This is a genomic window from Geodermatophilus sp. SYSU D00779, from assembly GCF_054050595.1.
This window is the reverse complement of record NZ_JBJGZQ010000034.1, coordinates 1-43,520: the sequence shown is the minus strand read 5'-3', so window position 1 is coordinate 43,520 and position 43,520 is coordinate 1. Positions and strand designations below refer to the sequence as shown.

Annotated in this window: 43 protein-coding genes, 1 tRNA gene and 2 pseudogenes; 22 read left to right on the top strand and 24 right to left on the bottom strand. The window is 72.8% G+C overall.

Going from position 1 to position 43,520, the window contains the following annotated elements; genetic code table 11:
- Positions 1 to 363 (top strand): annotated as a pseudogene (locus ACI79G_RS22010) (FxSxx-COOH system tetratricopeptide repeat protein); the annotation flags it as partial.
- Here ACI79G_RS22010 and ACI79G_RS22005 read toward each other — a convergent pair.
- Entirely contained in the window at positions 339 to 644 is a 306-nt protein-coding gene (locus ACI79G_RS22005; protein WP_456883170.1) for a hypothetical protein, read from the bottom strand. The pseudogene ACI79G_RS22010 and the gene ACI79G_RS22005 sit on opposite strands and share 25 nt — an antisense overlap.
- A 725-nt stretch (positions 645 to 1,369) precedes the next feature.
- Here ACI79G_RS22005 and ACI79G_RS22000 point away from each other — a divergent pair.
- The 3 genes and pseudogenes from ACI79G_RS22000 to ACI79G_RS21990 form a co-directional block, all read left to right on the top strand.
- Positions 1,370 to 1,659: pseudogene (locus ACI79G_RS22000) on the top strand (transposase); the annotation flags it as partial.
- A 2,203-nt stretch (positions 1,660 to 3,862) separates the two neighbouring features.
- Entirely contained in the window at positions 3,863 to 4,072 is a 210-nt protein-coding gene (locus ACI79G_RS21995; RefSeq protein WP_456883169.1) for a hypothetical protein, read from the top strand.
- 117 nt (positions 4,073 to 4,189) lie between these two features.
- The gene (locus ACI79G_RS21990) at positions 4,190 to 4,642 is read left to right on the top strand and encodes a tetratricopeptide repeat protein (protein WP_456883168.1); all 453 of its coding nucleotides are present in this window, start codon (positions 4,190 to 4,192) and stop codon (positions 4,640 to 4,642) included.
- A gap of 334 nt (positions 4,643 to 4,976) precedes the next feature.
- Here the strand turns inward: ACI79G_RS21990 and ACI79G_RS21985 are convergent.
- Positions 4,977 to 5,049, bottom strand: a tRNA-Asn gene (locus ACI79G_RS21985).
- Positions 5,050 to 5,189: 140 nt separating this feature from the next.
- Between ACI79G_RS21985 and ACI79G_RS21980 the strand changes: the two genes are divergently transcribed.
- Positions 5,190 to 5,510, top strand: a complete 321-nt coding sequence (locus tag ACI79G_RS21980) for a hypothetical protein (protein WP_456883167.1) — start codon at positions 5,190 to 5,192, stop codon at positions 5,508 to 5,510.
- Positions 5,511 to 5,563: 53 nt separating this feature from the next.
- Here the strand turns inward: ACI79G_RS21980 and ACI79G_RS21975 are convergent, their stop codons facing one another.
- The 7 genes from ACI79G_RS21975 to dusB form a co-directional block, all read right to left on the bottom strand.
- Positions 5,564 to 6,145 (bottom strand): hypothetical protein, encoded by a 582-nt coding sequence (locus ACI79G_RS21975; RefSeq protein ID WP_456883166.1) that lies wholly within the window; start codon positions 6,143 to 6,145, stop codon positions 5,564 to 5,566.
- Complete coding sequence (gene dnaG / locus ACI79G_RS21970; protein WP_456883165.1) at positions 6,142 to 8,028, bottom strand: DNA primase; 1,887 nt, start codon at positions 8,026 to 8,028, stop codon at positions 6,142 to 6,144. The genes ACI79G_RS21975 and dnaG overlap by 4 nt, the downstream gene beginning before the upstream one ends.
- The gene (locus ACI79G_RS21965; RefSeq protein WP_456883164.1) at positions 8,028 to 8,549 is read right to left on the bottom strand and encodes a hypothetical protein; all 522 of its coding nucleotides are present in this window, start codon (positions 8,547 to 8,549) and stop codon (positions 8,028 to 8,030) included. The genes dnaG and ACI79G_RS21965 overlap by 1 nt, the downstream gene beginning before the upstream one ends.
- Positions 8,546 to 9,175, bottom strand: coding sequence for a YdcF family protein (locus ACI79G_RS21960; protein ID WP_456883163.1), 630 nt, complete (start codon positions 9,173 to 9,175; stop codon positions 8,546 to 8,548). Before ACI79G_RS21960 ends, ACI79G_RS21965 begins: the two co-directional genes overlap by 4 nt.
- Positions 9,176 to 9,310: 135 nt before the next feature.
- The gene (ppdK, locus tag ACI79G_RS21955; RefSeq protein ID WP_456883162.1) at positions 9,311 to 12,022 is read right to left on the bottom strand and encodes a pyruvate, phosphate dikinase; all 2,712 of its coding nucleotides are present in this window, start codon (positions 12,020 to 12,022) and stop codon (positions 9,311 to 9,313) included.
- Positions 12,023 to 12,300: 278 nt separating this feature from the next.
- The gene (locus ACI79G_RS21950; protein ID WP_456883161.1) at positions 12,301 to 12,747 is read right to left on the bottom strand and encodes a hypothetical protein; all 447 of its coding nucleotides are present in this window, start codon (positions 12,745 to 12,747) and stop codon (positions 12,301 to 12,303) included.
- Between the two features lie 41 nt (positions 12,748 to 12,788).
- Complete coding sequence (gene dusB / locus ACI79G_RS21945) at positions 12,789 to 13,961, bottom strand: tRNA dihydrouridine synthase DusB (RefSeq protein ID WP_456883160.1); 1,173 nt, start codon at positions 13,959 to 13,961, stop codon at positions 12,789 to 12,791.
- 58 nt (positions 13,962 to 14,019) lie between these two features.
- Between dusB and ACI79G_RS21940 the strand changes: the two genes are divergently transcribed.
- Complete coding sequence (locus ACI79G_RS21940; protein ID WP_456883159.1) at positions 14,020 to 14,658, top strand: class I SAM-dependent methyltransferase; 639 nt, start codon at positions 14,020 to 14,022, stop codon at positions 14,656 to 14,658.
- A gap of 127 nt (positions 14,659 to 14,785) precedes the next feature.
- Here ACI79G_RS21940 and ACI79G_RS21935 read toward each other — a convergent pair whose 3' ends face one another.
- The 6 genes from ACI79G_RS21935 to era all read right to left on the bottom strand — a co-directional run bounded on the left by ACI79G_RS21935 (position 14,786) and on the right by era (position 19,758).
- Positions 14,786 to 16,189: a glycine--tRNA ligase gene (locus ACI79G_RS21935; protein ID WP_456883158.1), complete on the bottom strand. Its 1,404-nt coding sequence runs from the start codon at positions 16,187 to 16,189 to the stop codon at positions 14,786 to 14,788.
- A 162-nt stretch (positions 16,190 to 16,351) separates the two neighbouring features.
- A complete protein-coding gene (locus tag ACI79G_RS21930) occupies positions 16,352 to 16,699 on the bottom strand; it encodes a hypothetical protein (RefSeq protein WP_456883157.1) in 348 nt (115 codons plus the stop codon).
- Between the two features lie 147 nt (positions 16,700 to 16,846).
- Positions 16,847 to 17,125, bottom strand: coding sequence for an antibiotic biosynthesis monooxygenase family protein (locus ACI79G_RS21925; protein WP_456883156.1), 279 nt, complete (start codon positions 17,123 to 17,125; stop codon positions 16,847 to 16,849).
- 65 nt (positions 17,126 to 17,190) lie between these two features.
- A complete protein-coding gene (locus ACI79G_RS21920) occupies positions 17,191 to 17,943 on the bottom strand; it encodes an isoprenyl transferase (protein WP_456883155.1) in 753 nt (250 codons plus the stop codon).
- A gap of 16 nt (positions 17,944 to 17,959) precedes the next feature.
- On the bottom strand, positions 17,960 to 18,751 hold the full coding sequence (recO, locus tag ACI79G_RS21915) for a DNA repair protein RecO (RefSeq protein ID WP_456883154.1): 792 nt from the start codon (positions 18,749 to 18,751) through the stop codon (positions 17,960 to 17,962).
- Positions 18,752 to 18,831: 80 nt separating this feature from the next.
- Complete coding sequence (era, locus tag ACI79G_RS21910) at positions 18,832 to 19,758, bottom strand: GTPase Era (protein ID WP_456883153.1); 927 nt, start codon at positions 19,756 to 19,758, stop codon at positions 18,832 to 18,834.
- A gap of 67 nt (positions 19,759 to 19,825) precedes the next feature.
- Between era and ACI79G_RS21905 the strand changes: the two genes are divergently transcribed.
- On the top strand, positions 19,826 to 20,422 hold the full coding sequence (locus ACI79G_RS21905) for a hypothetical protein (RefSeq protein WP_456883152.1): 597 nt from the start codon (positions 19,826 to 19,828) through the stop codon (positions 20,420 to 20,422).
- Between the two features lie 141 nt (positions 20,423 to 20,563).
- Here ACI79G_RS21905 and ACI79G_RS21900 read toward each other — a convergent pair whose 3' ends face one another.
- The 5 genes from ACI79G_RS21900 to ACI79G_RS21880 form a co-directional block, all read right to left on the bottom strand.
- Positions 20,564 to 20,896, bottom strand: a complete 333-nt coding sequence (locus tag ACI79G_RS21900) for a cytidine deaminase (protein ID WP_456883151.1) — start codon at positions 20,894 to 20,896, stop codon at positions 20,564 to 20,566.
- 6 nt (positions 20,897 to 20,902) lie between these two features.
- On the bottom strand, positions 20,903 to 22,288 hold the full coding sequence (locus tag ACI79G_RS21895; protein ID WP_456883150.1) for a hemolysin family protein: 1,386 nt from the start codon (positions 22,286 to 22,288) through the stop codon (positions 20,903 to 20,905).
- A complete protein-coding gene (ybeY, locus tag ACI79G_RS21890; protein WP_456883149.1) occupies positions 22,285 to 22,788 on the bottom strand; it encodes an rRNA maturation RNase YbeY in 504 nt (167 codons plus the stop codon). Before ybeY ends, ACI79G_RS21895 begins: the two co-directional genes overlap by 4 nt.
- Positions 22,789 to 22,793: 5 nt before the next feature.
- Positions 22,794 to 23,939 (bottom strand): PhoH family protein, encoded by a 1,146-nt coding sequence (locus ACI79G_RS21885; protein WP_456883148.1) that lies wholly within the window; start codon positions 23,937 to 23,939, stop codon positions 22,794 to 22,796.
- Positions 23,940 to 24,097: 158 nt separating this feature from the next.
- Positions 24,098 to 24,976 carry an enoyl-CoA hydratase/isomerase family protein gene (locus tag ACI79G_RS21880; protein ID WP_456883147.1) on the bottom strand — a complete coding sequence of 293 codons (879 nt, stop codon included), beginning with the start codon at positions 24,974 to 24,976 and terminating at the stop codon, positions 24,098 to 24,100.
- Between the two features lie 108 nt (positions 24,977 to 25,084).
- Between ACI79G_RS21880 and ACI79G_RS21875 the strand changes: the two genes are divergently transcribed.
- A complete protein-coding gene (locus tag ACI79G_RS21875) occupies positions 25,085 to 25,456 on the top strand; it encodes a TspO/MBR family protein (protein ID WP_456883173.1) in 372 nt (123 codons plus the stop codon).
- 100 nt (positions 25,457 to 25,556) lie between these two features.
- Here ACI79G_RS21875 and ACI79G_RS21870 read toward each other — a convergent pair whose 3' ends face one another.
- The gene (locus tag ACI79G_RS21870; RefSeq protein ID WP_456883146.1) at positions 25,557 to 27,590 is read right to left on the bottom strand and encodes a primary-amine oxidase; all 2,034 of its coding nucleotides are present in this window, start codon (positions 27,588 to 27,590) and stop codon (positions 25,557 to 25,559) included.
- 163 nt (positions 27,591 to 27,753) lie between these two features.
- Complete coding sequence (locus ACI79G_RS21865; protein WP_456883145.1) at positions 27,754 to 29,364, bottom strand: APC family permease; 1,611 nt, start codon at positions 29,362 to 29,364, stop codon at positions 27,754 to 27,756.
- 230 nt (positions 29,365 to 29,594) lie between these two features.
- Between ACI79G_RS21865 and ACI79G_RS21860 the strand changes: the two genes are divergently transcribed.
- The 10 genes from ACI79G_RS21860 to ACI79G_RS21815 all read left to right on the top strand — a co-directional run bounded on the left by ACI79G_RS21860 (position 29,595) and on the right by ACI79G_RS21815 (position 37,664).
- Positions 29,595 to 30,881: a class-III pyridoxal-phosphate-dependent aminotransferase gene (locus tag ACI79G_RS21860; protein ID WP_456883144.1), complete on the top strand. Its 1,287-nt coding sequence runs from the start codon at positions 29,595 to 29,597 to the stop codon at positions 30,879 to 30,881.
- A complete protein-coding gene (locus ACI79G_RS21855) occupies positions 30,881 to 32,473 on the top strand; it encodes an aldehyde dehydrogenase family protein (protein WP_456883143.1) in 1,593 nt (530 codons plus the stop codon). The genes ACI79G_RS21860 and ACI79G_RS21855 overlap by 1 nt, the downstream gene beginning before the upstream one ends.
- Positions 32,474 to 32,476: 3 nt before the next feature.
- A complete protein-coding gene (locus ACI79G_RS21850; RefSeq protein ID WP_456883142.1) occupies positions 32,477 to 33,079 on the top strand; it encodes a BMC domain-containing protein in 603 nt (200 codons plus the stop codon).
- Positions 33,076 to 33,630, top strand: a complete 555-nt coding sequence (locus tag ACI79G_RS21845; protein ID WP_456883141.1) for a hypothetical protein — start codon at positions 33,076 to 33,078, stop codon at positions 33,628 to 33,630. Before ACI79G_RS21850 ends, ACI79G_RS21845 begins: the two co-directional genes overlap by 4 nt.
- Positions 33,630 to 33,926, top strand: coding sequence for a EutN/CcmL family microcompartment protein (locus ACI79G_RS21840; RefSeq protein WP_456883140.1), 297 nt, complete (start codon positions 33,630 to 33,632; stop codon positions 33,924 to 33,926). Before ACI79G_RS21845 ends, ACI79G_RS21840 begins: the two co-directional genes overlap by 1 nt.
- A gap of 60 nt (positions 33,927 to 33,986) precedes the next feature.
- Positions 33,987 to 34,268, top strand: a complete 282-nt coding sequence (locus tag ACI79G_RS21835; RefSeq protein WP_091220138.1) for a BMC domain-containing protein — start codon at positions 33,987 to 33,989, stop codon at positions 34,266 to 34,268.
- A gap of 41 nt (positions 34,269 to 34,309) precedes the next feature.
- Positions 34,310 to 34,957, top strand: coding sequence for a hypothetical protein (locus tag ACI79G_RS21830; protein ID WP_456883139.1), 648 nt, complete (start codon positions 34,310 to 34,312; stop codon positions 34,955 to 34,957).
- Entirely contained in the window at positions 34,957 to 35,976 is a 1,020-nt protein-coding gene (locus ACI79G_RS21825) for a phosphotransferase enzyme family protein (RefSeq protein ID WP_456883138.1), read from the top strand. Before ACI79G_RS21830 ends, ACI79G_RS21825 begins: the two co-directional genes overlap by 1 nt.
- Before the next feature lie 29 nt (positions 35,977 to 36,005).
- Complete coding sequence (gene fabG / locus ACI79G_RS21820; protein ID WP_456883137.1) at positions 36,006 to 36,785, top strand: 3-oxoacyl-ACP reductase FabG; 780 nt, start codon at positions 36,006 to 36,008, stop codon at positions 36,783 to 36,785.
- Positions 36,786 to 36,878: 93 nt separating this feature from the next.
- Positions 36,879 to 37,664 carry a GntR family transcriptional regulator gene (locus ACI79G_RS21815; RefSeq protein WP_456883172.1) on the top strand — a complete coding sequence of 262 codons (786 nt, stop codon included), beginning with the start codon at positions 36,879 to 36,881 and terminating at the stop codon, positions 37,662 to 37,664.
- A gap of 61 nt (positions 37,665 to 37,725) precedes the next feature.
- Here ACI79G_RS21815 and ACI79G_RS21810 read toward each other — a convergent pair whose 3' ends face one another.
- Positions 37,726 to 38,085, bottom strand: a complete 360-nt coding sequence (locus ACI79G_RS21810; protein WP_175479584.1) for a histidine triad nucleotide-binding protein — start codon at positions 38,083 to 38,085, stop codon at positions 37,726 to 37,728.
- 111 nt (positions 38,086 to 38,196) lie between these two features.
- Between ACI79G_RS21810 and ACI79G_RS21805 the strand changes: the two genes are divergently transcribed.
- The 3 genes from ACI79G_RS21805 to ACI79G_RS21795 are packed head-to-tail and all read left to right on the top strand — an operon-like array spanning position 38,197 to position 41,485.
- Positions 38,197 to 39,132 carry a putative selenate ABC transporter substrate-binding protein gene (locus ACI79G_RS21805; RefSeq protein ID WP_456883136.1) on the top strand — a complete coding sequence of 312 codons (936 nt, stop codon included), beginning with the start codon at positions 38,197 to 38,199 and terminating at the stop codon, positions 39,130 to 39,132.
- Positions 39,129 to 39,875 (top strand): phosphonate ABC transporter ATP-binding protein, encoded by a 747-nt coding sequence (locus tag ACI79G_RS21800; RefSeq protein ID WP_456883171.1) that lies wholly within the window; start codon positions 39,129 to 39,131, stop codon positions 39,873 to 39,875. Before ACI79G_RS21805 ends, ACI79G_RS21800 begins: the two co-directional genes overlap by 4 nt.
- Entirely contained in the window at positions 39,872 to 41,485 is a 1,614-nt protein-coding gene (locus ACI79G_RS21795; protein WP_456883135.1) for a PhnE/PtxC family ABC transporter permease, read from the top strand. The genes ACI79G_RS21800 and ACI79G_RS21795 overlap by 4 nt, the downstream gene beginning before the upstream one ends.
- A gap of 6 nt (positions 41,486 to 41,491) precedes the next feature.
- Here ACI79G_RS21795 and ACI79G_RS21790 read toward each other — a convergent pair whose 3' ends face one another.
- Positions 41,492 to 42,076 carry a TetR/AcrR family transcriptional regulator gene (locus tag ACI79G_RS21790; protein WP_456883134.1) on the bottom strand — a complete coding sequence of 195 codons (585 nt, stop codon included), beginning with the start codon at positions 42,074 to 42,076 and terminating at the stop codon, positions 41,492 to 41,494.
- 57 nt (positions 42,077 to 42,133) lie between these two features.
- Here ACI79G_RS21790 and ACI79G_RS21785 point away from each other — a divergent pair, with 57 nt between their 5' ends.
- Positions 42,134 to 43,318, top strand: coding sequence for a DUF418 domain-containing protein (locus ACI79G_RS21785; protein WP_456883133.1), 1,185 nt, complete (start codon positions 42,134 to 42,136; stop codon positions 43,316 to 43,318).
- Positions 43,319 to 43,520 lie beyond the last annotated feature (202 nt).

Below are 43,520 nucleotides of genomic sequence, written 5' to 3'. Positions count from 1 at the left end.
GAGCTGGCCGCCTTCCTCGCCCCCGAACCCATCCCAGTCCGCCTGTTCACCGAGTACGTCACGTTGCTGGAGGAGCCGCTGCGGGCGGCCGCCGCCGACCCCGACGCGCTGGCCGACACCATCGGCGCGCCGGTCAGCTGTTCCCTGGCCCCGCGCTCCCCCGACGGCTTCCAGCTCCACCGGCTGGTGCAGGCGGTGATCCGCCACCGGCTCGAAACCCGAAGGATTGTTCCTTCAATCAGTGACGAGGACATGGCCGGGTGGGCCGCAGCAATTGGGATGAAGGCTGCGGCCCACTCACCTCAGAGAGATCCGGGGCTAGGAGGTGTGGTCGCGGATCAGTCGTCGATCCACCAGACGTAGTACTTCTTCTCCTGCCCGAAGAATGTCACGGCGGCCAGATCTGATTTGTTGAGCTCCTTGGTGACAGCCTTCGTGTCGTCATCGCTGTTCAAGTCAAATGGAATCTCCTTGAAGTGCCAGTCCTTGTGGTCATGCGAAGGGACATACCAGACATTGAATCGTTTGTGTTGATTTTCCTGTCCGACAGCCGCCACTCTCGCCTTGCGGGCCCTCTTGTCTTTGAGGAGGTGGGTGACGTCCCCCGGTGAGGCGACAGCCGCGAAGGTGTAGTTGTCAGGCACTTCAGGCTTCCTTCCTTCCAGTGTGGGTGAAGCTTCGGGCAGTCCCAATCCTCCGCACCCTGCGTCACGCCAACGTCACCATGCCGTCACCGCCAGTGACCTGCGGAGCCGGGACGGAACGAGATCGTGTGCGACGTCCACCCCGACACGATGTTGGACAACGCCCCAATGCCCCTCATCCGAGAGTCCGTGGACCGGGAGGTGGGCAACATGGCCCGAAACGTCGGTCGGGTCACGGCGGTCCACCCCTTGGCGGTGATGTGGCCGGACCTTCTACTTATGCAAGCCGAGCCGGGGTCCGTTCGTCGTCACGGTGCACCCAACGATGGTCTACCGCATCGGCTGTCCAGTGATTCCCATCCGGCGAGGAGTGTTCGTCGCATTCCTCACCCGCTAGGGCCGCTAGTCCGCTGAGTGGCGCTAGAACCTCCTCAGCATTACCGAGCGTCTCGGGCGCCGCTTGGCCTTGAACGGCCATTCTAGGGCGACTCGCCGGCTTGGAGTGGGCATCGAGGTGGACCCCGTGACAGTGCATCTAACGACCGACAGGCCAGGAACGGCCAAGCAGACAACAAGGGAACCGGTCTACTTCAAAACTGTGGCAAGTTCTCGGCTGCTAACACCAGCGAACCCCAGGAATGGCTGCGAGGGATCATCCCCAGGGGGTACAGGGGTCCCCTCCCCAGGGACCGGCTCAGCGGGGTCGGCGGGCCGCGCCACAGCACGAGCAACTCAACCGCGGGATCCGCCGGCGCACCGACGTCGTCGACATCTTCCCCGACCGCGACGCGCTGGTCCGCCTGGTCGGGGCGGTGCTGGCCCACAACACGGCGAATGGACCGGAGGCCGCCGCTACCTCGGCCTCGACGTCCTCGCCCGCTGCCGGCTGCCGGCTGCCGGCTGCAACCAGTCGACAACACGAACGGATCACCGAGGAGGTGACCATTCCGGCGCTCAGCGCCTGACCAGACCAAGATCACGCGGTAACCGCCAAACACCACGCCCGGGGACTTGACCGTCGCGCGCCATCGTCCCTCTTGCGCCGCTGGCTCCATCGGCACTAGCCCTGTGGGTTGGTGGCGGGCCTGCTGTCGCTCGCCAGCACCAGCGATCCGCGACTCCAAGTCCCGACCTGACATAGCTCTGCCTTGCTGCAACGCCATGCTCCGGGCGAGTGTCCCCGAGTGGGCCGCTCAGGGATAGATCGCCGCCCGACAAGCAACTGGCCGTGCCTCACGGCTCCCTGACGCCTCATGGCATGCCATCGACGACTTTGGCAGGCCGACCCCGGCCGACCTCTGGCGAGTCCTCCTCTGGTAGCTAAGCGGCGATATCACTCCACATAACCCGGTAAGAATTCTGTCGACCATGGCCGGTCAATGCATCGAGTCGGCTGGCCATCTACGCACACTTCCCCATAAGGGTCGACTCCTCGCTCAGAAGGGTCGACACGTGTATAACTTGGAGCCGTCTCCGCTGATTCAAGTTGCAGGGCTTCAGGTAACAGGTAGGAAAGAACGTAGAAATCCCGGTACTGGGTCGGGTGCACCTCCCCAGTGACCGCTAGGGGGCCCGTAGCCTCGGTCAGCGTAAGCGTCTCTTTCCTTCCACTGACGAGCAAATCCGCCTCGAGGTGCCACTTGCATGAGCGCTCGCCGGCGAAAGCCGTAACAGAGAACGCCATCTGTTCGCCTTGGGCAAGGCTGATTGTGTGGGCCGCGAAATACGGCTCGGGAGCACTGCGGGGGGACAATCCATCCCATTCGTGGAAGATTGGGGTTCTGCGATCAAGGTTGACGGTCAACCGCTTCACATCGTTCTGACCTTCGGGAGGAGCGAAGAACACGGCCCCGGAGACCGGCGGTCCACAAGACACGAGCCTTGGGCGAAACTGTGTAATGACTACCGGCTGCGCTCGTTCCCCTCTGAGTGTGAACTGGATGTCCTCTTGCATGAGTCCGTAGGCATCATGTCGCCGTAGCCAATCCGTGTGGCGCGTTTCGTCAGGCGGGTCGACCGGCGTGTCGCGGATGTCGTCAGTAGGCACCGAGGCTGGCGTCGACCACCCGTACAGTGCATCACGCTGAAAGCCCGCCACACTGATGGGCTGTGATGTTGCAACTCGATCTGCCAACTCGTCAGGGTTCAGCCACGAGCGCAGGACGGCTGCGAAGGTTTCGGTTGCGAGACCCGTGACAGCTACAAGTACCGCTCTTAGAAACCAAGCGACCGGCCTTTTCCATAAAGGAGGACGCTCGGCGAGGCGTCCATTGCTCCGGCGACGCCTCGCGGCCGTCTGGCGCGGTCGAGCAACCCTCCTGGCCCCCATCTAACAAGATCACCACCCTGAGTCACTTCCGGATCGACGGCCTCATGCCATCAGAGCCGGATGCAGCATCTACCGACGTATCGCTGTCTCTGGCCGGCGACGCCCCGCCTCGCGGGTCGCCCAACGCGGTCACGCTGAGCCTGCTCAGTCAGCGTCACGGAGACGTCACCGACGTATCACGCCCTTTGGCGGGAGGATTGATATCTCGTCAGCGGAGCATCCGAGCCAATGGTGCAGGCTGACCATGCGACAGCGCGACCGAAACCCACTTCGGAGCCCCGTAAGCACCATTCGGGGCCATGGAGCGACGTGAATCTGCTAGGGAAGAGCAGGGACGACGCTTTGTGATGAGTCAGACCGCAGAGAATGACCAACGAATCAGGAGTCGTTCGGCTTGGTCGCTGTGCCGACCTGCGGCTTGCACCTCACCGGGGAGCGTGGATCCGCCGTGCTGCGGCCGGACGGGCCTGCGTGGGTCGTAATGGCGTTCCCTGAGGAGGTGGACGACGACCAGCACTTGAAGGATCTACCCCCACCTGTCAGCCGATGTCGCACATGGGTTCGCGTGATCCTCACGTATCACCTATGCCTCTGAGGTCAGCATGAGCCTCGATGGAGCGGACAAGCCGACTGTGACGAAGCCCGACGCGAGCCCTACACGTTGGGCCTCGACCGGAGGAGCCTCGGCTGAGCCTGGCTCACGGCTGACCGGCACGGATTGTCAGACCCAATGGTGTACAGCGGAGACGGTCGACACCAACGGCACGCGTGAGCGCCGAGGTGGATGGGCGATTCGCGGCATTGGACAGGGACGGCTCGGTGGATCGCGGCGTTCGTCCCGGCAACTCGGTCTCGTTGGCCCCATGGACGCCTCGCCTTGGAGCCCGAGGTGCGCGCAGTGGTCGACCACCTCGGCCAGCTCCACGGTGACCGCCCACTGATCCGAGCGGCCCATGCTCACCCGGTCGCGGCCGATCAGGTCGACGGCGTCGGCGAGATCGGTGAGCGGCCCGCCGGTCCGCGGCCACAGTCGGCCGACAGTGGCGCAGGCATCGGCGAGTTCGGTGGCGGTCTGCTGCCGGGCGCTGATCGTCGGTGAGCCCGTCTCGACCAGTCCGGTCAGCGCCCGGCCCAGAAGGGTCAGCGCTCCGGTGACGTCCTCGATCGCCGCCGTCGAAATGGGTGCACCGGTCCGCTGCGCAACAACCTCGGCAACGTGCTGGGCGACCTGGGGAATCTGCCCGGTGCCCGAGCCGAGTACGAGCGGACCCTGCAGCTCGGCGAGGTCGCGCTCGGCCCCGACCACCCCGACGTCGCCACCCGGCGCAGCAACCTCGGCAGCGTGCTGGGCGACCTGGGAGATCCGCCTGGTGCCCAAGCCCAGTACGAGATGGCCCTGCAGATCACCGAGGCGGCGCTGGGCCCCAAGCCGCAGATCGCTGTGCGCCTGTACAGCCTCGGAAGAGTCTGCGCCGACCTGGGCGACCTTGCGGGAGCCGCGGATGCCTTCCGCCGGGCCGTACAGATCCACACGGCCGCCTACGGGCCCGATCACCCGAAGGTTGCCACCGACTTGGAGGCCCTCGCCGACGTGCAGAAACGGCAAGGGAACCTGGAGGGGGCGGCCAGCAGCCGGAGCGAGGCACGACGCATCCGACAGCTCCGGTAGCCCGTCACCGCTCAGCACCGCGCGGGGACCTGAGACGTGTTCGGGAGGCGGCGTGTCATGCCACCAGACGCATGGCCAGCAGCCGGCCCTGTGCCGGACGCCACCTGACGGTCACCTCTGCGGGGGAGGCCGCCGGTCCATCCGTGCGGCTGCCGTGCGCCGGTGCCCTATCCGCCCCGCCCGCAGCTGCGGCCGATGCCGGAGTTCACCGGGACCGCGAGCCCGCGGCCGGCCCCGGTGATGCAGGCGCAGGTCCCTCAGAGGGAAAAGTCTGGGTTGATTATGGGCCTCAGACTCGGCAGTGGTGTCCACACCGCACTGACCAGGAGCTTTGCTCCCCCGATTGGACTCGAACCAATAACCCTGCGATTAACAGTCGCATGCTCTGCCAATTGAGCTACGGGGGATCGGCGGGCGTGCCCGCGCGCAGGGACGAGGTTACCCCACGCCGTCCACGCAGCCGCACAGGGCCCTCTGCGTCGCGCGCCACACCGGAACGCGACTACCGTGATCGTCCGGTCCCCCTCGTCTCACCTGGAGGTTCTCCATGGCGAAGCTGTCCTTCCTCGTCGGCTTCGGTGCCGGCTACGTGCTCGGCGCCAAGGCAGGCACGGAGCGCTACGAGCAGATCCGCCGGGCGTGGGAGCAGGCCAAGGACAACCCGCAGCTGCAGGGGCTGGCCGGCATGGCTCAGGCCCGAGCCGACGGCGTGCTCAACTCGGCCCGTGCCCGGGTCGGCCTCGGCGGCTCCAGCGACCGCTCGACGGCGTCCCGCCCGGGCTCGGTGCCGCGGGCCCGCACCGCCCCCGGCACCACCCCGGCGTCGGACACGCCGCTGCCGCCGCCGGACACCTCCGGCGGGCTCTGAGGCCCCGGCGGTCGCGGTAGGCCCCCTGCCGGGGCCGGTCGCGGCCGGCCGGCTCAGCCCGGCTGGTCGGCCGCGACCGCCTCGGCCAGCTGCTGCCGGGCGACCTCGCGCGCGGTGGGGTCGTCGCGGTCGGCGTCGTCGTCGAAGACGACGGTCCACTCCCGCTCCGCCTGACCGGGCAGCCGCCGGGCGACGAGCACGACCCCTCCTCCGCCGGGCAACGGAGCGCGCCGGCTGGCGACCACCGTCTGGTCCACCCGCCGGCGGACGACGGGCGGCAGGCTCCCCGCGTCGGCCAGCGCGTGCCGCTCCACCGGCAGCCGCGCCTGCACCCCGGGCTCGACCCCGGTCAGCGGCGTCACCTCGAAGCGACCGCCGCCGTCGCCGGTCGCCGTCCACCGGGCGGTGCCGACCTCGTGCCACGGCAGGACGCCGACCTCGCCGGCCTGCGGCAGCGCCAGGTCGGCCGGCACGCGGCGCAGCCCACGGGAGGTCGCGACCAGCCAGCCCTCGTCGCGCACGAGCGTTCCCCAGGCCAGCAGCCGCTCGTCGGGGTCGGACGAGGCGAGCACCACCGCGCGGACGAGTTCCGGCGGCCGGGTGAACCGCTGCCGCACGCGGTCGAGCAGGTTCACGCGCCCAGCCCACCCATCGCGCGCTTGCGCAGCGAGATCGCCTGCTGCTCCAGCGCCATGAGCTGGCCGAACGCCTTCATGTACTCGTCGCCGGCCTCGACCGGGTTCATCCGCTGCAACCGGCCCTTGAGCGCGGCCACCTGCCGGACGGTGTGCATCTCCTCCAGCCGGGCCAGCACCGCGTTGACGTAGCCGGCGTCGGCCTCGCCGACCGAGCGCATCGGCTCGACGGCCAGGGCGGTCAGCAGCGCGGTCGCGCTCTCCCGGGTGCAGTGGGCGGCCACCTCGTCCAACCAGGCCGGGCCGGTGACGCGGGTGGCGGCCGCTCCCCCGGCCTGTGCGACCGCGGCGGCCACCGCCGCGTAGTCCGGGTCGGTGTAGGCCTCGACCGGGATCGCGTCGAACGACGGCCCGGCCAGCTCCGGGCTCTGCAGCGCGGCCTTCAGCGCCTCCCGCTCGACCTCGACCGCGACGTCGTCCGGGCTCTTCTGCGGCGTCCGCGCCCGGCCCCGCTGCGGCGGTCCACCGGTGTCCCCGGTGATCCGGCGGACGCGCTCGAGCACCTCGGCCTCGTCGGTGTTGCCGATCATCCCGGCCAGCTGGCGGGCGTAGGCCGGGCGCAGCGCGTGGTCCTTGATCTGGGCGACGAGCGGGGCGGTCTTCTCCAGCGCGGCCACCCGGCCCTCGACGGTGTCGAGGTCGTAGCCGGCCAGCGTGGTCTTCAGGACGAACGCGATCAGCGGCGTCCGGCGGCCCACCAGGTCGCGGACGGCGGCGTCGCCGTGCGCCTGCCGCAGCTCGCAGGGGTCGCGGCCGTCGGGCTCCACGGCGACGAAGGTCTGGCCGACGAAGCGCTGGTCCTCGGCGAAGGTCTTCATCGCCGCGGCCTGCCCGGCGGCGTCGCCGTCGAAGGTGTAGATGACCTCGCCGCGGAACTCGTCCTGGTCCATGAGCAGCCGGCGCAGCACGCTGATGTGCTCGGGCCCGAACGCGGTCCCGCAGGAGGCGACGGCAGTGGTGACGCCGGCCAGGTGGCAGGCCATCACGTCGGTGTAGCCCTCGACGACGACGGCCTGGTGACGGCGGGCGATGTCCCGCTTGGCCCGGTCGATGCCGTAGAGCACGCTGCTCTTCTTGTAGAGCGGCGTCTCCGGGGTGTTGAGGTACTTGGGCCCCTGGTCGTCGTCCATCAGCTTGCGGGCGCCGAAGCCGATGACGTCGCCGGTGATGTCCTTGATCGGCCAGACCAGCCGGCGGTGGAAACGGTCGATGAGCGTGCCCCGGCTGGACTCCTTGGCCAGCCCCGCCGTCACCAGCTCCTGCTGCGTGAACCCGTTGCCGCGCAGGTGCCGGGTCAGCGTGTCCCAGCCGCCGGGGGCGAAGCCGCAGCCGAAGTCCAGCGCCACCTGCCGATCGAAGCCGCGGTCGGCGAGGAACTGCCGGGCCGGCGCGGCCTCCGGGCTGCGCAGCTGCTCGGCGTAGAAGGCCGCCGCCGCGGTGTTGGCCGCCACCAGCCGGGCCCGCTGCCCGGCCTGCGAGCGGTCCGGAGCGCCGGTGGGCCGGCCGCCGTCGTCCTCGTAGTGCAGCTCGACGCCGGCCCGAGCGGCCAGCAGCTCGACCGCCTCGGTGAACGACAGGTGGTCCATCTCCTGCACGAAGCGGATGACGTCACCGCCCACCCCGCAGCCGAAGCAGTGGTAGAGCCCCCGGCTGGGCGTGACGTGGAAGGACGGCGACTTCTCGTCGTGGAACGGGCAGAGGCCCTTGAGGCTGCCCCCGCCGGCGCGCTTGAGCTGCAGGTGGTCACCGACGACCTCGTCGATCCGCGACCGCTCGCGGACCAGGGCGATGTCGGCGGCGCGGATGCGTCCCCGGCCGGCCATCAGCTGCCTCCCGCCGCGGCTGCGCCGCCGGCGACCGCGGCCATCGTCGCCGCCTCGTCGCGGCGGCTCATGACCAGCGCCAACCAGAGCAGGTAGACCTGGTGGTCCAGCGGCAACGACTCGTCCGCGGTCAGGGTGGGGCGGGGCGACCAGCCGCCGGTCGTCCCGGTCTCGGCGATCACCCTCCCGCCGGACCGGTAGCGGTGGCCGCCCTTCCACCGCGAGACCACCTCGGCCTGCACCGGCGTCCCCTCCAGGTCGGCCTCCCAGGTTCCCCTCCAGAAGGAGGTCTGGCGGGCGCGCAGCCGCGCCGTCCCCTCGGGATCGGCCGCCCACCGACCGGTGAGCTCGCGCCTGGCCTTCGCGAGCACCCACTCGCGGTCGTCGACGACGGCCGTGGCCGCCTCCTTCCAGTTCGATGCCCGCAGCGTGGCGACGACGACGCCGTCGCGCAGCACCGGCCGCACGCCCCTCCCCGTGCCGGCGCTGCCGGCCCTGCCCAGCTCGAGCACGCGCCTCACCCGATCCCGGGGGCGCCGGCGACGCTCTCGCCGGTCGCGCGGTAGAGCAGGTAGGCCGCCGTCTCGCGGAAGATGTAGCGGAACTGCGTGGTGCGGGTCTGCACCGCCGGGCCCTGCCGGGTCGGCGAGCTGTCGGCGGTGATGCCGGCGTCCTCGGCCATCCGCTCGGCGCGCATCGCGTGCCACGGGTCGGTCACCAGCACCGCCGAGTCCCAGCCGCGCTCGTCGAAGGCGGTGCCGACGGCCCGCATGCTCTCCAGCGTGTCGACGCCCTCCTCGACGGCCAGCAGCGCGTCCTCCGGGACGCCGGCCTCGGCCAGGTAGGCCTGCCCGGACGCCGCCTCGGTGAACTGGTCACCGTCGGCCTTGCCGCCGACCGTCACGATCACCGGCGCGACCCCGTCCTCGAACAGCTGCAGCGCGTGCTCCAGCCGCGCCTCGAAGATGGACGACGGGACGCCGTTGTACTGGGCCGACCCGAGCACCACGATCGCGTCGGAGTGCGGCTGCGAGTCCTGCCGCGCCGTCCACCAGATCGCCGTCGCGGTGGAGACGACCAGCAGGACGACGGCGAGCACCACGGCGCCCACCACCCGGCCCACCAGGCTCCCCGCGCGCACGCCCACCCGTCATGGGTACCACGCGAGGCCGTCGGTTCGGAGCCGGTGCTACGGGTGTGCCGGGCCACCTCCGCGAGATCTGCACACTCGCCGTCATCGGGGCGCTGATGGGCGCCAGTGCGCAGGTCTCGCGGTCCTCCCTCAGGAGCCGGCGCGGTCCGCTCCCAGCGCCGCGCGGCCGGCCTCGAGCCGGGCCACCGGCACGCGGAACGGCGAGCAGGACACGTAGTCCAGCCCGACCTCGTGGAAGAAGTGCACCGAGTCCGGGTCGCCGCCGTGCTCGCCGCAGACGCCGAGCTTGAGATCCGGCCGCGCCGCCCGGCCCTCCCCGACGGCGACCTCGACCAGCCGGCCGACGCCGGGCCGGTCCAGCGACTCGAACGGCGAGACGCCGAAGATGCCCTTGTCCAGGTAGGCGTGGAAGAACGCGGCCTCGACGTCGTCCCGCGAGAAGCCCCAGGTCATCTGGGTGAGGTCGTTGGTGCCGAAGGAGAAGAACGCGGCCGACTGGGCGATCTCGGCGGCGGTGAGCGCCGCGCGCGGCACCTCGATCATCGTGCCGATGAGGACGTCGAGCTCGACGCCGCACTCCTCGAACACCGTCGCGAGCACCTCCTCCGCCTCCTCGCGGATGGCCTCGAGCTCCTGCACCGCCCCGACCAGCGGGATCATGATCTCCGGCCGCGGGTCGCCGCCGGCCACCTTGCGCTCGCAGGCCGCCTCGGCGATCGCCCGCACCTGCATGGCGAAGAGCCCCGGCTGGACGAGCCCGAGGCGCACACCCCGCAGGCCGAGCATCGGGTTCTCCTCGTGCATCCGCCGCACGGCGGCCAGCAGCCGCAGGTTGGCCTCGTCCGGGTGCCCCTCGGCCTCCGCGACCGCCACCCGCACCGAGAGGTCGGTGAGGTCGGGCAGGAACTCGTGCAGCGGCGGGTCGAGCAGCCGCACGGTCACCGGCAGCCCGTCCATCGCCTCGAAGATCTCCAGGAAGTCCTGCTTCTGCAGCGGCGCCAACGCGTCGAGGGCGGTCTGCTTGCCCTCGTCGTCCTCGGCGAGGATCAGCTTCTCCACCAGCTGCCGCCGGTCGCCGAGGAACATGTGCTCGGTCCGGCACAGGCCGATGCCGCGGGCGCCGAAGCGCCGGGCGCGGGCGGAGTCCTCGGGGGTGTCGGCGTTGGTGCGCACGTCCAGCCGCCGCACCTCGTCGGCGTGGGTGAGGATCCGGTGCACGCTGCGCACCAGGTCGTCGGCCTCGGCGGAGTCCGGGTCGATCTCGCCCTCGAAGTAGCGGACGACGGCGGAGTCCTCGACCGGCACCTCGCCCAGCCACACCCGGCCGGTGGATCCGTCGATCGAGATGACGTCGCCCTCCTCGACGACCGTCCCGCCGGGGGCGGTGAAGCGGCGGTTCTTCGTGTCGACCTGCAGCTCCTCTGCGCCGCAGACGCAGGTCTTGCCCATGCCGCGGGCGACGACGGCGGCGTGCGAGGTCTTGCCGCCGCGGCTGGTGAGCACACCCTCGGCGGCGATCATCCCGGAGAGGTCGTCGGGGTTGGTCTCCCGCCGGACGAGCACCACCTTCTCGCCCCGGTCGGCCCACTGGACGGCGGTCTCCGAGGAGAACACCGCCTTGCCGACGGCGGCGCCGGGCGAGGCGTTCATGCCCTGGGTGAGCTGGGTGGCGTCCCCGCCGGAGACGAACCGCGGGAACATCAGCTGGGCCAGCTGGTCGCCGGTGACCCGCCGGACGGCCTCGTCCATGTCGATGAGGCCCTCGTCGACCAGCTGGGTGGCGATCCGGAAGGCGGCCGCCGCCGTCCGCTTGCCGACGCGGGTCTGCAGCATCCAGAGCTTGTTGCGCTCGACGGTGAACTCGATGTCGCACAGGTCGCGGTAGTGCGACTCGAGGGTGCTCATGATAGACAGCAGCTCGCGGTAGGCGCCCTCGTCGATCCGCTCCAGCTCGGGCAGCGGCACGGTGTTGCGGATGCCGGCGACGACGTCCTCGCCCTGCGCGTTCTGCAGGTAGTCGCCGTACACGCCCTGCTCGCCGGTGCCGGGGTCGCGGGTGAAGGCGACGCCGGTGCCGGAGTCCATGCCCAGGTTGCCGAAGACCATGGCGACGACGTTGACCGCGGTGCCGGCGTCGCTGGGGATGCGCTCGCGGCGGCGGTAGAGGATGGCCCGCTCGGAGTTCCACGAGTCGAAGACGGCGTTGATCGCCAGGTCGAGCTGCTCGCGCGGGTCCTGCGGGAAGTCGCGGCCGCACTGCTCGCGGACGATGGCCTTGAACCGGCCGACGACGTCCTCGAGGTGCTCGGCGTCGAGGTCCAGGTCGGACTCGGTGCCCTGCTCGCGCTTGGCCTCGTCGAGGGCGTGCTCGAACAGCTCGCCGTCGATGTCGAGGACGGTCTTGCCGAACATCTGGATCAGCCGGCGATAGGAGTCCCAGGCGAAGCGCTCGCTGCCGGACTGGGCGGCCAGCCCGCGGACCGACTCGTCGTTGAGGCCGACGTTGAGGACGGTCTCCATCATCCCGGGCATCGAGGCGGCGGCCCCGGAGCGCACGGAGACCAGCAGCGGGTCCGTCGGGTCGCCGAGGGTCTTGCCCATCGCCTTCTCCAGCGCCGTCAGGTGCTCGGTCACCTGGTCGGCCAGCTCCGGCGGGGTGCTGCCGTGCTCAAGGTAGAAGCGGCAGGCGTCGGTGGTGATGGTGAACCCGGGGGGCACCGGCAGCCCGAGGTTGGTCATCTCGGCCAGGTTGGCGCCCTTGCCGCCCAGCAGGTCCTTCTGGTCCTTGTTGCCCTCGCTGAAGTCGTAGACCCACGTGGCCGTCCCGGTACCACTGCCCACCGTGCACCTCCGCGCTCGTCCGCCGGCTGGGTTCGTGCCTACCGGGACGGCGTCCGGGATCTCCCGTCGCCGCCCCGGCGAGCACGGTCCCGAGACGCCGCCATGGGCAGACGTCTCATACGTCATCTCGAGATCAGACAGCGATGGTGGACCACCCGCCTGGAACGCGCCAGACGGACGGCGACCGGGAGCGCGGCCCCCTCCAGGGCACCGCCCCGAGCTCGCGAGGGGTGGGGAGGACGGGGTCCTCCCACGAGGGGCGAGGGGAAGGGTCTCGTTCAGCCGGCGGCGGTCCCGCAGACGCGGGCGCCCTGCTGGCTGACGACGGTGAGGGTGGAGGTGCTGCCGTCGCTCCACGCGACCTCGACGCGCTGCACCGGTGCGCCGTCCACCTCGTCGGCGGTCGTGCCGGTGACCTCACCGGCGCCGCCGAGGGCGTACTCGGCGAGCACCGCCTGCGGCGCCAGCCGCGCCCGCTCCTCCGCGCAGAGCAGCCCGTAGGCGGTCTCGAGGTCGTCCTGGGCGAGCGCGGCGAGGAAGACCCCGGAGACCTCGCGGGCCTGCTCCTCCGGGCTGCCCTTGACCAGCGGCAGGCCGACGGCCATGCCGACGGCGACGGCGACGGTCCCGCCGATCACCGCGAGGATCAGCGCCCGCGCGGGACGGGGGGTGCCGGTGTGCAGCGGCGCCGGGTCGTCGTCGTAGAGGTAGGGGCCGTCACTCATGGCTCGACTCCGGTCCGTGTGCCCGCCGCGCTCGTCGACGCTCATCCGCCGCTCACCAGCAGCTCGGCCCCGGCCGGCGGCCGGGGGTCGTCGCGGTCGGCCAGCCAGCCCTCGGGCAGCGCGACCGGCCGCGGCGGGCTGGTGCGTCCGCGTGGCCCGCCGAGCACCGCCGTCGGGTAGGGCTGGTCGGGGATGCCGGCCAGCAGCTCGGCCAGCTCGTCCAGCGAGCTGACCATCGCCAGCGCCCGGCGGACGTCGGAGCCGACGGAGAACCCCTTGAGGTACCAGGCGACGTGCTTGCGGAAGTCGGTGCAGCCGTGCAGCTCGCCCTGCTCCTCGGACAGCAGCGAGGCGTGCCGGTGCATCACCGCGGCCACCTCGCGCAGCGTCGGCAGCGCGCGGCGGGTCCGCCCGGCGAAGGCGGCCGCGAGGTCACCGAACAGCCACGGCCGGCCCAGGCAGCCGCGGCCGATGACGACGCCCGCGCAACCGGTCTCGGCGACCATCCGCAGCGCGTCGTCCGCCTCCCAGATGTCGCCGTTGCCGAGCACCGGGATGTCGACGGCCTCGACGAGCCGGGTGATCGGGGCCCAGTCGGCCGTGCCGCTGTAGAGCTGGTCGGCGGTGCGCCCGTGCAGGGTGATCGCCGCGGCACCCTCGTCCTGGGCGATCCGCCCGGCGTCGAGGTAGGTGACGTGGTCGGCGTCGATGCCGATGCGGGTCTTCACCGTGACCGGGACGTCCCGGGCGGCGCGGACGGCGGCCCGCACGATGTCGCGGAAGAGCACCCGCCGCCACGGCAGCGCCGACCCGCCGCCCTTGCGGGTCACCTTGGGCACCGGGCAGCCGAAGTTCAGGTCGACGTGCGCCGGGCGGGTGCCGGCGACGCCCTCGTCGACGAGCATCTCCACGGCGCGGCCGACGGTGGCCGGGTCGACGCCGTAGAGCTGCACGGAGAAGGCGTCCGCCTCGTCGGGGGTCGCCCGTACCATCTGCAGCGTCTTCTCGTTGCGCTCGACCAGCGCCCGCGTGGTGATCATCTCGCAGACGTAGAGCCCGGCGCCGAACTCGCGGCACAGCGTGCGGAAGGCCGGGTTGGTGATGCCGGCCATCGGCGCGAGCACCACGGCGGGGTCGACGGTGAGCGCACCCAGGCGCAGCGGAGCCGGGCCGGTCACGGGGGACGACGGCCGCTCGAGGACGCTGCTGCTCACGATCTCCAGGGTAGGTGGCGAGGCAGGTCACCCGGCGCTCGACGGCAGGGGGTGCCCCGTGCGGGGAACCGACTGGGACCACAACCGCTGGTACCACCGCCTGCTGCTCGCCCAGGTCCCCCCGGACGCCACCTGCGTGCTGGACGTCGGCTGTGGCGCCGGGACGCTGGCCCGCCGGCTCGCCCGGCGGGTCGAGCACGTCGACGCGGTCGACCGTTCGCCCGGGATGGTGACCGCCGCCGCGCACGCGGCTCCGCCCAACCTGACGGTGCACCTGGCCGACCTGCGGACGGCGGACCTCCCCGCCGGGCACTACGACGCCGTCCTGAGCTCCGCGCTGCTCCACCACCTGCCGCTGTCCGACGTCCTGCCGCGGATGGCCCGCTGGGTGCGCCCGGGAGGCGTCCTCGCCGCGGTGGCCCTCCCCCGCACCGACCTGCCCCGCGAGCTCGGGGTGGAGCTGGCGGCGGCGGTGGCGCACTCCGCGCTGGGGCTGGGGTTCGCCGCGCTGCGGCCGCTCACCGGCGCGGACCTGTTCCGCCCGGAGGCCACGCACGCCGCCATGCCCGTGGCCGAGCCCGACCGCACCGTCCGGCAGGTCCGCGCCGAGGCCGCCCGCCTGCTGCCCGGCGCCCGGGTGCGGCGGCTGCTGTTCTGGCGGTACCTGCTCCTCTGGCACAGGCCCGCGGCCGAGTGAGCAGTGGCCGTCGTCCCGATCGGCGTGTCCGGCCGTGTCGCCGACCGCAACTGCCCGGTCGGCGCCGAGCCGGCGGGACGGGGCCCTCCCACGGGCCGCGGTGTCGGCCGGTGGGCCGACGGATCACTCAGCAGACGGGCAGGCGGGTCTTCAGGTAGGTCTCGACCTGGTCCAGGCCGACCCGCTCCTGGCTCATCGAGTCGCGCTCGCGCACGGTCACCGCGTCGTCCTCGAGGGTGTCGAAGTCGACGGTGAGGCAGAACGGCGTCCCGATCTCGTCCTGCCGGCGGTAGCGGCGGCCGATCGCGCCGGCGTCGTCGAAGTCGACGTTCCAGTTCTGCCGCAGCTTCGCGGCCAGGTCGCGGGCCTTCGGCGAGAGGTCGGCGTTGCGCGACAGCGGCAGGACGGCGGCCTTGACCGGTGCCAGCCGCGGGTCCAGCCGCAGCACGGTGCGGGTGTCGACGCCGCCCTTGGCGTTGGGCGCCTCGTCCTCGGTGTAGGCCTCGATGAGGAAGGCCATCAGCGAGCGGGTCAGTCCCGCTGCCGGCTCGATGACGTACGGCGTCCAGCGGGTGTTGCTGGCCTGGTCGAAGTAGGTGAGGTCGGCGCCCGAGTGCTCCGAGTGCGTCTTCAGGTCGAAGTCGGTGCGGTTGGCGATGCCCTCGAGCTCACCCCACTCCGAGCCCTGGAACCCGAAGCGGTACTCGATGTCGACGGTGCGCGTCGAGTAGTGGGAGAGCTTCTCCTTGGGGTGCTCGTAGTGCCGCAGGTTCTCCGGGGAGATGCCCAGGTCGGTGTACCAGCGGGTGCGCTCGTCGATCCAGTACTGGTGCCACTGCTCGTCGGTGCCGGGCTCGACGAAGAACTCCATCTCCATCTGCTCGAACTCGCGCGTGCGGAAGATGAAGTTGCCCGGGGTGATCTCGTTGCGGAAGGACTTGCCGATCTGGCCGATGCCGAACGGCGGCTTCTTCCGGGCCGCGCCCATCACGTGGGCGAAGTTCACGAAGATGCCCTGCGCGGTCTCCGGGCGCAGGTAGTGCAGGCCGGACTCGTCCTCGACCGGGCCGAGGTGGGTCTTGAGCATCATGTTGAAGTCGCGCGGCTCGGTCCACGCGCCCTTCGTGCCGCAGTTCGGGCAGCTGATGTCGGCCAGGCCGTTCTCCGGCGCCCGGCCCTTGCGGGCCTCGAACTCCTCCTCCAGGTGGTCGGCCCGGAACCGCTTGTGGCAGTTCTGGCACTCGGTCAGCGGGTCGGTGAAGACGCCGACGTGACCGGAGGCCACCCACACCTGGCGCGGCAGGATCACCGAGGAGTCCAGGCCGACGATGTCGTCACGGCCCTGGACGACGGTGCGCCACCACTGCCGCTTGATGTTCTCCTTGAGCTCGGTGCCCAGGGGCCCGTAGTCCCAGGCGGAGCGGGTGCCGCCGTAGATCTCGCCCGACGGGAAGACGAACCCCCGGCGCTTGCAGAGGTTCACCACCTTGTCGAGGCGGGCGGGGTCGTGCTTGGCGGTGCTGTCGCTCACGGCGAGGGGCTCCATCCGGCTGGCGGTCGGCGGTTGACCCGTCCACGGTAGTTGCCGCCGCTCGGCTGCTCCCCCGCCGCCCGGGCGGGCGTCCCGGCGCGGACGGCTGGTCCCCTCCTGCGGGCCTCGCCCCCTGCCCACGGTGCGGGGCAGCGGTGGAGGTCAGCGCGGGACCGTCCCGCCGGACCACCCGCCGACCTCGCCGGCCACCCGCAGCTGCGCGCCCAGGAACCGGACGTCGCCCGGGAGCGTCGCACCTCGCCACAGCATGACCAGCAGGACCGCACCGAGCACCAGGAGCACGAGCGCGACGGCGAGGATCCACGGCCAGGTGCGCCGACGTCGTCTCGGCTTGGGCCTCGGCCCGACGACGACGCCGGCGCGCAGCGTGCCGTCGAGCTCCAGCGTGCGGTCGGGGTCCCTCGGCGGGGGGCCGTCGAGGTGGACGGTCTGCTCGTCCGGGCGGACCGGTGGCGTGGCGAGCTCGCCCCGCGCGAGCTGCTCGCGCACCGCACGTCCCGGTACTGGCGGCGGTTCGACCCTCATGGTGGGTTCTGCCGCCGGTGGCGTCGCGTCGTCTCGCCTGGGCTCGCTCATCGCGCGTCCTCCGTGCTCGGGGCCCTGGCCTGCACAGGGGATGCCCACGCGGGCGGGCGATCACCCCTCGGGCAGGTACACGCCCGGCTCGTCCAGCGCGTGCACCCACACCGGCGCCCCGGCGAGCTTGACCTCGGCCGCCGACAGCGCCCGGCGGTAGGCGCCGACGCCATCCCACCGGGTGACCAGCGCCCACAGCCCGTCGTCGTCGGTGCAGCGGCCGAGCTCGCCGTCCCGGAAGCCGGGACGGGCGGCGAGCGCGGCCAGCAGGACGTCGACGGCGGCGGCGAACCCGTCGGCGTCGGCCTCGGGCACCCGCATCCGGGTCACCGCGAACACGATCAGCCTCCTCTCGGCGCGGCCCCGCCCCGGGCCTGCGAAGGCCGGGGAGGACGGGTCCTCGTTCAGGCGCTGCCGAAGCGGCGCTGCCGCGAGGCGTACTCCTCGCACGCGGCCCACAGGTGCCGGCGGTCGAAGTCCGGCCAGAGCGTGTCGAGGAAGACGAACTCGGCGTAGGCCGACTGCCACAGCAGGAAGTTGCTGGTGCGGCTCTCCCCCGAGCTGCGCACGAACAGGTCGACGTCGGGCATGTCCGGCTCGTCGAGGAACCGGGCGACGGTGCGCTCGTCGACCCTCGCGGGGTCGAGCCGGCCGGCGGCGACCTCGCGGGCGATGGCCGCGGCGGCGTCGGCGATCTCGGCCCGGCCGCCGTAGTTGACGCACATGGTCAGCGTGAGGACGTCGTTGCCCCTGGTGAGCTCCTCGGCGACCTCGAGCTCCTTGATGACGCTGCGCCACAGCCGGGGACGGCGGCCGGCCCAGCGCACCCGCACCCCGAGCTCGTGCATCTCGTCGCGGCGGCGGCGGATGACGTCGCGGTTGAAGCCCATGAGGAAGCGGACCTCCTCGGGGCTGCGCCGCCAGTTCTCGGTGGAGAACGCGTAGGCGCTGATCGCCTTGACGCCCAGCTCGATGGCGCCCTCGACGCAGTCGAACAGCGAGGACTCCCCCGCCTCGTGCCCGGCGGTGCGCGGCAGCCCGCGCTGCTCGGCCCAGCGGCCGTTGCCGTCCATCACGATCGCGACGTGGCCGGGCACCTTGTCCGGTGGCAGCTGCGGTGGCCGGGCGCCCGAGGGGTGCGGGTTCGGGGCCTTCACCTCTCGACGCGGGACCTCACGCCTCACTCAGCAGACCTGCTTCCCGGCGCGGCGCCGTCGGATCGGACCGGTCGACCAGCGGCAGCGAGCGCAGCCCGCGCTCCAGGTGCCACTGCAGCAGCGCGGCGACCAGCCCGCTGCCCTCACGGCGGTTGGCGTGCTGGCTGGCCTCGGCGGCGTCCCAGTCGCCGGTGAGCAGCGCGTCGAGCAGCTCGATGGTGGCCGGGTTGGGCATCGCCGAGCCGGTCGGGCGGCAGGGCGGGCACACCATGCCGCCGGCGGGCACCGAGAAGTGCCGGTGCGGGCCCTCCTCGCCGCAGCGGGCACAGCCGCCCAGCGCCGGCTCCCACCCGGCGACCGACATGGCGCGCAGCAGGAAGGCGTCGAGCACCAGCGGCGCCGGGTGGGTGCGCTCGGCCAGCGCCCGCAGCGCCCCGATGACGAGGAGGAAGAGCCGCAGCGAGGGCTCCTTCTCCTCGGCGGTGAGCCGGTCCGCGGTCTCCAGCACCGCGGTGCCGGCGGTGTAGGCCGGGTAGTCGGCGACGATCGGCTGCCCGTAGGAGCGGATCGACTCGGCCTGGCTGACGATGTCGAGGGTGCGTCCGGTGTAGAGCTGCAGGTCGACGTGGCTGAAGGGCTCCAGGCGGGCGCCGAACTTGCTCTTGGTGCGGCGCACGCCCTTGGCCACCGCGCGGACCTTGCCGTGCCGGCGGGTGAGCACCGTGACGATGCGGTCGGCCTCGCCCAGCTTCTGGGTGCGCAGGACGACGCCCTCGTCGCGGTACAGCGACTGCGGTGTGGTGGACATCAGTAGCTGCACCCCCCGGCGCCGGCTCGCTCCGCTCCTCGGTCGCCGGCGCTCCCTGCGATGCTCACTCCGCCGCCACCTCAGTACCCCAGCCTGTTCAGCTTCTTCGGGTCGTCCTGCCACTCACCGAGCACCGTGACGTGCAGATCGAGGTGCACGCGGGCGCCGAGCAGCGCCTCGATGCCCTGGCGCGCCTCACTGCCGATCGCCTTGATGACCTGCCCGCCGCGGCCGAGCAGCATCGGCTTCTGGCTCGGGCGCTCGCAGTGCAGCAGCGCGTGGACCTCGACCAGCTCGCCGCCGTCCTGCTTGGGGTCGGGACGGCGGGTCATCTCCTCGACGGTGACCGCGAGCGAGTGCGGCACCTCCTGGAACACCTTCTCCAGGGCGGCCTCGCGGACCAGCTCGGCGATCTGCCGCTCGACGTCCTCGTCGGTGGTCTGCTCCTCCGGGTAGAGCGGCGGGCCCTCGGGCAGCAGGCCGACGAGCAGGTCCTCGAGCAGCTCGACCTGGTCTCCGCGCACGGCGCTCACCGGCACGACCTCGGCGGCCTCGACCAGCTGGCTCGCGGCCAGCAGCTGCTCGGCGACCTGCTTCTTGCTCGCGGCGTCGGTCTTGGTCACCACGACGACGACCGGCGCCCTGACCCCCTGCAGCTGCCGGGCGATGAACCGGTCGCCGGTGCCGACGGGCTGGTCGGCCGGCACGCAGAAGACGACGACGTCGACCTCGGACAGGGTGTCGCGGACGACGTCGTTGAGCCGCCGGCCCAGCAGGCTCTTCGGCTTGTGCAGACCCGGGGTGTCGACCAGCACCAGCTGCCCGCCGGGGCGGTGGACCACGCCGCGGATGGCGTGCCGGGTGGTCTGCGGGCGGTTGCTGACGATGCCGACCTTCTCACCGACCAGGGCGTTGGTCAGCGTGGTCTTGCCCGCGTTGGGGCGGCCCACCAGACAGGCGAAGCCGCTCCGGTAGGGCGGCTGGTCCGGTGGTGTCACGCCCGCCATCCTCCCACCTGGGGACGACACCCCCGCGCCGCCCGTGCCGTCCGGGACGGCTGGGAGGATCGGGTCCGTGGCGGGACGCAGACGGCGGGAGCCGGGCGAGTCGACGGCCGAGCGGACCGCGCGGGAGCGCCAGCGGCACCAGCTGCAGGTCGAGGCGTACCGCTTCTCCCCGGCACGCGGGACCCGACGCTCGGCCACGGTGACACCCGCGCCGCTGCGCTATTGGCAGTACGACCCGGCGCGGCCGTGGCTGGTGGTCACGGTGCTGGCCGTCGTCGCGGCCTGGCTCGGCACCGCTGCCTGGGTCGGTGGACCGTCGACCGTGGCCGGTGAGGCACCGGTCGCCGTCCTCGCCGGGCTGGCCGTCCTCGTCCTGTCGACGACCCGGCTGACCGTCTCGGACGCCGGGGTCTCCTCCGACGCCGCCGGCTTGCTCGGGGCGTCGTCCCGGCACGTGCTCGGCACCAGCCAGGTGCTGGAGGTGCGCCGCGGCACCCCGCCGGCGGGCTGGCCGCAGGCCGCCCGGCGCGGGGGCTGGTGGCCGGGGCGGACGCCGGTCGCCGTCCGGCACCTGTCGGACGACGGCACGACGGAGCAGGCGTTCACCACGCGCGTCCGCGACCCGGAGGCGTTCGCCGAGGCCCTCGGCCGGCCGCTGAGCTGAGCCAGGGCCGACCCGGCAGGTCCCCCGGCGCTCCTCCACCCCCGCTCGCAGGTGGAGGCGGGCGGGGGGGGGGGGGGGACACCCGCTGGGCCCGCCGCCGGCGGGCTGCGCGCGGCCGAGCGGCCAGCCGCGGACCGCAGGTCACACGGTCGTGCGCAGGGCGCCGTCCGGGCCGGCGAGGTGCACCGGGGCGGACGGGGTGAGGTCGCGGACGGCGGCCAGCCCGGCCTCCTCGACGCCGTCGGCGGCCGAGACGACGGCGGCCGCCTCCAGCCCCTCGACCCCGCTGGAGACGGCGGCGGCGACGGCGGCCTGCAGCGCGGACAGCTGCAGCGACGGCAGGGAGACGGTGGCGGCCAGGTAGGTGCGGCCGTCGGTGTCGCGGACCGCCGCGCCCTCCGGAGCGCCGGTGCGGCCGCGCGCGGAGCGGGCCAGGGTGACGAGCTTGGCGTCCTCGGGCTGCAGGTCACTCACGGACCGTCACCCTTCCACGGCGCCGGCGGGCTCCTCGACGCGGGTGGCCCCGGCGGCCGTGGCGCCCGAGGCGGTCGCCCCGTGCGGCTGCGGCTCCCCGTCGTCCGCGGGCTCGGCGGGCTCGGGCGCCCGGCAGACCAGGATGGTGTCGATCCGGTTGCGCCGTCCGCCGGTGCTCTCGGCGACCAGCTTGAGCCCGGCCACCTCGGCCTCGGAGCCCTCGATCGGCACCACGCCGAGCTCGCGGGCGAGCAGGCCGCCGACGGTCTCGACGTCGTCGTCCTCGGGCAGCTCGACGTCGAAGAGGGCGGCGAGGTCCTCGACCGGCAGCCGGGCGGTGATCCGCACCGAGCCGTCGGGCAGCTCCTCGACCGGCGGGCGCTGGAAGCGGTCGTGCTCGTCGGCGATCTCGCCGACGATCTCCTCGAGGATGTCCTCGATCGTCACCAGGCCGGCGAAGCCGCCGTACTCGTCGACCACGATCGCGATGTGGATGCGCTGGGCCTGCATGTCCCGCAGCAGCTCGTCGACCGGCTTGGACTCCGGCACGAACGTCGGCGGGCGCATGAGGTCCTCGACCTTGACGGTGTTCTTCGGGTCCTGCCCGCCCTGGGTCCGGCGGATGAGGTCCTTGAGGTAGATGATCCCGACGACGTCGTCGACGTTCTCCCCGATGACCGGGATGCGGCTGAACCCGCTGCGCATGGCCAGCGCGAGGGCCTGGCGCAGGGTCTTGCTCCGCTCGATCCAGACGACGTCGGTGCGCGGGACCATGACCTCGCGGGCGATGGTGTCGCCCAGCTCGAACACCGAGTGGATCATGTTGCGCTCGCCGGACTCGACGACGCCGCGCTCCTCGGCCATGTCGACCAGCTCACGCAGCTCGACCTCGGAGGAGAACGGCCCGTCCCGGAAGCCGCGCCCGGGCGTGATCATGTTGCCGATGAGGATGAGCAGCGTGGCGATCGGCCCGAGCACCCTGCCCAGCAGCCGGACGACGCCCGCGCCGGCCAGCGCGGTGCCGTAGGCGTGCTGGCGGCCCAGCGTGCGCGGGCCGACCCCGACCAGCACGTAGCTGACGACGGTCATCACCCCGGCCGCGACCAGCACCGCCTGCCAGCCCCCGCCCCAGATCCGGTAGAGGATCACCGCGACCAAGGTGGCGGCCACCATCTCGCAGGCGATCCGCAGCAGGAGCAGCAGCGCCACGTGCCGGGCGCGCTCGGCCACGACGTCGGAGAGCACGCCGGCCCGCTTCACGCCGTCCCGGCGCATCTCGTCGACGCGCGCCTTGGACACCCGCTGCAGCGCGGCGTCCATCGCGCCGAACAGGCCGGCGAACGGGATCAGGCAGACGGCGATCACCAGCAGGGTGATCTCGCCGGAGGTCATCGGTCGACCGGTCCCCGGGGGACGGCCGCACCGGTCATCGGGGCCCGCGGGGCGGCGCGCCAGCCGTCGAGCAGCTTGGTCTGCAGGCCGAACATCTCCTTCTCCTCCTCGGGCTCCATGTGGTCGTAGCCCAGGAGGTGCAGCACGCCGTGCGTGGCGAGCAGGATCAGCTCGTCGTCCATCGTGTGGCCGGCCGCGCGGGCCTGCTTGATGGCGACCGAGGGGCACAGGACGACGTCCCCGAGCAGCGCCGGGCCGGGGTCCGGCTCGTCGGGACGGCCGGTGTCCAGCTCGTCCATCGGGAAGGCGAGGACGTCGGTCGGCCCCTTCTCCCCCATCCAGCGCTCGTGCAGCGTGCTCATGTAGTCCTGGTCGACGCAGAGCACCGACAGCTCGGCCATCGGGTTCACGCCCATCTCGCCCAGCACGTACGTGCAGATGGCGGCGAGGGAGGACTCGTCGACGGCGATCTCGGACTCGTTGGCGACCTCGACGGGCACGGCGCTCAGCTCCCCTGGCGGCGCGGCCGTGACGGCCGGGCCGGCTGCGGCTGGCCGGCCGTCGGGCGGTTCTGGCTGTTGCTGGCGTCCCAGCGCTCGTAGGCGTCGACGATGTCGCCGACCAGCCGGTGGCGGACGACGTCGGAGCTGGTCAGGTTGGCGAAGTGCACGTCCTCGATGCCGTCGAGGATCTCGCGCACGATCCGCAGCCCGCTCTGCGCGCCGCCGGGCAGGTCGACCTGGGTGACGTCACCGGTCACGACGATCTTGGAGCCGAAGCCGAGCCGGGTGAGGAACATCTTCATCTGCTCGGCGGTGGTGTTCTGCGCCTCGTCGAGGATGACGAAGGCGTCGTTCAGCGTGCGCCCGCGCATGTAGGCCAGCGGGGCGACCTCGATCGTCCCCGACTGCATCAGCCGCGGGATCGACTCGGGGTCAACCATGTCGTGCAGCGCGTCGTACAGCGGCCGCAGGTACGGGTCGATCTTCTCGCTGAGCGTGCCGGGCAGGTACCCGAGCCGCTCGCCGGCCTCCACGGCCGGGCGGGTGAGGATGATCCGGTTGACCTGCTTGGTCTGCAGCGCCTGCACGGCCTTGGCCATCGCCAGGTAGGTCTTGCCGGTGCCGGCGGGGCCGATGCCGAAGACGATGGTGTGCGCGTCGATGGCGTCGACGTAGCGTTTCTGGTTCAGCGTCTTGGGCCGGATCGTGCGCCCGCGGCGGCTGATGATGTCGAGGCTGAGGACGTCGGCCGGCCGCTCGGAGCCGCCGGCGCGCAGCATCCCGATGACCCGGCGCACCGAGTCCGGGCGCAGCACCTGACCGGTGCCGAGCAGGGCGATCAGCTCGTCGAACACCGCGACGGCGAAGGCGTTGTCGGCCGGCTGTCCGGTCACGGCGATCTCGTTGCCGCGCACGTGGACGTCGGCGTCGACCTCGTTCTCGACCAGGCGCAGCAGCTCGTCGCCGGAGCCGAGCAGCGAGACCATCGGAACGGAGTCGGGGACGGTGATGGTGGTCCGGACGGCGGCCGGGGCGACGTCCCCCAGGCCGGGCTGTCCGGGGTGGCCGTCGGCGGTTGCGGCTTGCGCCGAGGCCTCACGGGACGTGGGCGCTCCGGGCACGGGGACGTTCGGGGACGAGTCGGGCAAGAACCCTCGACCCTGCCTTCCTGCGAGAGGAGGTGTGGACCGTTCGAGTCTACCCGCGCGCGGAGCCCCGGAACCGCCGTCCGGGACCGTCGCTCGCCTGCCCGGGTACGTCGCCTTCACCGGTCCGTCAGCAGGAGTCTCCGGACCACCGCGGGACGTCAACGCCCTGCGTAGGTGGCCTTCCCCGGTCCGTCGGCGAGGAAGGAGGAGACCGCGCCGCGCAGGTCCTCGGTGGCGAACAGCGCACCGGAGACGTCGGGCACCAGGTCGTCCGCGGCCCGCGCGCCCTGCCGGACGGCGGTGGTGACCAGCTGCTTGGTGGCCGCGTGCGCCACGGTCGGGCCGGCCGCGACCTGGCGGGCGTAGGCGCGGGCGGCCTCGGCGAAACCCTCGTCGGGCAGCACCCGGTTGACCACGTCCCACCGCTCGAGGACGGCGGCCGGGTAGCGCTCGCCGGTGAACACCAGCTCCTTGGCCCGCGCGGACCCGGCCCGCTCGGCCAGCCGCTGCGGCCCGCCCATCGACGGGGTCAGCCCGACGACGATCTCGACCAGCCCGAACGACGCCCGCTCCGCGGCCAGCAGCACGTCGCAGGCCAGCGCCAGCTCGAACGCGGCGGTGAGGGTCAGCCCGTGCGCGGCGAAGACGGTGGGCACCGGGAGGTCCTCGAAGGTCTGCGCCACGCGCAGCAGCCGCCGCCACAGGTCGGCACCGCGCTCGGCGGGCTCGGGGCCCTCGGCGATGTCGCGGAACACCGTGACGTCGACGCCAGCGGAGACGACCTTGCCGCGCGCCTCGACCAGCACCGCCCGCGCCCGCGCGGGGTCGGCCGGGTCGGTGAGCCGGACCAGCTCGTCGGCGACCGCCTCGATCGCGTCGAGCACCGGGGCGTCGAAGAGGTTCAGCGGCGGGTTGTCGAGGACGACGACGGCGACGTCGCCGTCCCGTTCGATGCGCACGGGCGTCGTGCCGCTGGTCGTCGTGTCGCTGGTCGTCGTGTCGCTGGTCCTCGTGTCGCCGGTGGGGGTGTCGGTCATGCCCGGCAGCCTGGCAGACGCCGGAGCCGGGTACGCGGGGTCGCATGGCCGACCGCTCCCTTACGCCCTGACCTCGGCCGCCGTCACGGCCACCGCCGTCCTCGGCGGATCGGCACGGCGACCGGCACCCGCTGGTACCGCGCGCTCGACAAGCCGCCGTGGCAGCCGCCGGCGTCCGCGTTCGGGCCGGTGTGGACGGCGCTGTACGTGCTGCTCGCCCTCGCCGGCGGCCGGTCGCTGGCCGGGTCCGGCGGGCCGGCACGGCGGGCGTACCTGCGCGCCTACCTGGCCAACCTGGCGCTCAACACCGGCCGGACCTGGGTCTTCTTCCGCGCCCGGCGACCGGTGGCCGCCACCGCCGAGGCCGTGCTGCTGGCCGCGTCGACGGCCGACCTGGCCGCCGGTCGTGGGCGGTCGACCGCCGGGCCGGCGCGGCGCTGGTGCCCCATGCGGTGTGGACGTCGTTCGCGGCGGCGCTGAGCGGGGCCATCGCCCGCCGCAACCCACGCTGAGCGGTACCACCGTTCAGTGCGGCCGCCGTCCGGCGGGAACCGACGCAGCCGGTTCCCGCCGGACGGGGTCAGTGGGCGCCGCAGCCGCAGGCGTCTCCACAGGCGCAGCCGCGATCGGTCCCGTCGGCGACCGTGGGGGCGCAGTGACGGCCCTCGGCCGGCAGGTCGAGCATGGGGTTGCCGTCGAAGAAGCCGAACGGCCGCATGTGGAAGCCGACCCGCGACACCGGCATGACCGGCCAGTCCTCGGGCCGGACCACGTGGTGGGCGCCCGCGGTGTACCAGAGCACCAGGTCGGCGTCCACCAGCGACCGGTCCCCGGCGGTGTAGGCGACCAACCCGTCGGGCCCGGGGTTCTGCGCCACGTACTCACCGGCGGCGAACCGCTGGGTGGGGTCGTACGGCGTGGCCCACAGCTGCCGGGTGGCGAACCCGCCCCGCTCGGCCTGCTCGGAGCCCTCCCGCCACAGCGGGGCCGTGTACGGCCCTGGTTCGATCTTGTAGCTGGGGCGGGCGCCCAGCGCGGTCTCGGTGTCGGCGCTGCTGACCAGCCACGACCGCCCGCTGAGCGAGTCGGGCAGGCGCTGCGCCTCCAGCTCACTGGTCAGGTGCCGCTTGCGCGTCCGCCACGCGTTGCCGTGCGGGTTGTCCGGGCCGGCCGGGTCGGACACCGAGTCGACCTCGTAGAGGTTGTTGCGCTGCCCGTCGACCTGCATGTCCAGCCGGACGCTGAAGTAGTGCTCGTGGTTGGGCGCCATGAGGCCCGGCGCGACCGTCGTCCCCCAGACCGGGTCCTCCCCCACCGGCAGGGCGCCCGTGGACAGGATGCCGGTCAGCTTGATCTCGAACTCGATGGTGCCGTCGAGGTAGAGGTTCCAGTAGAAGCCGTAGTCGTAGTTGCCGACCGTGGCGATCATCGAGACGACCAGCCGGCGGTTGCGGCGGACCTCGGCGCGGCCGGTGCGGAAGTCGGTGTGCTTCCAGCCGATCGAGGCGTCCTCCTCGTGCATGCACACGGCGTTGCCGATCCTGACGGGTTCGCCGTCCTGGTCGTTGACGTACCCGTCGAAGTAGCGGATCTCGCCGAGGCAGTCGCAGCCGAGCTCCAGCGGGTTGGCCAGCCAGCCCAGGCCGTACTCGCCCTCGTCGAACACGTTCTTGTTCCAGTGCGTGGGGCGCGGGTCGCCGTAGGGGACGAACATCTCCGACAGCGAGGCGCGGTAGAGCACCGGGCGCAGCACGCCCCTGTCGACGTAGCCGACGTCGTGGAGCACCAGCCCCTCGCGAGGGGTGAAGCCGATGCGCAGCCGCCACGGCCCCCACTCGACCGCGTGCCCGTCGACGGTGAAACTCGGCCCGTCGGGCTGCGTGATGCTGATCGGCTTCATCGGCGCGCGCAGCTCGGGAAACGCCGGCACGTTGCCCGGCTCGGTCAGCAGCTCGGGCAGGTAGTTGCCCGGCTGGGGCGGCAGCGGCACCACGCCGTGGTCGGCGACGTCGAGGACGGTCATCGTGTCGAGGTCCACGGTCACGATGAGACCCTCGGCCGGACGGGCGTAGCCGTTGTCGTCGGGCTTGGACCGCACGAAGGTCAGCGGGCGAGCCAGCCTGCGCCCGCTGGGGTCGTCGTCGGGCCCGGTGTAGCCCGAGGCCCACGGGTCGAGCATCACCAGCGAGAAGTCCTCGACCCCGCGGGCCCGCATCGCGGCCTGCCACCGCTCGTCGGCCCGGACGACGTCCTCGCAGGCCATGAACTCCTCTGCCGTCATCGGCGGCTGCACGCCCTCCACGTGCCGCCAGGACAGCAGGCTCCCGGTGTCCAGCGAGACCACGGCCTCGTACGTGGCGCGCTCCCGGGGGTTGCGCAGCACCGCCCGCGCCTGCCGGTCCCAGCGCGCCCCGCGCGTCCAGGAGAGGACCACGTCCTTCGGGGGCTCGGCGAGCTCGAGGTAGACGAAGCGGGTCCCCTCCGGGAACTGCTCCTGACCACGCAGCAGCGCGGCTGCCGCCGACAGCTCCTCGGGGGTCAGCGGCTCCAACGGGTGCCCCGGCCGGGACCCGGCGGTGCCCTGGCCCCGGGCCGTGCTCGCGGTCAACGTCATCGGTTCCTCCATGGTGTCTCGATCGTCGTCGTCATCCCTGACGCTGCACCTGCTCGGGACCCGCTCCGCGTGAGCGAGCCGTTCCCGCGTCCTCCCAGCGGGGACGCGAGCCCGCGGGCGTGGGCGCGGCAGGACCTGCCGGACTCCCGCGCCCACGCCCGCGTCACCGTGACGGGAGCCCGTCCGCGTCCGGCTCGGCCGCCTCGCGCTCCTGGGTGTCCTCGAGGACCACCCGGCCGATGACCTGGTACCGCTCCGGTGAGAAGAACTTGGCGTACAGGGCGAAGGCGACTCCCCCGAGGCCCGCGAGCCCGACGATCCAGGGCGACAGCTTGAACACGATGTCGGTGGCCGCGGCGCCGGCAGCGAAGCTCGCGTTCTCGACCAGCAGCCAGATCACGTAGAGCATGCCGACCCCTCCCGCGAGCGGGGCCAGGAACGTCCGGAACCAGTTCGCCGTCTCCGGGTGCTTCTTGTGGACGTGGAAGTAGCTGACGGAGGCGAAGGCGGCGAGGGCCTGCACGATCAGGATCGCGGTGGTCCCCATGATGGCCATCAGCGCGTAGAGCTGGGCGTAGGGATCGCGGTCGGTGAAGAAGAACCAGAAGACGATCAGGGTCGCGATCGCGGTCTGCACGAAGCCGGCGATGTAGGGCGAGCCGTGCTTCTCGTGGGTCGCACCCAGCGTCCGGCCGAGCCCGGGGATCAGATCCTCTCGCCCGATCGCGTACATGTAGCGCGAGGCGCAGTTGTGGAAGGCCATGCCGCAGGCGTACGAGCCGGTCATGAGGAGGAACTCGAACAGCACGACCGCCCACGACCCGAGGTGCTGCTCCACGGGCCCGAAGAAGACCTGACCGGCGGTGTCGCCGCTCTGGGCCAGGGCGATGGACCGCTCCGGTCCGGTGCCCACGATCGCCGTCCAGGACACGAACACGTAGAAGGCGCCGATGCCGAGGACCGCGATCATGGTGGCCCGCGGGATGATCCGCTTGGGGTTCCGTGACTCCTCGCCGTACATGGCGGTGGACTCGAACCCGACCCAGGACCAGAACGCGAAGAACAACCCGATGCCCGCCGAGCCGGCGACCGCGAGGGTGCCCGCGCCGCTGGGGTCGGCCACCGTCGCATCGAGGTTCCGGAAGGCGTTGAGGGGGTTCAGCGAGCCCAGCGACCAGCCCTCGGGTCCTCCGCCGGTGACGAGGACGGTCACCGCCATGAGCGCCAGCATGAAGATCTCGGTGATCAGGAAGACGCCGAGGACCTTCGCGGTCAGGTTGACGTCGAAGTAGGTCAGCGCGGCGTTCGCGGCGAGCATCAGGATCGCGAAGAAGATCCACGAGACGTCCAGACCGAGGTGGTTGGACGCGAAGCTGCTCGCGAAGAAGGCGAAGATGCCGACGAGCGAGGCCTCGAACACCACGTAGGCCAGGGTGGTCAGCGCGCCCGCCCCCATGCCGACGACCCGGCCGAGCCCGTGGGAGATGTACCCGTAGAAGGCCCCGGTCGCGGTGATGTGCCTGGCCATCGCGGAGTAACCCAGCGCGAACAGGCCGAGCACGATGGTGGCGACGAGGTAGCCCGCCGGCGCCCCGGCGCCGTTGCCGAAGCCGATCGCGATCGGCACGTTGCCGACCATGGCGGTGATCGGAGCGGCGGTCGCGACGGCCATGAACAGCACGCCGACGATCCCGACCGCATTGGGCTTGAGCCGCTGGACCTGTTGCGGTGCGTCGGTGCCCTCGCTCCGTCGCGGGCTGCCTGCAGTGGACATACGCCTGTCACCTTCCGGTCGGGTGGAGCCGGTGCCGAGCGAGCGGGATCAGGTGTGGCCTGTGCCACGCCGGGCGGCATGGTGGCAGCGACGGTCTGGCCGAGTCAATGCCCGGTCGGACCAATCGGCGCGCAGCGCGCACCCTTGACACAAACGGTCTGACCAAACACGATCGATTCACCGACCACAGGACCGCCTGGTACGCCGGGCCCGAACAGCCCGGATGGCGCATGCACGACTACGGCTCGTTCGAGTTCGACTCCAAGCAGGACATGCTGGCGAAGTCGAAGCAGTTCTGGAACCCCGACAAGACCCAGTTCTGGTCGGACTCGGGGGTGGACCTGGTCATCGACCGCCGCGAGGGCTACCTGCTGTGGGACATGGACGGCCGGCGCCTGATCGACGTCCACCTCAACGGCGGCACCTACAACCTGGGGCACCGCAATCCCGAGGTGGTGGCCGCCCTCTCCGACGCCATGGCGAGGTTCGACATCGGCAACCACCACTTCCCGTCAGTGGCGAGGACGGCACTGGCCGAGGCCCTGGTGTCGAGCGCCCCGGCCTCGCTGACCAAGGTCGCCTACGCGTCGGGAGGTGGCGAGGCGATCGACATCGCCCTGAAGAGCGCCAGGCACGCGACCAAGAAGCGCAGGATCGTGTCGATCGTCAAGGCGTACCACGGCCACACCGGGCTGGCGGTGGCGACCGGGGACGACCGGTTCTCGCGGATGTTCCTCGCCGACCGGCCCGAGGAGTTCACGCAGGTCCCCTTCAACGACCTCGGCGCGATGGAACAGGCGCTGCGCGGCAGGGACGTCGCTGCGGTGATCATGGAGACCATCCCCGCCACCTACGGCTTCCCGCTCCCCGAGCCGGGCTACCTGGAGGCGGTGAAGCACCTGTGCGAGAAGTACGACGCGCTGTACATCGCGGACGAGGTGCAGACCGGCCTCATGCGGACCGGTGAGCTCTGGGGGATCACCAAGCACGGCATCGAGCCCGACATCATGGTGATCGGCAAGGGGATCTCCGGCGGCGTCTACCCCATCGCCGCGGTCCTGCTCAGCGAGCGCGCGGGCGCCTGGCTGTACGAAGACGGGTTCGGGCACATCTCCACCTTCGGCGGCGCGGAGCTCGGTTGCGTCGTCGCCCTGAAGACGCTGGAGATCACCACCCGACCGGAGGTCCGGTCGATGGTCCACTACATCGCGGACCTGGTCGGGCGCGGGTTGGAGACCATCCAGGCGCGTCACTCGGCCTGGTTCACCGGCATCCGGCAGAACGGCGTCGTCTTCGGGCTGGAGTTCGACCACCCCGAGGGCGCGAAGTACGTCATGCGAGAGCTGTACGACCTCGGCGTCTGGGCGATCTTCTCGACTCTCGACCCCCGGGTGCTGCAGTACAAGCCCGGGATCCTCATGCCGCCCGACCTGTGCGAGGAGTTGTTGGACCGGACCGCCGTCGGCATCGCCCGCGCCGAGGCGGCTGCGGGCTACGGGCGGCGGAGGGCCAGCTGATGAGCGAGGGGACCCCGCAGGTGCGGACGGCCGGTCACGTCCTGGAGCGGGCCGGCTGGGCCGCTCGCGCGTTCGCGCGCTACTCGGCGGCAGACGTGCAGCGGATCGTCGCGGCCGTGGCCGAGGCCGGGCACCGCGACGCCCAGCACTACGCGGAGTGGGCGGTGCGGGAGACCGGCTTCGGTGTGGTGGAGCACAAGACGCTGAAGAACGAGGCGTGCTCGCGCGGCATCGTGGCCGAGTACGCCGGGGAGGACTTCGTCACCCCCCGGATCGACGCGGCGCGCAAGATCGTCGAGGTGCCGCGCCCGGCCGGCGTCGTCCTCGCGCTGACCCCCTCGACCAACCCGGTCGCCACCGTCTACTTCAAGGTGCTCCTGAGCCTGATGACGCGCAACGCCATCGTCATCAGCCCGCACCCGATGGCCCGGGAGTGCTGCAACGCCGCAGCGACGGCGCTGGCCGAGGCCGCGGTGGCCGCGGGCGCGCCCGACGGGGTGGTCCAGTGCGTGGCCGAGCCGACCGTCCCGTTGGTCACCGCGCTGATGGAGGACCCCCGCACCGACGTCATCCTCGCCACGGGCGGCACGGCGATGGTCCGCGCGGCGTACAGCTCCGGCAACCCGGCGATCGGAGTGGGCCCCGGGAACGTGCCCGTCCTCGTCGACGCCAGCGCCGACCTCAAGGCAGCCGCCCGACGCATCGTCGAGAGCAAGGCGTTCGACAACTCCGTGCTCTGCACGAACGAATCGGTGCTCATCGTCGAGGACGCGGTGGCCGACCGCCTGTTGCGCGAGATGGAGCGGTGCGGGGCCGCCGTGCTCGATCGCGCGGACACGGCCCGGCTCAGCGACTACCTCTTCCCCGACGGCCGGCTCAACGTCGACGTCGTCGGCAGGAGCGCATCCTGGATCGCCCAGCAGGCCGGCGTGCGGGCAGGGCCTCGCACCAAGGTCCTCCTCGGGTCCTTCGACGTGGCGGTCCCCGAGGAGCCGATGACCCACGAGAAGCTCTCGCCGGTCCTCGGTGTGCTGCGCGTGCCGGACGCGCGGAGGGGGATCGAGGCAGCGCGGGCCGTCGTGCGGATCGCAGGCGCCGGCCACTCCGCGGCGATCCACTCGACCGACCCCGGGACGATCATGGAGTACGCCGCGACGGTGCCCGTCCTGCGAGTGGCGGTCAACGTCGGCAACAGCACCGGCAGCTCGGGGCTCGACACGAACCTCGCTCCCACGATGACCGTCGGCACGGGTTTCGTCGGCCGCAGCTCGCTCGGGGAGAACCTGCACCCGCGCCACCTGGTCAACTGGACGAAGATCGCCTACAACGCCGACGCCTCGGTGCCGATGGGTGACTTCGTCGGCCTGAGCCCCTGGCGGGACCAGACCGGACCGGTGCCCGGCTATCCCGTGGCCTCGAACGACCGGTCCGCCATGGCTGCACCCGCACCCGGCGAGACGCTGCGCACCGAGCGGATCGTCGCCGACGCCCTGCGGTCCCGCGGCGCCCGGCACAACGGCGACGACGAGAGGTTCCGGGCGGAGATCCGCCGGCTCGTCCTCGAAGAACTCTCCCACCTCCGCAAGGGCTGATCCGTGGCTGAGCTGCGCTCCTTCATCTTCATCGACCGGCTGCAGCCGCAGACCATGTGCTACCTGGGCACGTGGATCCGCGGCTCCCTCCCCCGGGCGGACATGGCGGCCCAGGTCATCGAGGTCGCCCCCGGCCTGGACATCGAGCCGCTGACCGACGTGGCGCTCAAGCACGCCGAGGTCCAGGCGGGGATCTTGGTCGTGGAGCGACAGTTCGGCTACCTGGAGTTCCACGGCGACACCGGCTCGGTGAAGGCTGCCGCCGCCGCCGTCCTCGACGACCTCGGGGCTCTCGAGGAGGACGCGACCCGGCCGCAGGTCCTGGCCAGCACGATCATCTCGTCCATCGACCACCAGCAGGCGTTCCTGATCAACCGCAACAAGATCGGGTCCATGGCGCTGCCCGGCGAGTCGCTGTTCGTGCTCGAGGTGCAGCCCGCGTCGTACGCCATCCTCGCCACGAACGAGGCGGAGAAGGCCGCGGAGATCAAGGTCGTCGACTACCGCATGATCGGGGCGACCGGACGGGTCTACCTGGCCGGCCGGGAGGCCGACGTCCGGCAGGCCGCCGAGGCAGCCCACGAGGTCCTGGGCAGCCGGGCATGAGCCCGCCGCTCCCGGAGGGTCTGCGGGCGCTCATCGCCGAGACGGTCCGCGAGGTCGTGAGCGACCTCGTCGCCGCCTCCGTCCGGGACGCCGTCCCGGACGGTCTGCGCGTCGACGGCTCCCCGTCCTCGCGCGTCGACCGGGTCGCCGCCGCCCAGCCGTTCCCCACCGCTCCGTACGCCGCGGGCGCCGACAGCGGCCACGTCCCTGGCCCTGACGGCGGCCCCCGACGGGTGGAGACGGTGCGGATCCGCACCGACGCGGACCTGAACGTGTTCGTGCGCCACCTGCTGACGGTCTTCGAGGACCCCCGGAGCCGGCAGGAACTGCGCGCGGGTCGCTACCGGTTCTCCCTGGCCCCGGAGCCGCGGTCGTCCCCCGCGGGCCCGGGGCCGGCGCGGCGCGTCGAGCAGGGCGCGGTCACGGAACGGACGGTGGCGGCCGCGGCCGCGGCCGGCGAACGCCTGGTCCTCGGCCGGCGAGCGGTGCTCACCCCGCTCGCCCGGGACAAGGCCCGCAAGCTCGGCGTCCACGTGGAGAAGGAGCGGTAATGCTGCGAGCGGTCGTCACCGGGAACGTGTGGTCCACCAGGCGCATCGACGGGCTGCCCAGCGGGGCGTTCCTCGAGGTCGAGGTCGCGGGGACCGGCTCGAGGCTGGTGGCCTTCGACGTCCTGGGGAGCGGCGTCGGTGAGTCCGTCCTGGTCGTCCAGGGCTCGGTCGCGGCTGCGTGGTTCCCCGGCACGCCACCTCCGGTGGACGCGCTGATCATCGGCTCGATCGACACGCCGGGCAACGACGGCGAGGCCGCTCCCCCGGCCGGTTCGAGGATCCCCGGCCGGCGGTAGAGCGCCCCCGGTCACCGACGTCTCGCACCGTGCGAGCGGACAGAGAAGGAGCAACCAGACATGGCAAGCAGCGCGATCGGCATGATCGAGACCAAGGGGTACGTCGCCGCCCTCGCCGCCGCCGACGCGATGGTCAAGGCCGCCAACGTGACGATCAGCAGCCGGCAGGAGGTCGGGGACGGGCTCGTCTCCGTGGTCATCACCGGGGAGGTGGGCGCCGTCAAGGCAGCCACGGAGGCAGGAGCCGAGAGCGCCTCCCAGGTCGGTGAGCTCGTCAGCGTCCACGTGATCCCGCGCCCGCACCCGGACCTCGGCAGTCACTTCGACGTCGCCGCCCCCTGACGCCCTCCGCGCGTCGCGCACGGACCGGAGGTGAGACCGAGGTGAGCGAGAGCACGCCGCGCACCGAGCTACGGGTGTACCTGCTCGTGGAGGACCTGCAGAAGCAGTTCGCCGCGTACATGGGCACGCCCACCCGCGCCCGCGGCTACCCGCCGTTCGAGCGGGACCACGCCCTGATCATCGAGGTGTCGCCCGCGCTGGCGATCGAGCGCGTGATCGACCTGGCGCTCAAGTCGGTGCCCACCGTGGAACCGGGGATCCTGTACGTCGAGAGGCAGTTCGGCATCCTCGAGCTGCACTCCCGCGTCCTCGAGGACGTCGTCCGGGCCGGCCAGGCGGTCCTCGACGGGACCGGTGCCTCGGCCGACGACCAGCTGCGCCCCCGGGTGCTCTACCAGGACGTCATCGAAGACATCACCGACCAGCACGCCGTCATCCTGAACCGCAACCGGCAGGGCTCCATGGTGATGCCGGGAGAGGCGTTGCTCGTCTACGAGATGACGCCGGCGTTGTTCGCCGCGGTCGCGGCGAACGAGGCGGAGCGGGCCGCACCGGACACCACGCTGGTCGACGTGCAGATGATCGGCGCCGCCGGGCGCATCTACATGAGCGGGACCCACAAGGACGTCGTGACGGCCCGCGACCGGATCACCAGCGTTCTCGAGTCGATCGAGGGGCGGGAGCACTGATGGCGGAGCAGGAGACGACGACCCGGGAGGGCGAGGTCGACCGCGGGGACGACCGGGTGGCCGCTGTCGCGCTGACCAGGTACGGGCTGTCCGACCAGGCCAGCTGCCGGATGATCAACCTGTCCGAGAACGCCACCTACCTCGTCCACGACCCCGGCACCGGGCGCAGCGGCGTCCTGCGGGTCCACCGGGAGGACTACCACACGCGACCGGCGATCGAGTCCGAGCTGGACTGGGTCACCGCCCTCCGGGAGGAGGCCGGCGTCGCCACGCCGGTCGTGCTCCCCTCCGAGGACGGCGAACGCGTGGTCACCGCCGAGGTCGACGGTGTGGAGCGCCACGCCGTGCTCTTCGAGGTCGCCCCCGGCATCGAGCCCGACGAGCTCAAGGTCCCGCTGGACAGCTTCGAGACCCTGGGCCGGATCACCGCTCGCATGCACCAGCACGCTCGGTCCTGGCAGCGTCCCGCCGGGTTCACCAGGTTCTCCTGGGACTGGTCGTCCTCGCTCGGCGAGGACCCGCGATGGGGCCGCTGGCAGGACGGGATCGGGGTGGGCCGCGACGAGGAGCGCATCCTCGGCGCGGCCGCGGACCTGGTGCGGCAGCGACTGGAGGCCTACGGGCAGGAGCCGGATCGGTACGGGCTGGCGCACGCCGACCTGCGACTGGCCAACCTCCTCGTGCACGACGACCAGGTGACGGTCATCGACTTCGACGACTGCGGCTTCACCTGGTACCTGTACGACTTCGGCACGGCGGTCTCCTTCCTCGAGGACGACCCCCGCCTGCCGCAGTGGCAGGACGCGTGGCTGCGCGGCTATCGCGACATCGCACCGGTCACCGCCGAGGACGAGGACATGCTCGCCACCTTCGTCATGCTCCGGCGGCTGCTCCTGGTGGCGTGGATGGGTTCCCACTCCCACTCCCGCGAGTGCCAGGTCAAGGGCCCGAGCTACACGGCGGCGTCCTGCGAACTCGCCCGGCGCTACCTCGTTTCGGGTGGTCACTCGCTGCTCTAGACAGCGTCCTCTGAGAGAACGGAGTCGTCGTGTTCACACCAGTCTCGGGTCGGTCCGTCGTCGTGACCGGGGGGAGCAAGGGCATCGGCCGCGGCATCGCGAGGGTCTTCGCGTCCGCGGGCGCCAACGTGCTGATCGTCGGGCGGGGCGCGGAAGCGCTGGACGCGGCGGTCAAGGAGATGGCCTCGTTGCCCGGGGAGGTCTCCGGGCTGCAGGCCGACGTCGCCGACGTCCAGGGCTGCCAGGAGATGGTGCGGACCGCCGTCGAGCGGTACGGCGGTGTGGACGTGCTCTGCGCGAACGCCGGGATCTTCCCCTCCGCGCGACTCGAGGCGATGACACCGGAGGACCTCGAGGACGTCCTCGCCACGAACTTCAAGGGGATGGTGTACGCGGTGCAGGCGTGCCTCCCCCCGCTGCAGGAGAGCGGTCACGGCCGCATCGTGGTCGTCTCCTCGATCACCGGCCCGATGACGGGGTACCCGGGTTGGTCGCACTACGGCGCGAGCAAGGCCGCCCAGCTCGGGTTCATCCGCTCCGCGGCCATGGAGCTGGCGGGACGGCGGATCACGATCAACGCGGTCCTGCCGGGGAACATCCGCACGGAGGGCCTGGACGACCTCGGCGAGGACTACCTGCAGCAGATGGCTGCCACGGTCCCCCAGGGTCGCCTCGGACACGTGGACGACATCGCGCACGCGGCGTTGTTCCTGGCCACCGACGAGGCCGAGTACATCACCGGCCAGTCGATCGTCGTCGACGGCGGGCAGGTCCTGCCGGAGTCGTTGATGGCGCTGCAGGAGATGTGACCTGGACGGGGCCCTGCGTCGATACGCTCGTCGTCGGCGGGGTACGTGGGAACACCGGTACTCGCGGGGGAAGGTGCAGGGGCTGTCGTGGCGATGGAGCAGGCGGTGGCCGAGAACCTGCAGCGCAGGATGCTGGCCGAGATGGGGTCCGGCGCCCTGGCGCCGGGGTCGAGGCTGGGCAGCGAGCGGGAGCTCGCCGAGCACTACGGCGTCAGCCGGGCGACGCTGCGTCAGGTCCTCGCCGCGCTGCAGGAGGCCGGCCTGGTGCGGCGCGTACCGGGACGGGGCGGCGGCACGTTCGTCAACCACGCCAAGGTGGAGCGCGACCTGAGCCGCATCGCCGGCGTCCCGGCCTACCTGGCCCGGCAGGGCTACGTCGCCGGGACCCGCGTCCTGTCGACCGGGATCACCGTCGCGGACCCGCAGACGTGCTCGGCCCTGCAGTTGAAGCCGGACTCGCTGGTTGTCGACATCCGCCGGATCCGGTTGGCCGACGGGACGCCGATCTCGCTGGACCACGCGCGCTTCCCCGCCGACCGTTTCCCCGGGCTGCTCGAGATGCCGCTGGGCGGTTCGCTGTACGAGTTGCTGGAGCAGGAGTTCGACACGACTCCTGCCGATGCGGAGGAACTCATCGAGGTCGTCCACGCCACCGATGACGAGGCGGCACTCCTGTCGGTCGAGGCCGGCGCGCCGCTGCTCAGCATCTCCCGGACGACCTATGACAGCGAGGGGGCGCCCTTCGAGTTCTCCGGGGACCTCTTCCGCGCCGACCGCACCCGCATCATCACCCGGATCGCAGGGCGGGGGCTGCGCGGCAACTCCCGCCGCAACGGTGAGTTCGTCGAACTGAGCGTCACCGGGCTCGGTCAGGCCTGACGGGCGGGTCCGCACGCCTGGGGGCCGGCCCCGCTCCGCCGCGACCCGCGCCGAGCGGGACTCAGCCGGGCGGCCAGCGCAGGTCGCGGCCGCCCAGCACGTGCAGGTGCACGTGGGGCACGGTCTGCCCGGCCGCGGGGCCGGTGTTGGTGACGACGCGGTAGCCGGGCTCGACGCCGTCCGCAGTGGCCAGGCCCTCCTGGAGGGCGACCGCCTCCGCCGTGCGGACGACGGCGCCCAGCAGGTCCGGGTCGGCGTGCGCCAGCGCGGCCACGGTCGGGTGGTGCTCCTTGGGCACGACCAGCACGTGGGTCGGCGCCTGCGGGTTGATGTCCCGGAAGGCCAGCGTCCGGTCGGTCTCGTGCACGACGTCGGCCGGGATCTCGCCGGCGACCATGCGGCAGAACAGGCAGTCGGTCACGTCCCGACCCTAGGGGGCAGGTCGGCGTGGCGTCGGTCAGGATGGCGGGCACCCGTCCCTCTCCCGCCGGAGGTGTCCCGTGCCCGTCCCCGTCCCCCACGCGCGGACGTAGTGAGCACCCGCCGCGTCGCCCGGTCGGGTGGCCCCGATGCCCTGCTCCCCCCGCTCTCCCGCCGCAGCCTGCTGGCCGGCGCCGGCGTCGCCCTCGCCGCCGCGGTGGCCGGTTGCGGCCGCTCCGCCGTCTCGGCCCCGTCGGGTCCGCTGCACGTCGGCGCCATCCCCGACCAGGACCCCGAGGTCCTGCAGCGCCTGTACGGCACCGTCGCCGACGCGGTGTCCGCAGCGCTCGACCGCGAGGTCGAGTACACGCCGGTCACCGACTACGCCGCGGCCGTCTCCCTCTTCCGCACCGGCGACCTCGACCTGGTCTGGTTCGGCGGGCTCACCGGCGTCCAGGCCCGGCTGCAGACCCCCGGCGCCGAGCCGATCGCCCAGCGCGACATCGACCAGGCCTTCACCTCGGTGTTCGTGGTCAACGCCGCCACCGGGCTCGCGCCGTCCGGCGACCTGACCGCGCTGGCCCCGCTGCGCTTCACCTACGGCAGCGAGACCTCGACGTCGGGCCGGCTGATGCCCGCGTGGTTCCTCCGCGAGGCCGGCGTCGACCCGCAGGGCTTCCCCGGCGGCCCCGGCTTCTCCGGCTCGCACGACGCGACGCTGGCGCTGGTCGCCTCCGGCAGCTACCAGGCCGGGGTGCTCAACTCCCAGGTCTGGCGCTCCCGCGGCGAGCAGGGCGCGGTCGACCCGGCGGTCGTGTGCTACGCCGAGAGCCCGCCGTACCACGACTACCACTGGCTGCTCGGCCCGCAGGCCGCCGAGCGGACCGGCGTCCCCGACCTCGCCGACCGGCTGCGGGACCTCTTCACCGGCCTGCCGCCCGGGGACCCGGTGCTGGAGCTCTTCGGTGCGGGCGCGTTCGTGCCGGCGCGGGCGTCGGACTACGACCGGATCGAGGAGATCGGCCGCGACCTGGGGCTGGTCAGCTGACCGCCGTCCTGCGGCTGGACGACGTCACGGTCCGGTACGGCGGGACGACGGCGCTGGCCGGGGTCGACCTCGAGGTCGGTCCCGGCGAGCGGGTCGCCCTCGTCGGCGCCTCCGGGGCGGGCAAGTCCACGCTGCTCGCGCTGGCGAACGGCTCGGTGCCGCCCAGCGCCGGGACCGTGCGGGTGCTCGGTGCCGACCCCGCGGCGCTGTCCGGGCGGGACCGGCGCCGGCTGTGGGCGCGGGTGGGCACGGTGCACCAGTCGCTGGAGCTGGTCGGCCGGCTGCGCGTGGTGCACAACGTCAACGCCGGCCGGCTGGCGGACTGGTCGGCGGCCCGGGCGGCCTGGTCGCTGGTGCGCCCGCAGGGCCTGCCCGAGGTGCTGGCCGCGCTGGACCGGGTGGGCCTGGCCGACCGCGCCTTCGAGCGCACCGAGCGGCTCTCCGGTGGCCAGCGGCAGCGGGTGGCGATCGCGCGCCTGCTGGTGCAGCAGCCCGACCTCGTGCTGGCCGACGAGCCGGCGTCCGCCCTCGACCCGGTGCTCGCCGACCGGGCGCTGACGTTGCTCGGCGAGCTGGCGCCGGCCCGTGGCGGCGCGCTGGTCGCGGCGCTGCACGACCCCGGGCTGGTGCGCCGGCACTGCGACCGGGTGGTCGGCCTCGCCGGGGGCCGGGTCGTGCTCGACCGGCCGGTCGCCGCGCTGTCGGACGCCGACCTCGCGGAGTTCTACGGGGTGGCCCCATGACGCTGACCGTCGACCGTTCGACCCGGCCGACCGCCCCGCCGCTCCGGCGCGACCGGCGCCGCTGGGCCTGGGGCCTGGGTGCTGCGGCGGTGCTCGTCTGGTCGCTGGCGGGTGCCGGGCTGTTCAGCGGGAACGTGCTCAACCCCGGCGGGGCGGCGCAGTTCGGCCGGTTCGCCGCTGCGGCCCTGGACCCGGCGGTCGACGCGGCGTTCCTCGGTCTGCTCGCCCGGTCGTTGCTGGTCACCGTCGCCTACGCCGCGGCCGGCACCGCGCTGGCGCTGGTGCTCGGCGCGATCGGGGCACTGCTGGTCGCGCGCACCACGTGGGGAGGGCGCCCCGCCGGCTGGCTGGCCGCCCGCGGCGTGCTCGCCGTCCCGCGGGGCCTGCACGAGGCGGTGTGGGGCCTGCTGCTGGTCAACGTGCTCGGCCTGGACCCGTGGGTGGGCGTGCTGGCCATCGGGATCCCCTACGGCGCGGTGACCGCCAAGGTGTTCGCCGACCTGGTCGACGAGGTGCCGCGCGGGGCGTACCGGGCGCTGCGGGCGGCCGGGGGCGGGCGGACGGCGGCCGCGCTCTACGGGCTGCTGCCGCCGGCTGCCGGCGGGCTGCTGTCCTACGCCCTCTACCGGCTGGAGTGCGCCGTCCGGTCGGCCGTCGTCCTCGGGATGGTCGGCGCCGGCGGGCTGGGCTACCAGCTGGCGCTGTCGTTCGCGTCGCTGCGCTGGGAGCAGGTCTGGAGCGCGGTCTACGCGCTGTCGCTGCTCTGCCTGGTCGCCGACGTCGCCGGACGGGCGCTGCGTCGGCGGGTGGCCGCGTCGCCGTCGTCCGCCCGCCGGGACCCGGTGCTCGCCGCGGCGGTCGTCGGCACCGTCGTCGTGGTCGGGTGGTCGTGCTGGTACCTGGCGCTGTCGCCGGCGTCGCTGGTGTCGGAGCGCGCGGTCACGCAGCTGCACCACGTGCTGGGCGCGGCCTGGCCCCCGGCGACCGACGGCGACCTGCTGCGCACCATCGGCGTGCTCGCGGTGGACACGGTGCAGATGTCGGTGGTCGCGATCGCGGTCGCGCTGCTGGGCGCGGTGCTGCTGGCCGGTCCGGCGGCGCGGCCGGCGGGGAGGTCGTCGCCCGGACGGCGGGTCGCGGGGGCGCTGGTGCGCGGCGGCCTGCTCCTGCTGCGCGCGGTGCCGCCGCCGGTGTGGGCGCTCGTGCTGCTCTTCGTGCTGCTGCCCGGGGTGCTGCCCGGCGCGCTGGCGCTCGGCGGCTACACGCTGGGCGTGCTGGGCCGGCTGGCGGCGGAGGCCACCGAGGAGCTCGACCCGCGGCCGCGGGCGGCGCTCACCGCGCTGGGCGCCCGGCCGGCGGGGGCGTGGCTGTACGGGGTGCTGCCGCGGGCGGCCGGGCCCGTGCTCGCCCATGCGCTGTACCGGTGGGAGGTGGCCATCCGCGACACGGTGCTGGTCGGGCTGCTGGGTGCCGGCGGCCTCGGTGCGCTGCTGGCCTCGGAGCTGGCGACCTTCGACTGGGCCGCGGCGACGACGGTCCTCGCCGCGGTCGTCGTCCTGACCTGGGCGGTCGACGTCGTCAGCGACCGCGCCCGCGCCATCGTGCGCTGAGCGCCGTCATGACCGGGGCCGGACGCGGTCCAGGAGTACGTCCAGGTGCCGGGCCACCAGCGCCTGCGCCCGTTCCCCCGGCACCCGGCCCGGCTCGACGGCGACCGCCCCGGCCAGCCCGTCGAGCAACGCCAGCAGCACCGTGGCCTCGTCCCGGGCCGCCTGCTCGGCCAGGTCGGGACGGGCGGCGGCGATCAGGTGCGCGAGCAGGTCCTCGACCTGCTGCCACTCCCGCCGGTGCACCTCCGCGGTCGGCTCGTGGACGGCGGCGCGCGCCAGGCGCACGAGCCAGATCACGCTGGCCGGACGGCGCTCCTCCCCGGTGCTCACCAGCTCGTCGGCGACCGCGCGCAGGACCTCCGCGGGCCCGGCTCCCGGTGCGATGCGCCGGTCCAGCCGCGCCTCGAACTGCCGCGAGACGCGCTCCATGGCCGCGGTCAGCAGGGCGTCCTTGGTCGGGAAGTGGTGCTGCACCGCCCCGATCGACACGCCGGCCGCGGCGGCCACCCGCCGGATGCTGATGCCCTCGTAGCCCTCGGCCACCAGCAGGTCGAGCACGCAGGCGAGGAGTCGGTCGGAGGGTTCGTCCACGTCCGGCATGCTCACATCCTCGACGACCATACGACCGTATGGCTACGCTGCTCGGCCATGGACACGCGCACAGCCCGGCGCACCACTCTCCCGCCCGCGCACACGCCGTCCCCTCGCATCGCGTCGCTCGACGTGCTCCGCGGCGTGGCCATCCTCGGCACGCTCGCCACCAACATCTGGATCTTCACCGACCCCGCGGGCTTCCTCGGGTACCTCGTCGATGACACCGCGGGGACCACCCCGGCCGGGTGGGCGTGGGTCGAGGCCGTGCTGCAGCAGCTCTCCCAGGGCAAGTTCCTCGGGCTGCTCACCGTGATGTTCGGCATCGGGCTGGAGCTCCAGCGCCGGTCGGCCCTGCGTGCGGGACGTCGCTGGCCCGGCCGCTACCCGGTCCGCGCCGCGCTCCTGTTCCTGGACGGCGTCCTGCACTACCTGCTGGTCGTCGAGTTCGACGTCCTCATGGGCTACGCGGTCACCGGCGCCGTGGTGGCGTACCTCCTCGCCACGAGCGAGCGCGCCCAGCGCACCTGGATGGTCGCGGCCGCCGGCGTGCACGTCCTGCTCCTCGGCCTGGGAACGGTCGCGCTGGCGGCCGCCTCGACGCCACCGGTCCCCGGCGTGATCGAGCCGAACCCCTACGCCGACGGGTCCTGGTGGGACCTGGTGCTGCTCCGCCTCGACAACGCTGCGCTGTTCCGCCTCGAGCCCGTCTTCATCCAGGCCCTCTCGGTGGCGATGTTCCTGCTGGGCGCCCGGCTGCTGCGGGCCGGCGCGCTCGCTCCCGAGGGGGCCGGCCTGCGCCGCCGCCTGCTCCTCGTCGGCGCGGTGGCGCTGCCGGTCGACCTGGGGCTCGGGGTGTTCGGCGGCTCGGCGGGGCTGCTGCTGTCCCGGTACGGCACGGCGCCGCTGGTCGCCCTGGGCCTGCTGGCCCTGGTGGTCGAGGTGGTCGGCCGGCGCGAGCGACTCGGCGCACCCGGGCGGCGCCTGGCCGAGGTGGGGCGGATGGCGCTGAGCAGCTACGTGCTGCAGAACGTCGTCGCCTCGGCGCTCTGCTACGGCTGGGGTCTCGGCCTGGCGTCGCGGCTGGACCCCGGCGTCCGCGTGCCGGCGACGATCGCCGTGTACCTGGCGGTGGTCGCCGTCGTCGTCGCGTTCGCCCACCTGTGGCTGCGCCGCTTCGACCGCGGCCCGGTCGAGTGGCTCTGGCACTCCTCGAACCGGGCTCTGACCCGCGGCCGCTGAGCCACCCAGCACCTCGCCCGTGACGCCGCACGGCGCGGTCCCGGGCAACGCGATGGCGTCACTCGTGCCGAGCCGGCCGTCCTGGCTGACCGCCGCGGGGGGGGGGGGGGGGGGGGGGGGGGGGGGGGGGGGGGCGGCGCGGGCCGCCCCCCCCCTGGCGGGGGGGGTGGGGGGGGGCGGCGGGGGGGGGGGGGGCGGGGCG

Excerpts from the sequence above, each read along its gene's own strand:
- ACI79G_RS21980 (WP_456883167.1), top strand. The coding sequence starts at position 5,190 with ATGGCGAAGCTGTCCTTCCTCGTCGGCTTCGGTGCCGGCTACGTGCTC.
- ACI79G_RS21865 (WP_456883145.1), bottom strand. The coding sequence starts at position 29,364 with ATGTCCACTGCAGGCAGCCCGCGACGGAGCGAGGGCACCGACGCACCG.
- ACI79G_RS21880 (WP_456883147.1), bottom strand. The coding sequence starts at position 24,976 with ATGACCGACACCCCCACCGGCGACACGAGGACCAGCGACACGACGACC.
- ACI79G_RS21785 (WP_456883133.1), top strand. The coding sequence starts at position 42,134 with ATGGACACGCGCACAGCCCGGCGCACCACTCTCCCGCCCGCGCACACG.
- recO (WP_456883154.1), bottom strand. The coding sequence starts at position 18,751 with ATGTCCACCACACCGCAGTCGCTGTACCGCGACGAGGGCGTCGTCCTG.
- ACI79G_RS21840 (WP_456883140.1), top strand. The coding sequence starts at position 33,630 with ATGCTGCGAGCGGTCGTCACCGGGAACGTGTGGTCCACCAGGCGCATC.
- era (WP_456883153.1), bottom strand. The coding sequence starts at position 19,758 with ATGGCGGGCGTGACACCACCGGACCAGCCGCCCTACCGGAGCGGCTTC.
- ACI79G_RS21815 (WP_456883172.1), top strand. The coding sequence starts at position 36,879 with ATGGAGCAGGCGGTGGCCGAGAACCTGCAGCGCAGGATGCTGGCCGAG.
- ACI79G_RS21950 (WP_456883161.1), bottom strand. The coding sequence starts at position 12,747 with ATGAGTGACGGCCCCTACCTCTACGACGACGACCCGGCGCCGCTGCAC.
- ACI79G_RS21860 (WP_456883144.1), top strand. The coding sequence starts at position 29,595 with ATGCACGACTACGGCTCGTTCGAGTTCGACTCCAAGCAGGACATGCTG.
- ACI79G_RS21870 (WP_456883146.1), bottom strand. The coding sequence starts at position 27,590 with ATGACGTTGACCGCGAGCACGGCCCGGGGCCAGGGCACCGCCGGGTCC.
- dnaG (WP_456883165.1), bottom strand. The coding sequence starts at position 8,028 with ATGGCCGGCCGGGGACGCATCCGCGCCGCCGACATCGCCCTGGTCCGC.
- ACI79G_RS21895 (WP_456883150.1), bottom strand. The coding sequence starts at position 22,288 with ATGACCTCCGGCGAGATCACCCTGCTGGTGATCGCCGTCTGCCTGATC.
- ACI79G_RS21835 (WP_091220138.1), top strand. The coding sequence starts at position 33,987 with ATGGCAAGCAGCGCGATCGGCATGATCGAGACCAAGGGGTACGTCGCC.
- ACI79G_RS21795 (WP_456883135.1), top strand. The coding sequence starts at position 39,872 with ATGACGCTGACCGTCGACCGTTCGACCCGGCCGACCGCCCCGCCGCTC.
- ACI79G_RS21845 (WP_456883141.1), top strand. The coding sequence starts at position 33,076 with ATGAGCCCGCCGCTCCCGGAGGGTCTGCGGGCGCTCATCGCCGAGACG.
- ACI79G_RS21855 (WP_456883143.1), top strand. The coding sequence starts at position 30,881 with ATGAGCGAGGGGACCCCGCAGGTGCGGACGGCCGGTCACGTCCTGGAG.
- ACI79G_RS21825 (WP_456883138.1), top strand. The coding sequence starts at position 34,957 with ATGGCGGAGCAGGAGACGACGACCCGGGAGGGCGAGGTCGACCGCGGG.